This window comes from Flavobacterium undicola (assembly GCF_009909155.2).
GTDB lineage: Bacteria > Bacteroidota > Bacteroidia > Flavobacteriales > Flavobacteriaceae > Flavobacterium > Flavobacterium undicola.
Genome location: NZ_JAAAPM020000002.1, coordinates 173,014 through 230,684, shown reverse-complemented (window position 1 = coordinate 230,684; position 57,671 = coordinate 173,014). Strand labels below are relative to the sequence as shown.

Genomic DNA, 57,671 nt, shown 5'->3' with positions numbered 1-57,671 from the left:
ATATATCTGATGCTTATGAATCAGCCTATACGATTATGCTGAACCTTAATCGAAGTTGGATACAAAAACAGGGAGACTTTTTTGTTGAATCTCCAATAATTCTGTTAGCCGCCATCATCTGGTTTTTGAAAATATATAATAATGGAAAATACTGTACATTTCCTCATGCTATTGAGTTACTCAATAAAAAATATATAGATGTATTTACTATCCTTACTTCTTATCCAGATCTCGAAAACTACCTATCCCCTTTTATGGATGCCTGGCAAGGCGGAGCACAAGATCAATTGCAAGGACAAATCGCTTCAGCTAAAATACCTTTGTCCAGGATGATTTCCCCTCAACTCTATTGGGTAATGACAGGCGATGATTTTTCATTGGACATCAATAATCCAAATGAACCTAAAATACTTTGTGTGGGGAATAATCCTGATAGACAAAATATCTATTCTGCTGCATTAGGTTTATACAATTCGAGAATTATAAAACTAATCAATAAAAAAGGACAATTAAAAAGTTCAGTTATTATTGATGAATTACCAACTATCTATTTTAGAGGATTAGACAACCTGATAGCCACTGCCAGAAGTAATAAGGTAGCGGTTTGTTTAGGTTTTCAGGACTATTCCCAATTAACTCGTGATTACGGTGACAAGGAAAGTAAAGTTATCCAAAATACTGTGGGCAATATCTTTAGTGGCCAGGTTGTAGGAGAAACAGCGAAAAGTTTATCAGAACGCTTTGGAAAAGTACTTCAGAAACGACAAAGTATGACCGTTAATCGAAACGATAAATCAACCTCCATATCGACACAACTGGACAGCCTAATACCAGCATCAAAAATTTCCACACTTACACAAGGAATGTTTGTAGGAGCTATTTCAGACAATTTTGATGAACGCATTGAACAAAAAATATTCCATTCCGAAATTGTCGTGGATAATGAAAATGTAGCTGCAGAAACCAAGGCTTATAAAAAGATACCGGAGATTTTATCTTTCGTTAATAAAAATGGAGAAAATAAAATGAAAACCGAAATTGAAGCCAATTACAGACAAGTAAAACTGGATATCGTTCTAATTATTGAAAGTGAATTGGAACGCATCAAAAACGATCCTGACTTACAGCATTTGGTGCAAAAAAGATAATCTCAAAAAAAGTAGCCAATAAGATTAAAGTTTTCCCATCACCTGAAAACCCGTTGTATCCAATACACCTGTCGAACCATCGAAATTTACCAATTTTATTGTATTTATTCGTATGTCACTTTATTGAAAAATTACGATAGGAATCAATTCTTAGATTTATAATTTACAAAATAAATTAAAAAAAAATCTTATAATACAAAAAATACTAAGACGTCAGGGCATTATATATTTCTTTTGCTACTACTGCATCATTAAGATAACCAATGATGCCATGACGGTTATCTGTTTTGTTTCTAACATGGTTAGAATTTACAATGGGAGGACTAATATTGAAATTTATTTTGTCTAAGGCATTTAAAGCGACAAAATCTCGTTCATCATAGCCATTATACCATCCCCCGGTTACAGATAAAGGCATTTTAAGAGGTGTCGATAGATGGTCTTTAATAGAGCGCAGCCCCAGAGGCGAACCGATAGTAATGTATTTTTTGATATTATGGCCTGTCAATTCCTGCAGCACATTATACCCAACTACAGATCCTAGAGAATGCCCAACAACAACTGTGGGACCTTCTGGAATTGAATCCATGATAAATTTATTTATTTGACTTTTTATTGCCTCAATTGTCAAATATACAAATACATCAAAAGTGCTTTTCTCAAGAGTGAAATTCCCAAATGGGCTGTGTGTATCCAAAGCCCTTATTATTGCCTGAATCCATTCCCAATTTAATGGACCTTTTTCTCTTGTACCAACTACTAGGTCACTTATTTTCTTATCGTCAATCTTTGCGTTGACAGCCATCTCACTTAATATTTCAAAATAGAATGAAAGCTGCTTTTCCTCAATGCTGCCTTTTGCAATAACTCCTGCAATGGAATTGGGATTTCTTATGTCTTTACTTAAGGCATCTAACAAATCACCATAAAAAGGAAATACAATATTTATATCCTGTGGAAGTTCCAAATTATTTTTTAAAAGCCCCTCTTTTAATGTATCAAGCCATTCTTTTTTTAATTCAGACGGATTTTTCCCTTGCTGGTCGCGGCCATGTATTAATATCAAATTCATATATTTAAGTCTTTAAATTTTTGTTTAATTATAGCCGATCCTTCTGCTGTAAAAGTTGTCCATAACCCAGCTACTCTATATTTAGAGATTTCAATTAAAAATGGATCATAAAATTCTGGATTAATAGTAAGATACGACCATCCCTGATTAAGCATTGGACAGAATGGTGAAGCATTCTCCAAAACCAGCTTGTCTGGTTCTGGCACAGAGAGTTCATTAAGCATTGCTACATCAAAAAGCACAGGCACAGGCTCTTCCTTCATATAGTCATATATGGACTGCACATCTTCAAATTTTCCGGCCTGACTGTAAGCGTAGGCTGCATAAAGTCCAAGACTTGGATCCAGATTCTTGTGCCTTCTCAAATAGCTCGCTGTATGAATAAGCTCATCGATGTTTTCAGAAATTCTAAATGTGCCGCCTTTTGACTTTGCAGCTATAACAGCTCTTCTTTCTTCTACATCACTATTTATTTCATTAACCCCGTTTACTGCGTTAAGACTATTCGAAGACGGGCTGTAATTAACCGTTATGACTTCATCTTTATCAAAAACAACAGTACCTATAAAACCCGGAAGTACTGCCAATGGAAGTAAACGCCCTCGTGGAAGATCCAGAAAATAGGTTTTAAGATATATTCTAATTCTAATTTGTACTGCTTCATTTTCAGAGAAAATTTGTACATCATTTTTAGAATAATGGTTTTCTACAAATGGAATTCCAACAATAGTAAATCCAGTTAAGATGTCTTTACTAGATCTGTTTAAGGCCTGCAAAATAGAGTCGAAAGCCTCCTCATCATATTTTTTTGGCACAGAATTGTCATCTACCTGTGGCTCTTTTATATCATTTTCTAATATTTCCTTATTAATTTGCTCTGTTTTAGGTATCTTGAAATCTTTATTTAAACCTTCAAAATTCCAAAAATCACCATCTAACCACTTACCATTTTTTGTCATTTGAGTAGCAGACTTATGGACTAACTCTGTTTTTGTACTTTCAAGAAGTGAAAGATAAGACGGAAGGCGTGAAGTAATTTCAGCATCCGGTTTTTGACTTAAGGTTATATTGATCTGTGCTGCAGAAATCGGTACTGCAATGAACAAATATTCCGACAATTCATAGGCTGGAATTATGGAAAATTTCGGACTGTTAAGGAGTCCTACTAACCCCACAGAATCAAAGTCATAGTCCTTAATTATTTGTGGCACTTTTCCGTTAAGCCCTTTTAAAAGCTCTCTGGTATACAGACCACAATAGTTCTTTGTGGCTTCATCTGCAGTCACTTCAAAAGCAGGATCACCGGGTGCTGTGGCATATAATATGTCAACATTTACTCTTGTATTACTAATGGCTGAATTGGGGAAAATAACTGATCCCGACATCTGAGAAAGTTGAGTATTTCCGGGTGCTGAACGGCAGGCATCTGAAATAATCACCACATTGGGAATACCGCATCTACGTGAAAGAAATCTTGAAGGTTGCACATTTACTGCTGCATTACTATCTTCAGGTGCTTCTGATAATAACCATAATTCATCCATGGCACTTTTAAGAATGCCATGTCCTGAAAAATATACGATCATCTGTTCGTAAATCTTTTCATTTACAAAACCCGTAACTGCGTCCCTTATCATTTTCACTGTAACAGGGTTGTCAGTATCAATTAAAAGAGATGTGTCAAAGCCTTGAGAAACAGCCCATTTGTTAAAATCTTCCGCTCCACTCACTGCAGCTGAAAGAACAGCTAAACCACCAGTTTTGTTGACTCCAATTATTACTGCACATTTTTTCTTTTGTGGCATCATAGAATTAAAAGGAAATGGAATATTTTGAAGTGCCATACTACTTAAATAAAGTTGTTTGTATTTATCAGTGACTAACTTTTTTTTATTGCTCAGAAATAGAATTTAATAAACAGTTTGCAAAAGCTCATGCCTAATTATATGCACACAACGACAATCTGTAAACAAAACCTCCATTTCTGTTGGATCAAATATAGAAAAAAAGTCATGCCAACACAAGAATTTTCGTATTTTAATAAACACAGTATATCACAGTAATTCCCCAGCACCAAATACATTTGCCCAGTTTAAAAAACACTATAAGACCCTATGATCAAATGTGGTTTATAGATGCATTTGTGGAATTTTCAAAGCTTTCTAAACTTGGTTTTTCCTTGCCAATCTAAGGCAAAGGTCGCTCTAATTATAACAGCAAAGTGAGTCTGAAAATTTTATTTATAAGGCTATCTTTATAAATCACCAGAAAAAAAATTTAAGAAATTGGATACGTTTAAATTACGATCCTCCATGACTTTTTTTTGCCATGACAAAAAATACAAACCCTGCATGTCAAGCAGTATTGGACGTTTATTTTTTAGGAAAGTTTGACCGGTAACTTTATCAATTGTTAATTCAACTTTAAATAGACACATTGAACAAAAAATTTAATATTGGTCAAAGAGGCTGTACGAAAATTACTTCTCAGATAGCCTTTTATAATCTGGAAAATGTTACCAATCAAAATCCTATTATTTCTTTGAATATTTATATTTTTCAAATTCAAAGGAACTTTCTGCTTTATCGTTCATAACAATAAAAGCATCGAATTTTTTACCAGATCGGCTAGACATTCCTTTTAGCAGCGTCGTTTTACCTGTTGTAATCAGCTTTTCCAAATTTTCTAGATTTAATTGAATACCGCAAATATTTCGAAACTGAACCCAACTACAGTTTTGATCTGAACATTTTATCAATTTATCTCGAATCACTAATTTCTGAATACCGCATTTTGGACAAATTAATTCAGGCTGTTTTTCATTTCCAACTGATAAAGCAAGTATTTCTTTCGTTATAGCTACAGTAAATGTTTCTATTTCTTTTTGAAATATCTCAACATCTAACTCATCATTCTCAATCTTTTGCATCGCTTGTTCCCATTGGGCAGTCATCGCTACATCTGCAATCTTTTGATCTTTTACTAATTCATAAACCTTTAATCCTTTTTCGGTAGGTAACAACGATTTCTTTTCCCTTTTGATATAGTCTCTTTTGAAAAGTGTTTCAATAATAGCTGCTCTTGTTGCCGGAGTTCCAATTCCTATTCCTTGTAAAGCCTTTCGCTCTTGTTCACTTTCAATCTGATTAGCTGCGTTTTCCATTTCTCCCAATAAACTAGCCTCGGTATAAAGAACTGGTGGTTTGGTTTGTTTCTCTAAAACTTTCGCTCCCTTTATTTTTAACTCATCTCCCTCTTTTAGTTCCGGTAAATCCTGGACGGGATTGTTATCTTCATCTATAAAACTTCCCTTAATGAATCTCCAGCCTGCATCAATAATTTCACATCCTTTTAGTGAAAAATCATAATGCACCGTCTGTAAGACAACATCCGTTATCTCTTTAATACAAACAGGTGAAACTGCTTCTAGTAAACGATAGGCAATCATTTCATAAATAGCTTTCTCCTTTACAGCTAAAGCCGAAGGCATCTTATCAGTAATCAACAAACCATGATGATCGGTTACTTTCAGGTCGTTAACGATGCGTTTATTCAAACGTCCTCTTTTAATTTTAGACACTACTTCTCGAAACTTATCCATCTCTTCCAATATTCCTATTAACTGCGGGATTTCTACCCAAATGTCTTCGGGAATATATTTACTGCCAGTACGTGGGTAGCTGATAAATTTCTTCTCATAAAGACTTTGAGCAATAGTAAGAGTTTCCTCTGCTGAAAGATTCAATTTTATATTGGCCTCCTTTTGTAATGCTGTAAGATCAAATAATAAAGGTGGTTGTTCATTAACTGTCTTCTTTTCAAGAGCTGTGACCGTAGCTATTCCATGTCGTTGAATGAATTTCAGTGCATGATCAGCCTGCTTACTATCATCCCATTTTGTTAAAGAAAGACTTTTAAAATCAATAAAATCCTTTCGATGCTCTAACTTAATTTGCAAATATTTCTTAGTTGTGAATGCTTTATTTTCTATGAACCTTTTACAAATAAGTGCTAATGTTGGGGTTTGCACTCTTCCCAAAGAATAAATCTCACTTCCGGCAGCAACTGTCAAAGCTTGTGAAGCGTTGATACCAACTAACCAGTCTGCACAGCTTCTCCCTTGAGCAGCAAAATATAAACCATCAAATTCCTTTCCTGGTTTGAGGTTATTCAATCCCTTGAGAATTGCTTTTTCTGTTAATGAGTTTATCCATAATCTTTCAAAAGGTTTGTTGCATCTTAGATATTCATAAATATAACGGAATATTAGTTCTCCCTCACGCCCAGCATCTGTGGCAACAATAATACTTACACATTTTTTTAAAAGCTGTTCTATGATTTTCAATTGTTTCGATACAGCTTCATCAGGAACATAACCATCATTTGTCTTGATTTTTCGAGCGATTAATAAAAAAGGACTAGGTAATATAGGTAAGACTTCTTTTTGAAAACCACTAATACCATAATCCTCTGGCATGGCCAAGGTAACTAAATGTCCAAATGCCCAGGTCACCTGATATCCATTCCCCATCAAATAACCTTCTTTTTTCTCACTAGCTCCCAAAAGCGAGGCTATTTCCCTAGCCACACTTGGTTTTTCTGCAATTACTACTTTCATCGATTGAGTCTTTAAGATAGTTACACTTTTCGACCTGTAGATTTCTTAGCTGCTTTAGGTTTCTCCTGCTCTTGTTGTTGCTTTTTACTATCCGGATTATTCTGTTCGGTTTTCAAAGGTTCTTTGATGTTCTTAGTAGCCTCATTCGTTTTGCCCTCAGAATTAACAGCAACTTGTGTTTTACTTTCCTCTTTAGGCTGTGCTTTTTCTTTTAATTTATTTGGATTATCGAAAGAAAAATTAGTTTTTGCAGTTTCTTTATCGAATATGATATAGCCTTGGTATTCTTTGCCTCTCTTATCAACCAAACCACTTACATGTACTGTTTGCCCCTCTTGGAACTTTTGATATTGTTGTTCATCAAGCTCTTTTCCTCTAAACACACGAGGCACGTCCTGTTGTTGACTTGCAGATTGCGTATTATTAGTTCTGTCAAAAAGAAACTCTACGTAACATTTATCTGCATTAAATTGAATAGCGGCATTAAAAGGTTCTCCTTTTTTAGAAATCATCCCTTCTATATACAAAGCTTTACCTTCTGTTAAAGTCTGCTTTTGTTGTTCATCTAACTTCACACCTTTTATTTCATCAGGTATTTTAATGCGGTCTGTACACAAAGCAATAAGTTCTTTCGTCAATCTATCCACACTAATAATCGAAGGTATTATATCTCCATTTTTAGGATTGGTCAAATCAACCACTCTTCCCATATTTCCTGTTTTGAGTAAGTTTTCCTTATCTTCTTTGGTAAACTCGTGTCCAAAAAACGGGAAATTTAACTGTGGTTCTTTCCGGATTCCGTGAATAGCAACAACCACCTGTCCATCCTCTTTAGTCTGCAAAGAAAGTCTGGCATCCATACGGGTAATAGAAGTTCCTAAATCGAGACTGATGGGAACTAATTCATTTGTCTTATATCCTTTTAATAAAGGATCAAGTAGCTTCATTTTTTCAAGGCGTTCTTTGCTTAATCCGAGATTAGACATCGCATTCCAATCAATCTGTTCTAATTTAAAGCGATATTCACTCGTTTCCGTTGTTGACTGTGTTGTTTCCATAGTATTATTATTTTGTTGTTTATAATCAATTCTTATCTCGTGTTGGCTAAATAGTTTTTCTCCTTCTTGAGTTGGATTATCAACTTCTTTTTGCATTTTATTGGCTACATTAATCCCGTCATGGACAGCTACTCTAAAAAAAGTAAAATGGGTTGGATTCTTTAATTGGTTCAGAAAATTTGAAAAAAAATTAGAAAACAAATCACCATGTTTATCGACACGCATAAACTGGCTTTCATTTTTCTTGTTGGCAGTTACCGTTTGTAGTTCACCATTTTTATCTATTCCTTTGACTACCTCTATTTTCTTTTTTTTCTTGTCGAGTACCAATAAAATATCTGAAAACTGATCTTCAGCTTTTGGTGCATCTATAGATTGCTCGCTCATCACAATAGCATTTTTAATTTACATACCCGAAAATAATGATATAAAATAATAGCACATACCAAATGACTTTCAATGGCTTTACTTGACATTTTTTGTCTGTCACTTTTTGAAAGCAGCATTAAAACTATCACGTATAAATTGATGAACGTCTGATAATTTATAATAAAGCTTCCCACTAATTGTATAATAAGGCAACTTACCTGATGAGCGGTAACGCTGAAGTGAGCGATTGCTGATTTTCAACATCTGTAAGAGATCCTGATTGTCTAACAATTCTTCTCCATCAATGTTATTACGTTGTTTTTGAACATCATTTATATGTTCATTTAAGATATCGAAACGATCCATAATTCGCTCCATCCATGCTATAAATTCCATTCTGTCTATATTCATACTTTTACTTTAATACATTACACAATTACTTATGATAGCTGTACAAATTTGAAAAGTATGAGTGTAATTATCCGCCAAGATGTACCAATTGGAAATGACGATTTTTTTAAATATTTGTAATTTTATAAATGTGGTAAAGCAACTATTCTGTTGATAACATCTAAAGTCGACAATTGATAATATCTAGGTATGCCAATGGGTATTTATGGGCATAAAAAAACAGCGTAGTAAAACGCTGTTCTTATTATTAAGTTGCCATACAATTATAAATCCTTATCCATATATTCTTCCAAAGCTAGTTTAAGTTTATTTAGAAAAACCGTTCTAGAACCTGTCCTTTCTTTCATACGATGAAAGGCATGATGGATGTCTCCTAAAGGAGTACGAAACAAAATATGGAAAGCAAGACTAATTTTTCGAATTCCAATTTTCCCATGTGAAATTGCTCCTGAAACATATAAAGCATAAATCAGTTCAATCAGCGCATTTTTAGAATCTGTCCAAAAAATATCTTTTACCGATTCCGGATTTTGCAAAATAGAATTTGAATTTTGATCCGGATTTGTTTTTTCCAACAGATACGTATAAAGCAGTTCGTTAGCAATGATTCGGGCTACTTTGTAATCATAATAGGTAGAAAAACTAGGATCTATTTCAAATACAAAACTATTGAGTCCATTATGATAATTTATTTTACCCAACATGAAATATTCACTGTCTCTATCTGTCCTTCCAGAACGATAATACCTGTGAAAATCTGAGTTACAAATGTGTTCTTTATATTCTAGCTTTAATTCTTCTAGTTCATTAGAAAAGAAATTATGATACATTTTTCCATCGTTTACAGGACATGAAGTCTCTGTTCGAAATACTTTATTATAATAAATTAGTTTACCAAGTATTTGAGGTTTGATATTTTTAAAAAAATTAATTTCTTCTGAATCATCTTTAAAACCAACTTTTAAAATTTGATTTTTTATTTCGAATAATAATTCCCTTAAATAGGTACTTATTTTATAAGATTCATCTATTAAGTTAGTTGCTTCGTCAGAAACTTTTTTTTCATACTTCTTTATTTGAACAAGTATATCATTTAAAGTATTTTTCATTGTACGTTTATTTTTAATCTCATAAAAATATAGCCTACAAAACGAAATCAACTTTCTCGATGAATCTTACATTTTTAGTAAATGAATCCAAAATGAGTTACTAAAGCTAGGCCTTTAAAAGATCATATTTTTTTATTTAATTTTTAATAATAAAGACTTTAAAACGCCTCCATTTAGTTTTGTTCTTTTCAAAAAAACATATTGTAAATTCTTATATATCTTACTTAACATAATTTTATTTACATTATTGCCTTACAAAGTAAAAAAAAAACTACAACTTATTATCTAGTAATTGGCATATTTGTCTTTACTATTAGCAAACTGTTCTAAATTAGTAACCATAAGTTAATCTGACAATTTTTCTTCAAAATGATTTCTATACAATTAAGAGCAAAATTTATCAAGATAATTTAATACATTCTGTTGATTTTCTTAAATATGATGTATTCTAAAATCATTTTTCTAGCATTACAAATGGTTCTATTTACCAAGAAGACTTTTTTTGATAACTTTATCTGCATATTCAGGAAAAATAGCTTATTATCAATATTCAATTAATATTTAAAATAATAACATTCACTCATTTTTGTAAAAAAAAACTGCCCGAAAAATTACTTTTAGGACAGCCTCTTTTTTTACTATTATAATACTCTAAATCGTTAACTAATACATTCAAATAAGATAATATTTAATCCTAATTTCTTTTATATTTATCCAAAGGAATTGAAGAATTTATCAAAAGATTAAACATTTTTTCAGCAATAAGCTTCTGAGCTTTATCGTTTGGATGTCCCTCATTTGGAAGGATTAATTCTTTTTTCCACTTTATATCAAGATTGAAATCTGGATTAATGGGATAAATTTTTTCAGGCTTAGGTCCTAAATCAAAGGTTGCTAATTGAATATTTAAACTATCAAGATGTCTTTTTACATCTAAATACATATTATATGATTCACTAGCCGTAAAGCTTTCATCGTTATTTTTCCAATCCCCCCAATTCTTTCCTTTTGTAACATAGGTATTAATCCATTTAATTTCAAGAATATTTTTATTGAAAAATTTTGAAAACTTTGCTTTCTTATTATTAAGCAACCAGCGACATAACGCTCTAATATTATAAGAATAATGATAAGTTTTTATTAAAACATTTGCTGAATATATCTTATCAAGCTCAGAATAAAGTTTAGGAAGTGAGTCTCGCATATCGTAATCATACTTGAGCATAATATCTCTATAAACACCTCTCACTATTTTCCTTTTTTTAAAAGGAAAGACATATTGGTACATAATAAGATCTGGATTGAATTCTGCAACTTGATATTTAATCCTATTTAAATTACCAAGATCATTATCCTTTCCATCAACAGAACAATTTATTACCTCAACATTATAATTAGCTTGATTAAACAAATTTTGTAATTTCATCACAAAATTATCATCGCCATCGCTTCTTATCCCTAATGTCACGGAGTTCCCTACAAACGCTATTCTATAGCTCCCGGACTTTTTTATTTTTGAAAAATCTGGACCATAAAAGCCCTGATTATTAAACTTGAATTTTTTATTTATATCTGGCCAAATAAATTCTTGTTCTGAATTAGCCTCATACCTATAACCATATAAAGGATCTGGAATATATGCAAGGTCACGTTTAAATTTCTTTAAAGTTTCATAATGAAATACCCTAAGATATATTTCACTCATAAAAAACAAACTAATTAGAACAAAAAATAAAATTTTTAGTTTTTTCAAAATATTAAAATTTATAGATTACACATTATAAGGGTTGGATTCTAATATTAAGTAAAGAATACAAAATATAGAATAGGCATTTAAAATTAATTTGTATCAATAAAGAAACAATTAAACCATGCTTACTTTAGTCATTAATTGAATTACTATTTTTATGACTTCTCCACCAATTCTTTCTTGAGCTTCGTAAGTATTGGCTCCTAAATGAGGTAAAAAACTTATGGGAAGATTTTCTGTTTTAGAAATTTCCTTTAAATGTCTTATTTCAATAGGGTCAATATAAACATGTTTAAAAAAGCCTTGTTTTAACTTATCTATTAAGTGATCCATATTTATCACTTCATATCTTGATGCATTAATCAAGACGCAATCTTTTTTGATGTTGGAAAAAAAATCCTCATTGATAAAATGTTTAGTGCTATTTGTTAACGGCACTTGTATACTGATAATATCAGATCTTTTTGCTAATTCTTTTAATTCAACATATTCATATAATGAATTTTCAACTGGACCTGATTCATTATTGTAGATAATTTTTACATTAAACTTATCTAATAATTCAGCAATCGATTTCCCTATATTTCCAAATCCAATTAATCCAATTGTCTTTTCTTTAATTTCATTGCCTATAAGTAATGGTTTTTTCCATTTTCCTTCTTCAACAGATCTAATCCCTTCCATTATATTACGTAGCCCCATCAACATTAAACAAACTACATATTCAGCAACTGATGAAACGGATGCTGCTTTTACATTTTTGAAAATTATATTATTGCTTTTCAACAAATTAATTGGAACATTTTCTGTACCATTTCCCGCCACAATAACCGCAATTAATTTAGGTGCATATTTTAACCATTCTTCAGAAAAAATGTAAGAAGTCCTCATAATTAAGATTGAAGTATCATTCAATTCTTTCAAGATTTCGTTTTCATCAAGGCCTAGTAAATAACAGATTTCTAAATCTATTATTTTCTTTAAACGACATATAGTATTCTCACTTAAAGGATCTATTATTAATATTTTCATTTACAAATGCCTTTTAGTTATATAATTTTAAATGTTTTTTGGCAAATAACTCGAAAGAATATTTTCTTTCCAATAATTCCCTTCCTTTCTCCCCCATTCTTTTAGCCAATTGCTTATCCTCAATCAAACTAATTATTTTTCTCGAAATGTATTTATAATCTTTTACTGGACATAGGTATGCATTATCATTGCTAAAAATCATATTCTGGTTTGTAGAATTAGTTGCCACAATGGCTTTTTTATATTGCATGGCTTCTAAAAACACATAAGGAAGGCCTTCCCACAAAGAAGTACTTACAAAAACATCTATTATGCCATATATATTATGGATATCAGTAACATAACCTGTTAATTTTATTTTAGATTCTAAATCTAATTCTATAATTAGTCTTCGAAGTTCCTTTTCTTGTTCCCCACTTCCTACTATCAAAAAAACCGTTCTAGGATATTTTTTCAAAACTTCATTGGCAGTATAAATATATGTTTCCCAATCTTTCTGAAGCGATAACCTTCCTATGGAACCAACAATAAAATTCCCCTCCTTAATATTATATTTCATTAATGTTTGACGAATCTGGTTATTCTTTTTATACATTTCAAAGGAAATTGCATTATTTATAACTTCAAGCTTGGAATCTTTAGTAATTTTATTATCGATAGCGGCTCTATATTCACTTTCAGAAACTATTATTTTAGTTGACAGTGTCGCTAATATTTTCTCAAAAAAAATAAATATGCGCTTTTTGATTCCTTCACTACTTTGGAAATAAAAACAATGGGGAGTATAAAATATTCTTTCCACTCCTTTTAAATAAGCAGCAAGACGAAATAAAAAACCTGCTTTTGAACTATGTGCATGTACAATATCAAACTTCGATTTATTTATAAATTTTAATAAATAAAATAAGGATTTAATATCTTTTAAAAGATGTATGTTTCTAGACATGGAATGATGAATTAAATTCACGCCTCTATTTTTTATATCATCTAATTGAATCCGAATATCTTCATTTCTAGCATTTGAATAAATAACTGTAATTTCAAATTTTTCTTTACTTAATTTTGTTACTAGATACACTAAATGCTTTAATGAACCTCCGCCAGCTGATTCAATACCATATAAAATTTTAGTCCTCTTACCCATCTAATACACTTGTATGTTATTTTCATAAACATTAATAAGATGGTCTGTACAGTGTTGAATTTCCAATTCAGACTTTATTTTCTTTTTAGCATTTTCAACAATTGAGCTATATAAGTTTTCATCACTAATTAATTCCTTAACAGCGTTTACAATAGCATTTGCATCTTTGTCTTTCACCAGTAACCCTGTATGCCTATTCTCTATCATTTCTGGAATTGCAGAAATCCCTGTTGAAATAACTGGGATTCCTAAAGTCATGGCCTCTACAATTACATTGGGTAAGCCATCCCTATCTCCATTTTCAGCAATTATACTTGGAAGAACAAAGATGTCTGATTTTAACAAAATATGTTTTACAATATCTTGTGGCTGAAAATCTAATAAGACAATATTTCTTTCTAAACCATTATCTGTAATATAATGAACTAACTTTTCTTTTAAAGTACCCTCACCAATAATAGTACATTGAATATTAAGTCCTTCATTAATTAATTTATGCATCGCTTCTAATAAATAGACCAATCCTTTTTTTTCTACTAATCTAGCAATACAAAGTATTTTAGTTAGAGAATTTTCCAGAGGCTTTGTCTTTTTACATATCCAATTCGACGTATCTATTCCATGATAGATCCGATGAATTTTATTTTCAAATTTGTGAAATGTTATTTCATTTAAATACTTTTTATTATATTCTGTACACGTAATCAAAAAACTACAATCAGAAATTACCTGAATTAATTTCGCCTCATTGGTGTAAATATCTTGTGCATGCATTGTCAGGCTATATTTTGTTTTATTTATTTTAGATAATAATGATGCAATATCAACAGCTAGAAAAGCAAAATGTGCATGAAAATGAAATTTTTGATTTTTCTCCAATTTTGATGCAAAATAAATGGAAATGCAATAATCCCTAAATGTTTTCAATGACTGTTTTCTAATATCATTAAACAACAACGCTAATGATTTAATAAAAGCAATTGGTTCGTTAAAAAAAATTAAAAAAGGTAGGTATAAATAGATTTTGGGTAAATAAAAAAGCGAACACTTCAATTCCTTTAATGCAGGTATATCAAAAAATTGTTTCTGTTTCCTTAATACTATAATATCTAATTTTATCCCTCTCCTTTGAAGCTCAAGTATCTCATTCAATATAAAATATTCTGTAGGAGAAGGAAACTTCTCTATAATATAAACTATTTTCATATAATTATTTAATATTCCTATTCTTTACTAGAACCATAGAATTTACGAGGAATATACCCACTAGAATACAACTTATTATAAAACTCTTTCGCTATTACTTCATGCCCTAGTTGAGAGGAATGATCATCAGCTTTACCAAACCCATATTCACTCCTATATTTTATATTCAAAGGCATATAGTTAAGTTCTCTTATTCTACTTAATGCTTCAAAACTTTTTTCCTGTTGATATTTATTATATAACAATAGAGCAACTTTTGATTTTGATAGTGAGTCACTAAGACTTTTATACATAGCTATTGACTCAGTTTCACTAAGTCTCTTTTTTGCTATATATGGATTATTATCGTTACTATCAGAATTATCTTTAACAACATTGTCATTAATTCCCTTAAGAGTATTTTCATATTTTAAAAAAATTTCTGAAACATCTATTTGTCTTCTTATATAATATTTTATGTAAGGATATTTACCAATTATATTTTTGCTTATGAATTTATTTATAATATTTTTGGGATTTTCAACATGAAATTTACATAAATAACGAAATATATAAGAAACTCCATATACTGAATTAAATATTGAATTATCCTTTAATTCATTATCAATATACTTTTTCACACCAGTCAATTTGTTATCAAAATCAGTATATTTAAGTTGATATCCTTTATAAGTAGTCCTATATCTTTTTTGTAAGGTTATAGGAAAATCGGTATTAAATAATATCAAATCGGGTTGGTATTTGATGCAGTTTATAGCTAAATTTGAACGGTCGAATACTCGCTCACTACCATCCATAGAAAAGTTAATAATTTCTATTTTATCTCTATTATTTAAAAATTTTTCTTGTAATAACCTTACATAACTATTTGGTCCATTTGTATAAATTCCTGTATCATCAGAATCTCCAATAATTATAATTCTATACATGTGTTTTTTTTTTGTCTCTTCAAATTCATCCCAACAATAACCAATGCTATTAATCTTCATGGCATTTTTGTATGCAGCTGTGACTACGATTCCTTCAGAATTAGGCTTATAAGTATAGCCCAATTCTTTATTCGCTACATACTCTAAATGTTCAAATTTTCTTAATTTTTTATATGCAAAAACTCTTAATCCAATTTCAACAAAAACTATAATTAAAACGATAACAAAACTTATTATTTTTAACTTTTTCATATATGAAGGTAAATTTGTATTCCTTTTTATCTAATTCTAGAATATTATTCAAAATTAGATTTGGAAATTATTAATAATGTACTACTTATTTAAATATTATTTTTTATTATAAAATTTTATAACACTTGTCTCCTTTCGGGCTATTCTCAATGCTACTTCCAGAAATATTATGAGCAGAAAACAAGTAAGGGTTAAATATTTACAGATCTTTAATATATTCTGACATTTCTTAAAATTATTTAACTATTATTATGGATTAAATTGATTAACCTTTTTTAACATCTAGTCTGACACTAAATAATAGTTCTTAAAACCTGTTAGTTAACTTTACCTTTTTGTGAAAAATTAAAACATATTTTATTTTCATCAAATTGAACTACCAACAATTCAGGATCTATAGCAAAAAGAAAAGGTATAATACCCAAATAGTAGAAAGCCGTTGAATCATTAGTAAATAGAGGAAGCCCCAATTGGTTAATTATTCATTTTCCTTTTTTGTAAGAGAAGGTCTTTTTTGTTTTCTGAGAGATCTCTGTAAAGTTCATATCGCTTTTCTGTATTACTTGACCATTCATTTTTTGTAAATTCCCTATTTGGATAATTATTCATGGTCGCATTATAAGATAATGCATAAAAAACATAAATAATAATTCCCAAAAAGAATAAGTACCCACTATAAGTAAGTGTTCCCAAGAGACATTTTTTTCTTTCGTCTCTTTATAAAAACAAGTAAACAAATATCGCTGATAGAATAAAGCTTATAGTCAGTATAAGCTTTCCATTATTTAAAATCATAATAATTTGGTCTTTTTTAATTATATACATTAAACAAAATTTAGTCAATAACAACCCAAATCCAACATGTAAGAAAGTCTCAAAGGATTATTTAGGTTTAATTCTAAAGAATGAAAGGATACAATTAATCTTTCATCTGGGTATTATAAATCTCAACTCCAGATAATGCCATTCTAAATAAACTTCCCTCATCATAATCATTTCTTTGAAGATCAGTTCCTAAAATTCTCACATAACGAGTATAACATTTTTTAAAGTTAAATACCTGAGGATCATAAACTTTTGGAACAGGATGATTTTTCACTTCTTTAACAGTTTTCCAAATGATTCCATCATTTGAAGTTTGAATTTTAAACCCTACCGGAAAACCATTGGGTTCCATCTTCATATCTAAAGAATAAATGGGATACAATATGACTCTATCTATTTCTAACATATTATTCAAGTCTATACTAATCCATTCCTTATGATTTGAATACCCATTTAGTGTTTCACTTAGCCACCCCGTAGTTCCATAAACCTCTACTTTTCGATTACTCGTAATAAAATCAGAATTAAATTTATTTGTTTTTATCAAACTAGAGACTCTTACTAATTTCCCTCTCGCTAAATCTAAGCCTTCTTTCAAAAACTCTCCTTTGTTTTTTAGCAACTCCTTTGTTTTCTTATATAAAAAATCAGCTTTTGTTATTGCAACAACCCTAACCAGTTTTTCTTCTGTAAAAGACTCAAAAATCGAGTTATTTGTGTTCAAATTAACAGATTCAAAATACATAGACCTTTCTTTAAACATACTTTCCAGAATTGATAAATCTGGATGCTCCCCAAAATAAGTAAACAAGAAATCTATTCCCTTCATTCTGCAATAACTTTCAAATTTATGTAAAAGATCAATGGATTCTTTTGGATAATCCTCCAATACCCTAATGGGTATGGGCGTTACTATCAATCTTGGTTGTTCATTAATAATTAATTTATTGAGCCTTATAATCAACTCTTTAACCGACTTAATGTTTAACATTTCTTTTCTATCAATAGTAATATCATTACCGCTTAACTTATAATATTTATTAAATAATTGGTAATAAACTTCTGAATTTTCAACAGGATTAAAATCAACACTGACTATTTTTGTAACATTCGTTTTCTTTAAAATAAAATTTTCATGAAACAAACTTGCCTTTAGACCCTCAAAATCAAATAAATCCAAATAAACTTTCGTTGAATCTTCTTCTTTTAATACTGGTTTATCTTTTAAATTAAGAAATTCTTCAGGTATAATGTCGCTTTTTATTAATGCATCATAAAAAGCAATTGCTGACTTTTCATGACCAACCTGAGTTGAATGACCATCCTCTTTTCCATATGTACATTGATCATTATATTTAGAATCCATACCCAAATACCCTACTCCAGCGGATTTAAGAAAATCCTTTTCTATATGACTATTTCTAAATCTATTATAGATAACAAGTTTTGAATTAATAGACTTTAATGAATCACTTAATTCCTTAAAAATCTCCAAGGACTCCTCATAAGTAAAGTTTATTCGACTAAAATTTCCATATTTAATCAGGTTTGTAGTATAATCATTTATTCTTTTTTTATCCTGAAATAAATCCATTTTGGATAATAAATCTGTAATATCATTTTCATTATTTGTATAATATCTACATATAGCCCGAAAAGAATATAAATAGTCATATAACCATTTACTATAAGAAAAATGATAATGTAGTTGATCTACGTATTTTTTAGCATTTACCAAATCTTTTGAATCTTGGTAAACAAGTATAAAGTCTTTATAAAGGGTACGATATAATAAAGCTTCATATAGTTTTAGACTAGTTGTTAATAATACTACGTCAGGTTGATAACCTATTATTTCCTTTTCTATACGGTTTATCAAATTTGTTGTTGAATAAATACCGTCAATAGAGCAATTAATAATCTCAATTTTATTACTGACTTTTTTCATTTTTTCCCTTAATAAACTCACATAAGTTTGTGGTGCACCTGTTTCAAATCCACATTCTTCAGAGGAACCAACTATGATTATTCTAAAAACCCCTTTCTTCTTTTTAGAAGAAAACTCTGAATCATTGTACCCAAAACTATTGATTTTAATATTATCATTATAAAAAATTGGTCTACGATTGTAATCTTGAGCATGAGGTATGTATTTATAGCCTAATATAGAATCTCTTTCATATATCATTGGAAAATGACTAGTAGCCAATTTTTGATGATAACAAATCCGCAAGAACAATTCCACTATAATTACTAGTCCAACTGTTATGAATAAATTTTTTTTGATCTTTGAAAACATAAATTTATTTTTTTTAACCCCTTAAATCCTATAAAATAATACCCTAAGTTTTCCAAAGAGACCACAACCTTTCTTATCAAAACACTAAAAAGTAACTTAAACTCTTAGAAAGTTATATTATTTAGATAATCCGAAAAAGAATAAACGGATTGAATTCGTTATAGAATTCATTTTTTTAAAATTAAACTTGACTAAAATATTCTTTCCTTTTCAAACTTATTGTACCTGTAGTTACTAGAAAAAATATAAATAGTGCTATTGAAACTATAAAGTTACATAACATGAAACTTATCTTAGAAAGTAGGCTGTGATTACTACTTTCGAAAACAAACATTTTCCCAAAATACATAAGAAAACCAAATAAAATAGTAGCACCACATAATTTTATTACAAAAGAGACTACATCTTTTATACAATAATCAATTCTATTTTTTAAAAGATATAATAAAATAAAATTCTTTACCATTTTTTGAATTACAAAAGCCCATGCAATTCCTATGTAACCAATATTGTTTACAAATACCCATGTTAGGATTATATTAAGAATAACACAGCCCATTCCAACAAAAACAGGTGTTTTTGTATCCGCATTCGCATAATAATAAATAACCAAAATAGTCTCTATTGCAAAAAACACCAATCCTACTGAATAGATTAGAAAGGGCTTTGCTGTTAGTTGGGTTGAATTAGCATCAAATGCACCTCGCTGAAATATTATTTCTATTATAAAATAACCATATACCAAAAAGAAAATAGTAATTGGGATGAATACAATTAAAATCCATTTTAAACAATTTGCAAATAAGCGTTGCAATTTATCTCTATTCTTTTCTATTGCCAATTGTGAAAAATAAGGAAATACAACAATACTCAATATATAAGGAAACATAACAACCGGTAATTCAACAACTTTCTTCGAATAACTAAGTGCCGCAATTGCCCCCTCTTGTAAATAAGATGCAAACCCATTATCTATAAATGTACTTATTTGGGAGAATCCTACTCCTAACAACAAAGGCCAGGTCAATACCCATATATGTTTTTTATATACTGGTTTAACTTCAACTTTTTTAAAACTAATTTTTTTATAAAGTTTACTAAGATGTAATACCAATCTTCCTATTGCTCCTAAAACAACACCTACAATAGCTCCATAAATACCATAACTGCCAAATAATAATATCATTGACAAAACTATCGCACCTTTAAACACAATTTCTCCAGATGCTGGTAAAATAAATTTTTTATCTGCATTTAATATAATACTTGTTAATGTAGACAATGCTAAAAAAATGGCTGCTGGTATTCCTATTCTAATTAATCCTTTTCCTAAATCATATTGATTCCCACCAAATCCTGGAGCAAAAATTGATAGAAAACTACCTGAAAAGAAGATTACGAATATGGTTATTGTAATAGTAATTCCTAAAATAATACGTATTCCCAAATTAAATATACCCCAAGCTTGTTTTTCTACTTTCTCTTTTTGGCTTGCTTCCAAAAAGACACGTAAAAAACCAGGTTCAATAATTTCTCTAAAAAAAAAGAAAAAACCTAAAATTATTGTAATAACAACTGTATATACATCAACTTCATAGCCTGTACCATAATAATTAGCTAGAACTAATTTTTCAATATACCCTAGCACCTTAACAATAAGTGTGATAACTAAAAGCCCAAAAGAAGACTTTAGTAAGTCATTTTTAAAAAAACTAGATACTAATTGCTTCTTCATATACTTTTAATGTTTCTTTTGCAGTTTTTTCCCAATTGAATTGTTTTACTCTTTCGAGACCTAAATTAATTTTGTTTTGTCTAAGTTCTTTATTATTAAGCAGCATCTCTATACTCTTTGCCATTTCGTGGGTATCGTATGGATTGACTAGCAAACATGCATCACCACAAATCTCTGGTGAAGCTCCTTGATTTGAAACTATTACTGGTATTCCACAGGCCATGGCTTCTAAAGGTGGAATTCCAAACCCTTCATAAATGGACGGGAAAACAAATAAATCAGACATAGAATAAATAACGGGTAAATCTTTTTTAGGGACATACCCTGTAAATAAAATGTATGGTTTTAGATTGTATTTCAATATGGTTTTATATACCGACTTATTTTTCCATCCTTCTTTACCAACTAACACCAATTTATGTTCAATTTTGTTTTTATTGATGAGTTCATTAAAGGCTAACAACAAACGTGTCAAATTTTTTTTCCCTTCAATATTTCCAACAAAAAGAATATATCTTTCGGGCAAACGATATTTAATCGCCAAATCAAAATCTAATGTGTTTTTAAAAATGGGATCAATACCAAGATGTATGACTCTAATCTTATGAGCATCAACATCAAAATGGCGTATAATATCTTTTTTTACTGTATGGGATACCGCTATTATAATATTGGCATTTCGAATTGTTTTTTTGAGAAAAAGATTAAAATAAAATACAGATTGATATTTACATAGGTCAGGAAAATCTAAAGTTATGAGATCGTGAATAGTTACAACTGCTGGTATTTTAAATCTATTGGGTAATATATAATGTGGCGAATGATATAAATCAAAATGTTTTTTTTTTATGTAGAATTTCAATAAAAAAACTTCAAACAAAATTCTTTTTAAACTACTTCTGTCTTTTCTCTTAACACTATCATTTTCTAAAATATTAAATTCAAAATCCAATGATTTTACTTGTTGTAACGCATTAAACAAATATTCTGTGTAATATTGGACACCTGAGTTTTGTTTTCCTAATTGCAATCCATTTAAAAGAATTTTTTTCATAATCGTAATTAAATTACATAAATAATTTTTCCATATCATTCACATATTTTTCTATATAAAATTTTTTAGCAACTCTTTTTCTGCCTTCCTGACCAAACTTTAATCTTAAATCATCATTTTCTAATAATTCTGTAGTCTTAGTTGCTAATAATGCATAATCATACGGGGCTACCAAATACCCTGTTTCATTATTAACTATAACCTCTTGGGGGCCTCCTGATTTATACCCTACAACAGGTATTTCCATAGACATGGCTTCTATCAGAACCCTCCCAAAAGGTTCTTCAATGGCTGGATGAATTAAAACATCAATCTCTGATAAAACCATTATAACATCATTCTGAAATCCTACAAACTTAATAACATCAACTAAATCATGATTTTTAACATATTCTATTAATAGTTCTTTATACTTAATGTCCTTGGGATTCAAAATATCTCCAATTATTAGGAATTCAACTTCAGCATTTTTTTTATGTATGATTTGAGCTGCCTTTATAAAATCTATTTGATTTTTCCATAATGTTAACTGTGCTATACACGCTACTGTTTTAAGTTTTTTTTGCCTATTTGTATTTTTATACTTATCTATATCAATTCCTCCATAAATGACCTTTCCCTTAAAGTTAGCATTAAGTTGATTATTTATAAATACTGAATTACAAACAATTAAGTTTGAAAAAAGCTTCAATTTTTTTATAAATTTCTTATTCTTTAAATTATCTCTTACGTGCCAAATCTTTTTTGTTCTAAAAAATAGAATTCCCAACCAAATAAAATTTAAAAAAGAATTCGTTGTATTAAAATAAATAACCTCTGGTTTAAACTTTACTATCTGATAAAAACATTTGTAATTAATTACAAATGTTTTTCTTAAAAAAGAAGACCAAGAGACTTTATCTGTAATCGAATCAATCTCTAAATACTTAGTCATTTTTATATGCTTAAAGTGATCTACGTTTCCTGTTATTAACATTAACTGATACTTTGTATCTATTTTTTCAAGTAACTGCATTAAACTTATTTCAGCCCCACTAAAAAAAGGAGACGAGCTTATAACTAAGATTCTTTTCATTATCTACGAAATGATACTATTTTATTATTATGAACGTATGAGAATAGATGAAATTTATTACGATAAAATAAAGAGTCAACTTAAAAATGCTGTTTTATATTACCAAGATGATAATCGACAACCATTTTTTGAAATAATAAAGTATATAGTGCCTGAATGTGTTGGGTTGTGAATATATAATACTGAACTATCATCATAGCTGATAAAATTGTAAAAAACAAATACCAACAATAATACACCTAAAATCAGATATACTAAATTTCTTCTAATCCAAGATTTTTTTTTGAATTTTCTTATCCATTCCCATACTATGTAATTCTCAATTTATAATTTTATGATTGATTTTTTCTTCTAATATTGCATCAATGTTCCTGACTTTTTCCCTTTCTCAACTGCCCATTCAAAAAATTTCAAACTTAAAGGAAATAAAACTATAGCTATACAAAACAAAATAATTAATTGATTGGATAACATTTGAATTGAATACCCTTGTAAAATTGACAATCTTAAAGCATCCAAAGAATATTTAATTGGAACAAGATAGGTGAATTTTTGAAGTCCATCTGGTAATATTGCTACAGGAAACACAGCCCCTCCTAACAAAGAACTTAAAGCTCCAAAAACAATACTAAAAGGCTCCCCTTGTTTAAAAATAATAGTGCCTCCAGCTGAAAAAATCCCTAAGCTAATAAAGACGCCAAGCGACAAAATTAAAGTCAATAATGTGGATAAAATATTAATATTAGACATATCAAAACCCAAAAATAAAGCCGAAACGATAAACATAAATATTAATACGGTACCATTATGAATGAATTTAAAAATGGCAGACATAAATATAATCGTTTTGGTATCTGTTTGAGAACTCAATAAAGCCTCCAAACAACCTGCCATTTGATCTCTTCGAGTCGTTGCTGAAAATTCTTGAACCGCCATCATAAAATAAGTAGTAAATGCAATTCCGATTAGTGTAAATGAAAAATAATCTCCTCCATATAAAGCAAGACTCCCTTCCGTTTTAGATGGAACCATTTTTGCAATAAAAAAATAGGTCAAAAGAGGAAAAACAGTTCCAAAAGTCGTTGTTATTAATGCCATTTTATAACTTAAAAAAATGGTAAAATCTCTTTTTATAAATGCTTGTAATTTATATAATCTCATCATTTTACTTGGGCTAAATGGTATTGTTGATTTTTTGTGTTCGTCATCGTTTTGTAATAATTTTCTAGAGAATTATATTTTCCTTCTATTTCTTTTATACTACAAAAATCAACTATTTGCCCATCTTTCATAAAGCATATTTTGTCACATAAAATTTTAGCTTCGGCCAAACTATGTGTAGCGATTAACAACGTACGCTCTTTACTTTCATGTACCCGCTCTGAAATAATAGTTGCTATATCTTTGGCTGAAATAGGATCCAATGTCCTAGTAGGCTCATCCAATATTAAAATATCCGGGTTTGATAATAAGCCTCTGGCTATTGCCAATCGCTGTTTCATACCTGAAGAATACCCTGCAAAAAGCTTATTCTTAGAGAACTCTAAACCAACCATCTTTATTAATTCTTCTACTTTTGCATGCAGCTCTTTGCCTTTTAAATTGTCCAACGCTCCAAAAAACAACAAGTTTTCTTCTCCTGTCAACCTCCAATAAAAACTTCGTTCTTCATTTAAAACAAACCCAACATGCTTTCTTGCTTTCAAATTATCTTTTGAAGTGTCGTATGTATCTACCATGAGTGTTCCTGATGATGGATACAACAAACCTCCAATAATTTTCAAAAAAGTTGTTTTGCCCGCTCCATTGGCACCTAAAAAAGCAATGCGATCTCCTGGTCTAATTTCTATATCTACGCCTTTTAAAGCTTTAAAGTAATTATTACTAAATGGTTTTGTAATATATTCTATATACCTTTTGGGTATAGGAAATTGCATAACTATATTTTTTGCTGAAATCATTCTAAGTATTAGATAATATTAAATTCATTTTCATAAAAATCGATATAACATTTTGAGATTTGAACATCAGAAACATTTGTAGCTAAACATGTGCTATAGGCTTCGTTTATTTCAATATGTTGTATATACCATTGTTTATTTTCATAACAAACCTCCCTATCTTTTTCCTGGATCTGAAGTAAAGGAATTGACAGTCCTCGTCCATCGGCTTTAATAATACTTTCCTTCATAGTCCAATAATCAAAAAAAGTTGCGGTTGGGTTAGTTGATGCATGAATATCACTCCACTGATTAGGTGTCATGATTTTATTAAAATGATCAAAATTGATATCAGATATCTTTTCGATATCCACTCCAAGACGCACATCTTTGGAAAAAGCACAAATTACATATTCTCCTGAATGCGATATATTAAAATCAAAACTTTCTTCGAAGTAGGGACGTTTATCTGTACTGTATTTTAAATCTCCTAGAGAAACAGTATCGTATCCGTTTGTATTCAAAACTTTAACTAGTAAAAGCTTTCCAAACAGATTAGCATGTCGATCTTGCCATCTTACAAATCTTTGATTTTTTTCTTGCAATTCCAAAGGCAATTTACTTAAATAGTCTTGATACAAATACTTTGGAAGTTCTTTTTTAAATTTTGAATAAAAGATATGGGCTATTTTCAAATACTATTTTTATTACTGAAATTTTGTTTTTCACTATGATTTATGAAACTTTTTTTAAACAGATTTATAAAAAAATCAACATGGTTATAAATAAAAAAATGATTGCCTTCCATTTTGGTTATGGTAACTTCAGCTGTTGTTTCATCTTTCCAACCTAACATTTCTTCCTCTATTGCTTCTTCAGAACCATAAAAAACATCAACGGGTATAGTTAGTTTTTCTTTTTTTTTATATTTATAATTCTCTATAACTGTGAAATCTGCTTTTAAAATGGGGGTATAAAAATTAATTAGTTCAGGATGATTTTGTAATTCATCGGGAATGCCTCCTAATTTTATAACTTCTTGCCAAAATTCTTGATCTGGTAAATGGGCAATTTTCACTTCTCTTTCTGCAGAAGGGGATTTCTTACCACTAACTACTAATTTTAGGGGCTTTTGCAGCCTTAATTCTTCTATTTTTTGACAGATTAAATAGCCTACTAAAGCTCCCATACTATGGCCATAGATGATATAATCTTTACAAGACGCTATTTCATTTTTAACTTTTTCAAGTAAATCTTCAATGAGTAATTCGATATCAATAATTAAATTTTCATTCATTCTTAATCCTCTTCCTGGATTCTCAATCACTATTATATCATTAGTTTTATTTGTTAATTTTTGAAAAGAGTATTTACTTCCGCCAGCAAAAGAAAAGAATATTATTTTCATTTTTTATAAATTTTACAAGTGATTTATCTATAAAAATATTGTCAATTGCTCTACCTTTTCCCCTCCATAGATATTTTTATATTGAAGTTCGTTTATAAATATTAAGCGCATGATTGTAAATTTACCAAGCACATTTAGAGATTATGAATTGAATAAGCTATTTGCATTACGATGTTTCTAGTTTTCTCTTTATAAATTCGGATTTTATCTTTAACAATCTTCAATACTTTAACCTCTCTATTGCATGTTCAATAATCACTCTTTTTGATGTTTTTGCATTGCTTTCTTGCTTTTACAATTCTTCGTTAAATTCTTTTTCTTTTGGTTTTTCATAGGTTGTGATACAGTTATATTATCGCGTATATCTTTGGTAACTATTGTCTTGACACAACTTAACAATACATGCTTACGGAAAATTAATGACTTTTCATCTACCAGTTTTTATCATGAGTAGTGCCTTTATAAACTCTGTTCAAATACAAATTTTTCTATTTTAAGCACAATCAGATTATGTTTATAGTTGTTTTGTTACCACTATAATTGTTCTTTTTTGTGGAAGGTTTTTGAATGCGATGTTCCGTACCATCAAAAAACACAACCACCGTTTTTTTCAACAAAACCGATAACTCTTCGAAAGTAGATGCAGGGATTAAAAATAAATGAATCCAAATAATTTGCCTTAGGCTGTAACATACCCCAACTACTAGACAGAGTTTCTTGTAAGGAGTTGCCTTTTAATAACATTAAGACAAAACAGAGTTTGTCTTGGGATTTTCAAAATTACTATTCTTCCTTATTGAAGCTGACCGCTTCCTTGGTTCGCCTAATATGGTAAACTAAATATCATAAATATCTAATTAATCTTTAAAATACAGATTAAGATAATCGAAGAATTCCAAACCTAATCCCAACACTGCCTTAAATTGTTTTGCGTTTTTTGACAAGCTAGCATAATATCTGATTTTTTTATCAATTCCTCCTCAGGCTTTGTTCTTGATCCATTATATTTTTGCTTTTTTTCATTATTATGACGTTCCTCCTGACGATATATAGTTCGGAAAGAGCCATTATGAATGCAAAAGCGAAACAAAAAATATCAAGCCATTTTAAAACTAAAAACGGTGCGTAAATCTTTGCTGTCATCCGCTCAGTTACTGATACCTGTATTAAAAACGGTCAGAATGTCTTAGAAGCGTTTAAAAATATTGCTAATTTACCAGGCTGAATCGTTACATTACTGTCTTAAACTATGTAATTCTTTTTTCTTGTTTTGGGGACAGCATAATCATTCTTTTTTAAATCTTATTTAAGGCATTAATATAAGCATTCACGGACGCAAGAACAATATCTGTACTAGAAGAGTCTCCATTGTAAATTAAACATGAATCCCCATTATTAACTTTAATCGTCATACTTACCAAGCAGGTATCAGATGCCCCATTTGTAATTCCTTGTATTAAGAAATGCTCAATCAAGATGTCTTTTTTTAATATTTTGTTAATACTTTGAATTGATGCATCCACAGGGCCATTCCCCTTAGCGGTAGCAGACTCTTCCTTACCAAACAATTGCAAAACAATTGTTGATTCACAAAAATCAGACTTTTCGTCTCTACTATAATTTACTGACACTATTTTAATCGAACTATCTACATTATGCTTATTATTCATCAATTTTAATAAGTCATTTTCATTAACGGTAGATTTGTTATCAGCAATTTTTAAAAAAGAATCATATTTTAAAGCTAGTTCATCTTTACTTAAACTAAACCCCAGCGCTTCTAACTTATAATTTAATGCCGCTTTACCACTTCGTGCGCTCAAAACAAGCGAAGTCAAAGGAGCACCAACTAACTCAGGATCAATTATTTCGTAATTATTCCTATCCTTTATAATCCCATCTTGATGAATTCCACTTGAATGCGCAAAAGCATTTCTTCCTACGATTGCTTTGTTTGATTGAATAGGACTTTTCATTAATTTTGAAACAAGCATGCTTGTTTCAAATATTTTCTTAGTATTTATTTTTGTTATATACTTATTTGATTCTCTAACCTTTAATAACATTACGATCTCTTCTAAAGCGGAATTACCTGCCCTCTCACCAAGACCATTTATTGTACATTCAACTTGCCTAGCTCCATTAAGTATTGCACTGTAAGAATTTGCTGTCGCCAAGCCTAAATCATTATGACTATGCGCAGATAATGTTACCTTATCAATATTAGAAACATTATTAATTAAAAATTTAATTATATTACCATATTCTTCTGGAGTTGCATATCCATTTGTGTCTGGAAGATTTATAACTGTTGCTCCTGCCCTAATAACTGCATCACAAACTGATGCTAAAAAATCTAAATCCGCGCGACCTGTATCTTCTGCATAAAACTGCACATCATCTACATAATTTCTCGCTAACTTTACTGATTTAACAGCAATATCTATAATATTTTCTCTAGTCGTTCTTAACTTATTCTTAATATGCATATCTGAAACTCCTATTCCTGTATGAATTCTCTTTCTCTTAGCGTATTTAAGAGAATCCGCTGCTGCTAAAATATCTTTTTCTACAGCTCTCGCTAATGAACATATAATAGGTTTATTAACATTTTTTGAAATTTCTATTATTGAATTAAAATCCATTGGACTAGATATTGCAAATCCTGCTTCTATAATATCAACTCCTAACATCTCCAATTGTTCCGCAACTAGCACTTTTTCATTACTACTTAATTGACAACCAGGAGTCTGCTCTGCATCTCTAAGAGTTGTATCAAAAATATAAATTCTATCTGTCATATTATTTTGTTTTAAATTATTGAATTATAAATAAATTTTTACTTGTGCTATATTAAGGCAACAGATTCTTTTTAACAACAACCAACCAATTTAACAACAAATATTGATAACTAAGCGGTTTTTTAAAAGTTCATTTGTTTGCGTTGCTAATATAAACGTTTTATAATATGATTACAAATATATTCTGCATCCTGCCCTACATATGATAACCCACCTGAACCATATGTATATAACCAAGGTAATCCTATAAAATATAATCCTTGTTCATTGGTCACTCCACGATCATGAGTTGGATAATCATCACTATTAAATAAATGAGGAAAATCAATCCATTTAAAATCTAACTTAAAGCCAGTGCACCAGACTACCGACGTAATACCTGCTTCATTATAATCTAATGCCGTTTCGTTATTTTCTGTTGGTTCCCATAGCTGGTTATATCTATCATATTTAGGAGCCTTAATATTATTACTATCTATATATTCGTCTAGTGTTTTTTGTATACGTTCATAAGCAAGATCTGCATTATCTAAGTTTTGCTTTAAATCGTTTTGGAATGAAATAATGCCATTATCTATGCTAGAAATCCTCCCATGTAACTTCATACCCTCCATAGCAAATTTTCTTAAATCGACATCCTGCCCTCCATCTCTCCCAGTAAGGTAATTGTTAGGTTTTCTTCTTAATTCATCAGGATTTTCTTGTTCTCCAACAGGTTTATTATAATGCCCCATCAACTCTAACCAATATACAATATCCTTCCCTCGGTGCCTACGAGGAGCCCTTGGAGCCGAACCTACACTCAAATATACTTTTTTGCCAGACATGTGTAAGTCTTGAGCAATCTGGACTCCTGATTGACCAGTGCCTATAACAAGTACATTTCCTTCCGGAAGAAGTTGAGCGTTTTTGTAATCAATAGAATTAATTTGAACTATAGATTTATTAAAGGCTTTACTAAAATCCTGTGGGATATTTGGAGTATGATATCCTCCTATAGCGCTTACAACAATATCTGCTGAATATTTTCCATTTGAAGTTTCTAGATAGAAAATATCTCCTAATTTCTCTTTGTATACTTTTGTGACATTTACGTTTCCTTCAAAAGGAGGATTAAAAGTATTAGCATACCCCTTAATATAATTAATCATTTCATCTTTTACCATAAATCCATCTGCATCATTGCCATTATAATGATAATCAGGTAGTCTGCATTGCCAATTTGGTGTAACTAAACAAAAATTATCCCATCTGTTTTGTACCCACGAGTTCCCAATTTCACCACGATCTAATATCAAATGATTTATAGCATTTTTCTTCAAATAATAACTTAATGACAATCCAGCTTGACCACCGCCAACTATAATTACAGAATAGTGATTCATAATTTTTTTCTAAAATTTATATAAAACATTTAATTGATAATCCTTTTTTGTCATCACGACATTTAGTTAACAAAAACTTTTCTTTCATTAGCTATTTTCCATTCACCAGACACTTTGAATAAGGTTAAATATGAAACAAATCCATCCGTATTGTTGTCAAGTTTAACTATTGACAAAGAATCATGAAAAACATCAATTGACACCAATCTATTGTTATATCCCGCTTTTGTGTCTATATTTTGTAAAAACTCAAATTTGTTTTTTAACTCTACTCTATCGGTAGGGAATATACTTTTTAACTCCCAATTCTCATCAAGAATACTTTTTAAACCTTCATTATCATTATGTTGAATTTGTTTAAAATAAGATGCTATGACTTGTTCAACTAAGTTATAATCATTACAATTATTGAAATTCGGTACTATTTCTTTTACCCAAACTTTATCCAATATCAACCATTCTTCACCAAACTTTATCATAAAAAAAATTGACACGTGCATATTTGGCATTTTATCAACTCTTACTACTGAAAGTTTATCTTTTAGTATATCAACAGTAATAATTTCTCTATCTGCTGAATAATCTTTAATGGAACCAATATTTTTTAATCTGTTCAAAAAATCAATTTTACTCTCAACTCGTATATTGCTTTCGTTCAAAACATTATTGTCAAGCATTTTCCATTCTTCATGGAATACTTTTTCAAGTAGTTCTAAGTCCGAATTTTCAACACCTTGATAGTATAAATTTATTTTCTGGAAAATTTCAGACAAATTCTCCACTTCATTATTAGTTACAGGTATATTCATTATTTTTTTATTTTATTTTTTTATTTTAAAATCTATAAAGCCCCCTGATAGTATCCCAAAAAGGAGGCATACTTTGATTTTTGACATTTTTGAAAGATAAATACATCCTATTTATTGAGTGTATCTGCTGATTTATTTAGGGGTAGCATTAAGAACTACGCAAATAATACTTGTAGCTTATATTAATTCAAATAATTCGTGATCTGAAATCGTTTCAATAGGACTAGAATCATGATTAACTATATAACTAGGTCTTGGATTTGAACTATCGGTAGATGTATTGTTTACATCATTATATGTCAAGAATAACACTTTTCTATCAAAAGGCGATAAATTCGCATTAGAGGCGTGTAATATATTACCATGAAATATTAATACAGTACCAGCCTTACCTTTAGCATTAAAAATACCTCCTTTACTGTTAATTAATTTTTTTAATGTCTGTTTTTTTATCACATGCTGCATTTCTGTAGACAATAGAGCATTCTTACTATCCAAAAACATTTTGTCATTTGGCACCATATTAACTTCCTCTTTGTGAGTATTAGGCACGATAAACATAGGTCCATTAAATTCATCTACATCATCTAAAAAAATGGAGAAATTTATTATGTTAGATGTGGGAATATTATCTTCTCTTTTCCAATAATAATAATCTTGATGCCATTGCCACCATTCACCTAAAAGACCTTCTTTAACATTAATTTTACTTTGGTATAAATAAACACCGTTGCCTATTAATTGTTTCATAGGCTCAACAATTTTATTGATTTTTGCAACTTTTTTAAACACATCACTTTCTCGTTCTGGCGCAAAAATAGTCCTGATTCCTCCATTACTTTCTTTTACAACTGTAGGCGAATTTTCTTTAATTGTAACAGGAATGTCATTTATTAAACATTCAATTTCTTTATCAGAAAAATAATTTTCAATCAATAGAAAACCTTTTTCTTCAAAAATCTCTATTTGTTCTTTACTTAGTTTCATATATGTTATTAATTAATATTTTATTTTTTTATTTTATAGTACATTTTTAGCCATTATGCCATTAAGACTTTAAATACTTATGTAAAGTCTTTAAAGCTGCCAGTTGATATTTAAGAAGTTACTCCTGTGATTATTATAGGAATTCTCGAGGTACTAATATGATTGGTTATTATATTAGCCTGTCTGGACGATTCCAGAAAAAAATTAGATACAATTAAGTTGTTTCTTAGTGTGGGACCTATTGCATATACAATGGGCGCATCGATATTTGAATTAGCATCAAAATCATTTCTGCATTTAAAAAATTTATTATCGATATCTAAAGAGTTCAGCCTATTTATATTTGTTTTAACAACACCTACTTCTAACATTGAATTTAACAACGAACTAAAATCTTTATTTTCGATATTTATGGGAGAAGAATCAATAATTTTATTATAAACAACATTTTTGTTTTTTATTAAAAATCCTTTCTTTGAATTTGAATAATAAACATTTTCATGTGACGATTTAGTAATTTCCAATCTCCCATTATTTAAATAATCTTTTAATAACAAAGCATTTTCTAAAGGCATTGAAGATATAAATCTATCTATTATTTTTTTATACTTATTCTTAATAAGAATTCTATCAGCTGTTGAAAATTTAAACCAATAATTGGTTAGTATTTCCAACATACTAAAGACTAAAACTTGCCACTTATTCTTTGAGTAAATACAATTCAAAATATCCGTTTCTAATTGTATTTTTGGATCTTTACTTATTAAAAAATAACTCTTTACATCCTCTTTAGTAGTTAACAACAATAGCTCTTTAAAAAAAAGTCTTTTTAAATGATTTACACTAATAGTTTCATTTTTAAAACCTTCTAAACCTAAATACTTTGGTATATAATCTCCTCCCATGTCTGACCTAACCGATGGTAAACTACCGCTTTTTGATAGGATACAAATTTTACCTTGATGTTTACTTTCATTAAGCAATAGCATAGTATCAATAGCTGATAAATTTGAACCAATTATAAGTACATTGTCATTCTTATGAATTTTGCCATTTATATTTAAAAAAGAATTTTCAATATACCCGTCATTATTAGAAAGTTCCCCGAGTTTGCATTTCATATTAATGGATGAACTTGTATGCCCAGTACAAAGAATTACATACTTAAATAAATACTCGTTCATACTAGTATCAATAAATGTGTGTTTTGCATCATATTTGAATAAGAAAAAATCAAAAATTGTTACATTATTGTTTTTTTCAGAACTTTTTAATAAATATTCATTTAAAGTTTCAAACAAGTATTTTGATGCTAGATTTCTAGGCACAAATGCTGATTTCAACTTATACTTTTTAGGTATATCTTTCTTAGAATTTAACCATTTAAAAAAATGCAATCTATCTTCATAGAAAACAGATGTTGTATCTACGGTTGTATTTAGCAATAAACTATCTGAATCCACTCTAAAAGAGTTTCCTTTACAGAAGTTCTGATTGATATCGAATATTGAAATGTCTAAATTTGAAAGATTTTTCAAAAGATTAATTAATACCGAAATACCACATGGACCGGCCCCAACTATAGCAATTTTCTTTTTCATTTTAAAATTACATTAGTTAGTAATAAAATTAGCAATTTCAAAATGTTTCAATGTTTCAAAATCTTTCAGTGCATTATCGTAAGATTCATTATATACAAGAATAAATGCTAAAATATCAATTGCATTTTTTGATTTTTTTAGTAATTGCCCTTCTTTATAATTCCACGTAATATTATAATTACCAGTAAGAGCAGGCATATTGTTCTTATTTATAGTCCCATTTTTTGTGGGCCAAACTACCGAAAAAGCATGTTTTCCATCACTGGTTTTCACATCAAAACGTTTTTTATTCATAAATAATGAAACTTCTAAATCCAAAATATTAATTCCAAAAGTTTCTTTATATAAATCAATGACAAATAACCCTGGCGCTCTGGCACCTGATTCAATAAACACCATTTCTTCATTGTCATTCAAAAAAACTTCTGTATGCTGAATACCATCGGGCATACCTAATGCTTCGACACAGGAAAGTGCAAAATCTTTAACTTTTGAATTATTAGATTTAATGGGAAAAGAAGATGTTGAGTAACCATTTGTAAAATCTAATGGAGGTACATTAAAAATACAACTTTCAATGAAATAAACTTTTCTTTGAAAAATAACTGTATCAACGTGATACATTCTTCCACTAATAAACTCTTCCGCTTCATAAGTATAATCTTTACTATAAAGAGAATTAAAGAATAGTTTAAAATCTTCATATGAACTTACTAAAAATACACCGTTTGAAGCAGCTGAATTTATTGGTTTAATTATAATTTTATCTCCTAATTTATCTTTAAGGTGATTATAATAATCAGTATCTGAATTTTGATTTAAATAACAATTTTTCGGAACTCTTAAACCGCTATTTGCTATTTTTAGCTTCATCTCCATTTTATCTCTAAAAAATGCAGCTTCTTTAGTTTTCATACCAAAGATTTTAAAGTCTTCTCTTAATCTAGCTACTAATTCAATATTAGCTTCATCTTGACAAAAAAATAATGCCTCTTCATTATTTTCTAATTCATTTTTAATTATTTTAAATACTTCTGTATACTCTAATCTGCATAGAACCTTGTATTTATCGCAAACATCGTCAACAAAATGGGTTCTAGTAAATCGAGACATTAAATCTTCAGAAATATTTTTGATATCACTCTTACCCAAAATCAGCACTACATCATATGCACTATATTCTGATAAGCTATATCTTGAAGCTTGTCTTAGCCCAATAAAAAAAAGTTTTTTCATAAATATCAACAAAATTTATAATTAATTGGATGTAATTATTTATAACCTAAGACTGGTTAAAAATTAACACACTTAAGATCAGTATCTTTATGTTAAAAAAATAATATACAATATCCGTTTTTTATTTTTTACTTATCTCAAATTCTATTTCGCTAAAAAAGTCTATCCATAAACTCCACATTTCTTTTGAATACTTAAATCTTGAATTCATGTCTTCAATACTTATAAAATAATTTCTTTCACCTCATTATAAATATATTCACTTAGAATACCATGTCCATACTCATTTGAATTAACATAAAATGCTTGTTCAAGCAAGCATTTTATGTTTGGATTCAAATTTGACTTATTATCTACTATTAATTTCTTTTCTACTTCATTATCACAGCTCAAATTATCAAAATCATAATTTAACATTTGCCTTGTTCCTATAAAGTAGACGATTCTTTTTGTATCAACAATTGAGTTTATTATTAAATTAAGCTACGCTTGTCTTTTTTTTGTTTATTTGTAAATCAATTTCTGTAAAAAAATTAATCCACAAGTTCCACATTTCTCTTGCAGTTCTCAGAATCTCATCAACTCTTTCCTTTTCAAACTTAATATCTAATACATTATCTACATTTTTAACATGATTTGGTTCTTGTTTAACATGTATATCTACCCACGGCAAGTCTTCCATTTGTTTTCCACTAATTTTACTTATAGCTAACCCAATAGAAGATACCATTACTAAATCTGCAACTTCGGTAGCATATAAAAAACCAAGGCTAGAATTAAATCCTTCTGCAGCTGCTTTATAGCCTTTAATGAGTTCATTCGTTGCATCAAATGCAGGACTATTTGCGATTTGTTTTTCGTCTAATCCTACATCAACACATGTAGAGATATAAAGCTCCAAATGTGAATCATTTGGATTTCCACAACCTAATTCCTCATGCAAAATATCTGAAATGAACGATTGAATAGATGTGTTTTTTATATTGCTGATTGATTTAGATAAGAAAAAAGGAAAGTTTTCCAAAGGATAATACCATTGACCTACTACCATTGATACTTCATCCCTAGTCAATTGTCCACCTTTCATTTTCTTTAAAAATTGATGTGATACAAGTTCAAGACGTTTTGGGTCTGCTTTTAATTCTTTCTGAATTTCTGATAATGTTTTTTCCATTTTAAATTTAGATTAATTATTAATTATTGTTTTAAATTTTCCAATTAATTATTCCATATATAGATTTCCTTATTCTTGTGAATAAGGAAATCCTTAATAAATGGAAATGAGTTTGATTCTGGGGTATATTATTTTCCTCTAAGACAGAGTATTCGTAAGGTTTTCGATAATTATTTTACTTCTTTAAGAATAAGTAAATTTAATTTTAGCTAATTAATTATAACCCCGAGAGCATTTAGGCTATGCTAACTTTAGGTTGTATTAAACTCCTAATATATTGATTATTATTATATTGAATAATTGTAATAGTTATTCTTTTTGGAAATAATAACTATTATTTTAAATCCCGCATTTTTTTCGTACAGTTAAGTCTATCATTAGTATGCTGATAAACCATTCTTTACCTCCCAATAAAAAACCAAATGTTAAATTAAATTATATTTAATGTTTAAAAGATAAATGCAGAACTTATATCTAAACTTTGAAAAACTTATTTGTATTAAACAAACGGCAATTTACTCAGGTTAAATGTAAAATTTTGTAATTTAATTTATCCTTTACAACGGATAAGAATCTAACATTTCTAATAAAATATCACGTAACCTTTTTATTGTATAGGATTTAAATAATGATTTATTATAAATTATAGATAAGTTTATCTTTTCATCTGTTTCTTTTGAGACGATAAACATCAATTCATAAATACTATATTCTAAATCTCTTTTTATACTAATTTCATGAAAATTAGCACTTGAATTTCTCTTTTCATTGTCATATGCTGATGATTCATTCACAAAAACTTTATAATATGGCATGTTTTTTAGGTCGAATTTCCGATTAGTATCTCTTACCAAATCAGTAAAAGTATAATTTCTATGAGATATTGCATTTAAGTATTCACTTTTAACAATTTGAAAATTTTCATGAAAATTTAATTTATTATTAAACTTTGTTCTAATAGGCAAAGTTGTTAAAAAGAAGCCTACTTCATCTTTAGAAAACAAATCATCTCTATCTGCTAAAACAATTCCTGATGTTATTTCATTTTGATTTGTAAACCTAGCTAGTGTCATATTAACCAAATAAACATATATCATTAATAGGCTTACATTATTTTTTAAAGCTATTCTGAGTATTTTTTTTGACCTATGTGAATCTAAATTTATATTTATATTACTTGCAAAAAATGTCATCTCTTCTTTTGGATAATCGTATGGTAATTTAATATCATTCCATCCCTCCAAATATTTGTCAATCCAAAAAGCCTTATCTGAGTAATAATTTTCCATTCTTAAGAGTCTTTTCTCTTCTAGAATTCTTGAATAAGAATAATCAGATTCATTTGCTTCTTTATTCATTAAGAAAGTCTCATCCCCCTTATTAATATATAAATAATATAATTGTTTTAGAAAAATATCTATACCCCAACCATCAATTATTATATGATCAATAACCATAAAAATTACAAATTCCTCTAAATCTAAATGGACTACTTTAACCTTTATTAAGATATCCTTTTCCAGGTCAAATACCTCTGGTTCGTGGCTTAGTATCTTGTGTAATTCCTCATACTTATCTTTAGAAGTATTTCTTAAATCAACATAATCTACAATCAAGTTACAATCACTTTTAAAGCTAAGGAATAACTCAGAATCAATTTTGAAAAAATTTGATCTTAAGGATTCGTTCTTTTTAATTAAACTACTGAAAGCAAACTGAATGTCTTCAATATTAAGCTTAAAATTACATTTAATAGCCTTCTTTATATAATAAAAGTTGTTTCCTTTAGATAAATCATATAATCTTTCCTGACCAGGAAAAGGTTTAATTAATGTATTATTTACAATTTTAGGAATATCTATGTCTAGCTTTGCACTTATAGTGTCTGTTGATAAGATTAAAGCCACTTGTTGATTTAATTCTGAATTTTCATACAACTTAGATATTTCTATTTTTTTATTAAAAACATAGTTTATTCTATTACTTAATTGAATGAGATTTAAACTACTTCCTCCTAATTCAAAAAAATTATCATTTACTCCAATTTTCTTAATATCTAATACTTCACTCCATATTTTAATTATCTTTTCTTCCAGTTCAGTTTTAGGAGCAACATAGGCTTTTTTTATGACATCATTATCACTTAATAGTGGTAAAGCTGCAATATCTATTTTACCATTAACTGTTAGAGGTAAAGCTTCCAGTTTTATATAAAAATCTGGCAGCATATAATTCGGAAGTCGATATGTTAAAAACCTTTTCAACTTATGTTTCTCTAATTCTCCAATGGAAACTATATATGCCAATAATATTTTTTCTGAATGTTTTTTCTGACTAACCTTTAAATAAACCTCAGTTATATCTTTTGAATATTTTAATATCGTTTTTTCAATCTCATCTAGCTCAATCCTATAGCCTCTAATTTTAACCTGTTTGTCCTTTCTTCCAGAAAATTCGATATTACCATCAGATAACCAACATCCTAAATCACCTGAATCATACATTCTAGTTCCCTCATTAAAAGGATTTGGAATAAATTTTTCAGCTGTTAATTCTAATTTATTTAAGTAACCTCGTGCAAGACTAGCTCCTCCAATATAAATTCTTCCTATATTCCCTAATGGCACAGGTAATAAATTTGCATCAAGTATATATATATGTGTGTTTGAAATAGGAGAGCCTATTGGAATGATAGATTTGTCAATATCATTATTATTTGAAACCCTAAAGAAACTAGTACATATTGTAGTTTCTGTTGGTCCATAAGCATTAATAATCTCTGTCCCATTATTTATATAATATTTAATATTATCATATTTAATTGGTTCAACACCTATCAAAATTCTTCTTAAAACATATTTGCGCTCATTAAGACCTTCAGAAATTTTCTTCAAATACATTGGATGAATGTAGCAATGAGTAATTTCATTATTCATTATAAAGTTAGCATACTCATTTGGAGATATAACAACTTCATATTTAGGAATAAATAAAGTAGAGCCACAAATTAAATTTGAAAATATTTCTAAAACGGAGACATCAAAATTATAGTTACAAGTTAGGCTGCTTCTATTGTTTTCTTTTAGATTATAAGTTTTAAGTAAATTTATCAAACTAACATTCTCAACCATAACCCCTTTTGGGTAACCAGTAGTTCCCGATGTATATATCACATAGACAAGGTTAATAGAAGTATTGTTTTTTTGAATATTTCCAATTGACCATTTTTGATAATTTTTATAAAAGTTTTCAATTTCAATCTTATCAATTACAAATTTAGTGTTACTATCATTTTCTATATAACTAATTCTTTCTTTGGGATAAGTTGGGTCAATTGGAACATAAGCTGCACCTGATTTTAATATTCCCAAAATTGCGATAATCATTAGTTCGCTTCGATCTAACTTAATCCCAATTAAATCATCTGGGACAATTTGATAATTTTCTCTTAAGTACCCCCCTAATTGATTAGCTTTTTCATTCAGCTCATTATAAGTTAACTCTAAATCTTCAAAAACAACTGCAATATTATTAGGTGTTCTTTCAACTTGTTCTTCAAATAAATCTATTATGGTTTTATCTTTTGGATAATCAACTTTTGTGTCGTTAAAATTAATTAGTAATTGTTTTTTTTCCAGTTTTGACAAATACTCTATGCTCTTAATAGGTTGTTTTTCATTTACAGCCATCTCATTTATCATATTAATATAATGAGTACCTAATTGTTTAATGAAATCTTGTTGATATAAGTCTGTATTATATTCTAATTCCAAATTTAAGTCTCCATCTCTATTTTCTGTAAAAACAAAAGAAATATCGTACTTACTGGTCTTAGAAACATTATCTCTTTGAATGACCTTTAACCCCTTCGATTCAATACCAATTTTTTCATTATTCTGAAAGACAAGCATACAATCAAACAATGGACTTCTACTCGCATCCCTTCTTATATCTATATCTTCAAGAATCTCATTAAAAGGATATTCTTGATGTTCAAAAGCTTCTAAGGTCGTTTCTTTAACTTCTGATAACAAGTCTAAAAAAGAACTTTCAGAAGTTACTTTTGTCCTTAATGGCAGTGTATTTACATAAAAACCTATTTGATTTATTACATCTTGGTGAACTCTTCCTGCGGTAGCTGTTCCTATGATAAAATCTTGCTGTGAAGTGTATCGATACAAAATAGCATTTAATCCTGACAAGAGTCCCATAAACAATGTGGCATTATTTTCTTTACAAGTTTCCTTCCATTTTTCAATTCTCAACTTGTCTATCGATAATAAAACTCGGTTTCCAACATAAGTTTTCACTGGTGGTCGAATTCCTAACAAATCTAATGTGGGTAATTCACCTGATAACTTATCTTTCCAATAAGATCTTGATAGCTCCATTTTTGAAACCCGATCTCTCTGCCAAACAGCATAGTCTTTATATTGAATTTTCAAGTCAGGCAAAACAACATTTCCTCCTTTACTTAGTTGCTCATAAATATGCAACAACTCTTTAATCAAAACACTTACGCTCCAACCATCACTAATGATATGATGGAATGTAAGACTTAAAATATAGTCTTTTTCATCAATCTTGATTAAAACACTTCTAAATAAAGAATCCTTTCCTAAATCAAATAATGCATTTCCATACGTCTTTATCAACTCTTCTTGTTTTGAAAAATCATGTTCTTCAAAACAATTAAAAGCTAAGTTTAACCTGCCTTTTTCATGAATTTGTTGATACAACTCACCTTCTTCGTCCACATAAAAAGTGGTTCTAAGAATTTCATGACGATCCATTAAAATTTGAAAACTTTTTTCTAAAAAAATTGGATTTACCTCTCCTATTAAATCAAAAATAGTTGTTATATGATATGCATTTGATCCTTCTTCAAACTGACTTAAAAACCATAGCCCTTTTTGCCCTGATGTAGCTCTGAAATCAGTTTGCTTAAGTGTTGGTGCTATACGGCTTTCATTAACTAAAAAATTAATTAACGAAGATTTATTAATCTTAATTCTTTCCAATAAATCAGGATTACTAAAATCATCAGGAAAACTTAATTTTAGATTATTATCCTTTAATGAAATGGTACCACCAAAATATTTTATATCTTGAAGTATTTGTTTTGTGTTATCTGTCAATATCATTTTAGATGGTGTCGTTTTATGTATTTATTCTAAAAAAGCTATTCTTAAATTATAAACTCTTTCCTGCCAATCTCAATCTGTGTTGGACTTTTTTTCGCAAACAATTCTGAAGACAATTGAATTGTATTTGCCTCATATAGCTCTTTGAAACTTAATTCTGTAGAAAAACAAATCTCTAATTCCATTTTAATTTTTCCTAATGACAAACTATCTCCCCCAATATGGAAAAAATTACTTGTAATACTAATATGCTCCTGTTTTAATACGCTTTTCCATATCTCAAGTATTTTTTCTTGGATATCATTTTTTGGAACTATAAAAATATCTTCTAATTCTATCTGTGGATATTGATTAGACAATAACTTCTCAATACTTATTTTACCGTTAACATTGATTGGGAATCTCTTTACCTTATAAAAACGCTTTGGAATCATATACTGCGGCAACTTTTGGGAAAGCCTATCTAAAAATATTTGAAATTCAAAAGAATCTTTACTCTCTACATGTGCTATTATATCTAATTTTTCTTTGTCATCTAATTGAGCACTTATAAAAGCATTCTTAACAGTAGTATCTAAAAGAACGGCATCTTCAATTTCTTGTAAAGAAATTCTCTGCCCTCTAATTTTAATTTGATTGTCTACTCTTCCTTTAAAAATTACTTCTCCCTTATTGTCTATATAGCCTCTATCTCCGCTTTTATAAAAAACACCATTCTCTTTCAAAATAACTAAAGCATTATCGGTTTGATTTTTATCATTAACATAGCCTTTAAAAACACCTTCACCTCCAATACAAATTTCGCCTTCTACGCCATTTGGTAATATAAAACCATTAGTATCAACAATAGCAATTTGCTTACCCTCAATTGGTTTTCCGATAGATATTAAATCTTCTTTAACCTCTACTTTTTTATAAGAAGCACAAACCGTAGTCTCAGTTGGTCCGTAGGTGTTATAAATTGGCATTTTTCCAATAAAATTACTTATATGACTTTCCTTTAAAACATCTCCTCCGGAAATTAACAATCGTAATTTATTTTTATTGAAAGAAGATGTATTCAATTCATGAATAATCAATGGTGTTGAACTAATTACAGTAACATCACGTTCTTCGACAGCTTTAATTATAGATACTATATCCTTTCCTCCTTCTTCAATGATATCAAGAGTCCCTCCAATACACAATGTTGGAAAAATTTCCTCTAAGGATGTATCAAAAGATATACTTGCTTGTTGCAATACTCGATCTTCTGTTGTTAACTCAAAATAATTTAAAAAAGTCGCCGTGTAATAATTAAGTGACCTTCGATTGATCACCACCCCTTTTGGAGTTCCTGTAGAACCAGATGTGTATAAAATATACGCTAATTCATCTTCTTTACAAACTTCAAATTTGACATCTTTAAGAATAGGCTTATTATATACCTCTTCTATCTCCAAAATATTTACAGATGAACTAAACTCGGATAGTTCTTTTGATGTACTTGTATCACATATTACGTGTTTTATATTAGCGTCTTTAATAATATGTTGGATTCTAGCTTTAGGATAATGTATATCAATAGGAACAAACACACAGTTTGATTTTAAAATGGCTAGTATGGTTATGATCGCATTTTCATCTTTTTTCATAAAAATGCCTACATATTCCTTAGATCCTATATCCCTCTTTAAAAAAGGAGCCAACTGATTAACCCTATCATATAATTGTTGGTAACTTAGGTTTCTATTATTGCAATGCAATGCTAATTTATGAGGGTTCTTTTTAGCTATTTTGCTAATAGCATCTATCACACAAGGATAATTTACTTTTGCTCTTACAGGAGTATCAAGAGATTGTTTTGCTATATGAAGAGTTTTTATATTTTCATTTTTTTTCTCGCCAACGCTCTCTATCAGCGTATTGAATTGATTCCAAAACCCTTCTATTTGCCAAGCTTCAAATACTTCTGTTTTGTATCGTATTTTTAATTCTAATCGATCTTCAATTTGGAGAAACTCAAATGTTAAATCCAGAAGGGCATTAGCATTATTAGTTGGTATTGGTGTAATATCTAAATCTGAAACATAATTTTTAAAATCGGGAATATTATTGAAATTTTGAAATAATATCAGCGTATTAAAAAGAGTCTTTCTATCCGAACTATCCTTTTCAATATCTTTAATCATATATTCAATAGGATAGTCTTGGTTATCAAATGCGTCTAAAACCGTTGTTTTTACTATAGAAAGATACTCACTAAAAGTAAACTCTTTATTTATTTGAGTTCTTACTGGTATTAATTTTAAAAAATAACCTAACTGATTTTCCAACTCTCCCAAATTACGACCTGAAAAATCGGTTCCAACAATAATATCTTCTTGGTTAGAATATTTATATAGGCATATATTAATCAAGCTCAAAACCACCATAAATAATGTACAGTGTTCTTCTTCTGCTATTTTTTTAAGCGTATTGGTTTGGTTTATATCAAATTCAAAATTCATCTCACTCCCTTCAAAAGAAGTTTCTTTGGATACCACATTATTTAACCACTGAGTAGGCTTTGGAAAATCTTTTAATTGTTGTTGCCAATATACTTTGGATTCATGTAACGACTCTATATGTTGATTGTACCAATAGCTATAATCGAAGAATTGTATATCTAATAAAAGCTCTTTAAAGGTATCTTCTTTGAGTTCTTTATAAGTTTTCAGAACTTCTGCAACAAGTACCCCTGAAGACCAACCATCTGCAATTATATGATGAATATTGTATGATAAATAAAATTCTTGATTTCCTTCTATTTCTATTATTTCAAAGGTGCAAAGCTCGTCTTTAACAAGGTCTATTATTCTATGATGATGTTGTCTTAATAATTCTGAAACATGTTTATTATTTGTTTTTCTTAATTGTATAATTTCAGATCCGGCAATCGGATATTTTTCCTTAACTCTCATTATTGGACTTCCATCTTTTTCATAAAAGTTCGTTCTTAATACTGCATATTTCTCATAGAGTCTTCTAATAGCTAACTTTAAAATTGCAATGTCCAATTTTCCATTTATTTTATAAGCTCCTGTAAGATTATAAGCTATAGATGCATCTTTAAATTGACTATATATCCAAATACTATATTGACCTGGAGTAAGGGGATGGTCATTAGAAAGAGGAGATTTATTTATCTTGACAGCCTCTGTTATTTGAAGTTTTGATATTGAATCCAGCATATTTTTAAATTCACTATGCTCAAAAATGAATTGCAGACCTATTTCAACCTTATATACATCACGAACTCTTGAAAAAACTTGCAAAGCCTTTAAACTATCTCCTCCTAGCTGAAAAAAATCTGAGTCATTTTCAATACTATCAAAATCACATCTTAATACTTCACCCCATATTTTTACTAACTTAAGTTCTTTTTTTGTTTTTTGAACACTATCAATATTGACTCTCTTCTTTGGCAATTGTATAGGAATTGGAAGCTTTACACGGTCTACTTTTCCTGTTGTTGTTAATGGGAATTTCTTCAATTGCTTATAGTATTTCGGTAACATATAAGATGGTAAAAAACTGGAAAGTTGTTTTTTAAGAAATGATTCCTCAAATACAATATCTGAATCTGAAATATAATAGGCGCATAATTCGTATTCTTCTTGGTAAAGCTCTTTTAATACAACTACAGCACTTTTAATTCCATCAATTTTTAACAATTGTGATTCTATTTCTCCTAATTCTATTCTTTGACCTCTTAACTTTACTTGAAAATCTTTCCGTCCTAAGTGCATTAGCTCTCCGTCAGGAAGTCTTTTCCCCAAATCTCCTGTCAAATAAAACTGTTCACCATCAATTGTGATAAACTTTTGCTTTGTTAATTCTGGAAGTTTCCAATATCCCTTAGATAGATACCTACTCTTTAATGCTATTTCGCCTTCAACTAATACATCCACAGGAGTCTGAGCATTATCTAGAATTATGACTTCAATATCTAAACCATTATGACCTAAAGAGACATAAGGGGATGTAATCTCTGTTTTTTTTTCAATAAAGTTTTGACTACAAATATTAAATTCTGTACACCCCAAACCATTTACGAGGATACTGTTTTTATTGAATATTTTTTGATAGGATACGACATCATCTCTTAACAAAGGTTCTCCTGCTAAATATATCAGTCGAACATTTTTTAAGTATTTTTTCTTATCTTCAACAACAGTCACTTCTTCTATCATACTTCGAAAAACCGTTGGAACTGAATGGTATATTGTAACCTTTGATTTTGAAATCGTTTCCAACATCCCTGAAATTCCTTCACTTTTAATATCAATAATTTTAATTGAAGCACCACTTAATAACGCTCCGAATGTATCCATCATGGAGGCACTAAAATTAAAAGTAGGAATCAACGAAATGCAATCTTCAGGACAGATTTCCAAACTATTAATAAAACTATAGGCAATATGCATAATATATTGCTGAGTTTGAATAACACCTTTAGGAAGTCCTGTAGAACCAGATGTATATAATATATAAGCCCTTGTTTCAGAATTGGTATTTGCTAGCTCATTTCTTTCAATAACATCTTGTGCTTTTAACTGGTCAATAATAACAATATCGACAGAAATATTTAAAGCTGTTACTAATTTCTGTACCTCCTTATAGTTAGAAGAATCTGTAAGAACTCTTTGGATTTCTGCATCTTTGATAATATATTCTTTTCTATCATCTGGAAGTGTCAAATCAACTGGTACATAGGCATTACCTGTTTTTAGAGTAGCCAACATCCCTACTATCATGTGCTCATGATGCCCAAAACACAAACCTATATTTTCAGCTTTCCCATTTTCTATATAGGCTGCTATATTGTTGGCATAGATATATACCTCTTCATAAGAGTATTCTTTTTCAATACCATTAATAGCGATTCTTTTAGAATTTGATTGTGCCACCTGCTTAAACTTTTCCCAAACAGATAACTCTCTTTCTTTTTCAGAAAAGAGCTTATGATTTCTTATTACTGGAATCCGTTTATTTACAATAGACTCATATTTTTTTTCTCGAATTAAACTATCTGGAACATGTACAATATCAGAGAGGATATATTTATAAAAGAAAACTATATTTTGAATCGCCTCTTGAGAAAAATCGGCACTCTTGTAATCCAAACGAAACTCTATTTTTGTGTCTGTAGGTAGAGCATATAAATTTAAATCAAAATTCAAATCTACTCCAGGATTAATACCATAAACTGCTTCTAAAGATTCAATAACCAAATTATTTTCTTGATTATTCATAAAGTTAAAAAAAACGGTGCTTAACCCCAGCCTGTCTTCATCAATCCCTACTTCTAAATCTTCTAATATTTTTTGAAAAGGGTAATTGGCATATTGTAAAGATGCCCTTGTTTGATTATATATTTTTTTTACAAACATTGAAAGGTTTTCATCTTTCTTAATACTTGTTTTTAGCATAACACTATTAATAAATAAACCAATAGCCTCTTCGTATTTTTTCTTCTCTCTTAAAGATACTGGAGTACCAATAGTAATTACATCATTACCCGAAAGACGGTTTAGTAGTATATAATAGCCTGAAAGCAAAAAAGAAAACAAATTTATTTTTTCTCTTTTTACATAATCTTTAATTGCTAATAACTCGGTTTTTTCTATTGAAAACAAAATGCTCGTAGCAGTATTATCAATACTGTTGCTTGTCTTCTTTGGTAGTTGTAAAGGAACTTTTCCTGAGTCTAACTGGTGTTTCCAGAATTCTTTTTGCTTTTTTAGTAAATCCTTATCTAAAATGGATTCTTCTCTACAGAAATCCTTAAAACTATTTTGAGGTGATGAGGCTAATAAAGACTGTTGATCTTTACTCAAAGCATCATATACTTTTTGAAACTCATTTAACAATAAACTAACTGATTTTCCATCTACCAAGATATGGTGTATTACTAATACAGCTATAAATTCCTTAGAATTTACACATAGACACGCTATTCTTAACAAAGGCCCTTTTTCCAACGAAAAAGAGGTTCTTGAAAAATCTTTAATATATTGATTTTTTGACATCTCATCAACCAATTCACAAACATCAATATTGACTTTATAGTCCTTTTGAATCTTTTGGTAAAGTGTCTCTTTTTCAAATTCAAATACGGTCTTTAGCACATCGTATTTGTCTATTAAATGTTGAAATGCTTCTTGTACTTTTTCAGCATCTAACGAACCTTTCAGTTTTTTTTTAACGGTAATATGATACCCCGAATTTAAAAGATCTCTCTGCTGATTTATCCAAATACTTTGTTGTAAATAAGACGCTCTTACTTTTTCTTGATTATTTTCTTCTTCATCTGTTATGTTTTCCTCATAATTATCAATGAGCAACGCTAATTCATCTATTGTAGGATGACTATAAATTTGCTCTAAGGGAATTTCCTTACCAAACTCATCTTCTATAAAAAACACCAATCTTGTTACAGAAATAGAGTCTAATCCAAATTCTAAAAGATTCTGATTCTTTTTGATTTGTTGCTCAAGGTTTAGCTCAGCTTGAAAAAAATCTTGTATCTTTTTCTTTGTATTTGATATACTTACAATTGTTTTTTGCTTAATTAATGTTTTATCCTTTTTTAAATCTAAAAAAGAGCCTATTTCTCTAAAATTGTTTTTTAAATATACTTCTTTATTGGCTCTTCTTTGAATTTTACCACTAGATGTTTTTAAAAGAGCTCCTCTTCTTATCAATACAATATCATATACCGACAGTTTATATACATTAAATATTTCTGAGTGTATACTTCGAATTACATCACTTACATTCATCTCTTTAGACATAACAGATTCAGCAACAACAACAATGCTTTCCTTATCATTTATAAGTACACTGAATACTGCAACTGAACCAGATATGATATTTTCATGAGATTTAGAAACGACTTCTTCTATATCTTGGGGGTAATAATTTTTACCATGTATAATCAATATATCCTTTAAACGTCCGGCTATATATAATTGATTTTTATGCAAAAGGCCTAAATCTCCCGTTTTAAAAAATAAACCTTGAGTACCTTCAATTTTGTTTTGAAAATGTTTTGTTGTTTCTTCTAAATTTTGCCAATAACCTTTTGAGATACTTTTTCCTTGCAAACAAATTTCGCCTACCTCGCCTTCATTTACCTCTCTTCCATTTTCGCCAATAATCTTAATATCAAATCCATTGACTACCTCTCCACAAGAAACCAATTCTCTCTTTTCTAAACCAGCTCCTTTTTCTTCAATATTAAATTGTAATTGATCTTCAGTAAATTTTTCTGTTACAATTGGTTTGTTTGCGCCTTTACCTGCAACTAATAAAGTTGTTTCTGCCATACCATAACAAGGGACAAAGCTACTTTTTTTAAAACCACAAATTTCAAATCTACCTGCAAAACTATTAATGGTATCTAACGAAATTGGTTCCGCTCCGTTAAAAGCGGTTATCCAACTTCTTAAATCAAGTTCATTTAAAACAGACTCGTTAACATTCTTTACGCATAAATCGTAAGCAAAGTTTGGACCTCCACTCACAGTCGCTTTATATTTTGAAATGGCTTGTAACCATAATTCTGGCGTTCTCAAAAATTGAACGGGAGGGAATAATATCGCTCTAAATCCACTATATACTGATTGTAATATATTACCAACCAAACCCATGTCATGATAAAAAGGCAACCAACCAACTAGTATTGATGCTTCATGAAGTTGAAATAACTGTTTTATTTGTTCCTGGTTGTCCATCAAATTTTCATGAGAAACAATGACTCCCTTAGGTACCCCAGTAGAACCTGATGTATATTGTAAAAACGCAACTTCGGTTGAAATGTTTACTTGAGGTCGTTTACTACTTTTATTTGTATCGATTTTATCCAAATAGATTATCGAGCTATCTATAGTATCAATTTTTGACAAGACTTTTTCGTAACCTATACCTGATACTGTTAAAATTGATACTGGAGTGGCATCCTCCAAAATCCCCTTCATTCTATCTACACTCCTATTCATTTTAGGAGGATAAGAAGGCACCGCGATCGTGCCTGCATACAAACAACCAAAAAAAGCTTTTATAAAATCTACCCCAGGCGGAAAAAACAAAACAATACGATCCCCACTTTTAAAATCAGTTAAAAGCCTATTTGCAATACTGCATGCGCTATTATGTAACTCTTTATAAGTTAAATTCAGTTCATCTTCCAGTCCATTTTCTAAAAACGTATAGGCTATTTTCTCAGGAGAAACTAAAGCTCTATATTCTAAAACTTCTGAAATAGAAGTAAATTTCTCAATACATTTAGAATTTTTTTCAAACATTTATTTTGATAAAATTTTTAAAGCGTTATTGTAAAAAATATTTTCTAACAACCTAGGGTTATCTATTTTAGATTCTTCATATAATGATTTAATAGAATCCACTAAATAACTCAAGGGTTTCATCATATTATTAATAGGCCAATCCGATCCAAATAAAATTTTATGATTATAAGATTCTTCAAAAATTAACTTTAAATCTTCTTTTTTTGCTATTTTGAACCCTGCTATATCTGCATAAACATTACTCTTTTGAATCAACTCTTTTACAATAGGATCATTCAATTTATATCCAGCATGAGCCAGCACAAAATTAGCTTTAGGATAAAGATCAACGATCTCTATAAAGTCTTTAGGTTCTGCATATTCATTTTTAAGTCCTTTGATTGAAAACCCTGTATGCGACAAAATGGTTAGTCCCTTATCATTAGCATATTGATAGCAATTTTTCATTAGTGGATCATTCACTTTAAAGTTAAAAGGTGGGTACAACTTAATCCCATGAAAATTATATTCTTCAATACCTCTTTGCAACAATTCAAAACCTCCTTTACGCAAGGGGTGGTAGCCTCCAAATACAAAAAATCGATCTGGATATTTTTTTAAGACGTCTCTATGTCGTTCGTACTTTTCTTCAATCGTTTCTTTAGAGGCTCCTATATAATCATTGTCATCAACTATTAACAAGACAGCCTTCTGAATTTCAGAGTCATCCATTTGTTTGATTAGCTTTTCCCCAAAGTCATCCCTTAAAAACAATTTTAATAACGATAACTGCTTGGAATCCTCTGAATCTGTCTTGCCTAAATTGAAAAGACTTGCTAAAAATGTATCTGGATATATTTTATGATATGCCAAATGTGTATGGAAATCTATAATCATACTTTAATTAGCGGTTCTTCTAGTTTTATATATTTCCCTATAACGGTTTTCCGCTTTAACTTTAAGGTAGCTGTCAATAAACCATTTTCAACAGAAGGCTCTTCTTTGATAATCCTAAAGTTTTTGATTTGTTCGTAGGAAGCTAAACTTTTATTTAAATCTGAAATTTGAAATTGGGCTTGTGTCTTTATAAGTGTTTTCGAAAAAATTAAACAATCTATAGATTGCTTATTTGAAGAATATACAAGAACTCGAGCATTATCTAGCAAAGCAGATAATTTATTTTGAATTGCATCAGGGTGTATCTTTTTACCTCTTTCTAAAACAATGACATCATCCAACCTCCCTGTTATATAAAGAAAACCTTGTTTATCAAGATAACCAGTATCTCCAGTATGAATATAATCTTCTTTTATATTCAAAACCTCTTTATTTATAGTATCGTAATCTTCGTTATACTTAATAAGAACTTCATCCTCATTCCCAATTTTAACAGCTAAGTTTTTTCGTGGTTTTCCGACACTTCCTAGTCTATAATGTCTAGGGGAATTCATAATAATGGTTGATAATTCACTTTGGCTGTAAGCTTCATATAGCCGTACTCCAACTTTCTCAAAAGTTTCCAAGGTCTTCCGTTTTGTAGGAGCACTTCCTGTAATAAACAAGTCAGCTCGTCCTCCATAAATTTTTTTCACCTTTTGAAATAGTTGTTTTGTAAAAAACTGCTTGATTGGATTTCCATTTTTTAATTTATTAAAATTGTATTTATTAAAAATTATAAATAATTTTTGTTGCTTTTTATCAAAACGTTCTATTCTAGCCTCAATTAAAGATGCCATTGCATCATATACAGGAGGAATAGAGACCATGATATTGGGTTTTTCCATCATGATATGTTTGATACAATTTTTTGATTCGGAAAGTACAATGTCTATTTTATTATTAATGGCTATTTGAATGAACCAACGCTGCATGGGATGCGAAAGAGGGAGAAAAATAATCAATTTATTATCTTTCGTTTTCTTTATAATATACCAAATAGACCCTCTGTAGCTCCAATAAAATTTAAGCTTTTCTAATAAGGATTTCTTATCTTCTTTTATATCCTGAAATGTCCTCTTAATATATTTAATCTGTTGAGAAGTCCCAGATGAAAACACAATACTATAATCTTCTTGAATCAAATTTTCTTCTGAAATAATCTGATCTTGATAATTTATCAATTCAACATCATTCTTTATAGATTCTGTGCAATTGAAATAATAAATTTGAGTCGTTTCAATAGTTCCATAAACATCTTTTAGGCTGAAATCGAGTAGTAATATGTCTATATCTAAATCCTTTATGATTTTATCAATGACTTCTACTCCTAAAGATTCGGGAAGTCCCGCTGACTTATAACCACCTTTAATACAAGCATGATCAAAAACTACCCACTTATATGATGTCGCCCCTAATATACCAATCCTATTTATTTCGCCATTAGAGTTTTCTATTGATTTTAATATCTTAATATGTTTATCAATATCAACTGAAAAAGAAGCAAAGGTTTTTTCTATTCTTTCTTTACCTTCAAAATAAACAATCGAATTTGAATTGTTTTTTTTGAGTTCTTTATATTTTTTATAAATAAAGTCTCTCACTTAAACTTTGTTGTTTTTTAGTTCATCTATAAGATCAATAACGTCCTGAACAGTTTGCATTGTTGAAAGATCTATTTTTTCAACAATGTCTTCCAAATCCATTTCTAATATATCTTCAAAAGCTAATAAAATATTCAAAAACTTTATAGAATCCAATCCCAAATTTTCTAATTCAGCTTCTGGATATATATCCCCTTTATCAATATCTCCAACGACTTCCGAAATTAGTTCTTTTACGGTATCTAAAGTAGAAACTTCAAAGACAGATTTTTCTTTAGTTTTTTTTTTCTCTTTTCTATTAAAAAGATTAAACATACTTCAAAATTTCAATTGTTAATGATTCTGTTTTTGCCATTTCCATCGTGTTCCAAAATGATGTTGTCTTTTCTTTTATTAATTTAATTTTGTTCCCGGATGAATTCAAATCCTCTTGTAACTTCAATAATTTTTTATAATTCAATGTATCCAATGAAAAAAGGAAGATATTTTTATCACTGAGGATATATTGAAATACATCCAAATTCATCAACTCCTCAGTTAAAGTAGCCCTTATTAAATATCCTTGATGATCTTCAAATTCTTCTCCATTAATAATTACCTTCTCCCCTACATTCTTCATCTTATTTAACATAAAAAAAGCCTTTCTACGTAGACGAAGCTCCATAAGGTAGCGTTTACCCGAAGTGATTGGATCTATTAAAAAAACAGTTTCCAACTCTTTGTATTCTGATGCTATCTTTAATGCTAAACTGGCTCCAAATCGTATTCCCAAAATTGAAACATTAGTAATTCCGATTTCAATATGAATAAAATTCATAATAGCTTTACAACTTTCTAAACAGGAATTAATGGTAAATTCTTCAAAATCTCCATAACTATCTCCTGTTCCATAATAATCAAACCTAATTACGGTATAACCTTTATTAGTTAAAGCACGAGCCGTATCCGCTTGGAATTTTTGAGACCTCTTTTTTTCATCAAATAAAGGATTTACAAAAAGAAACGCTTTATCATTCGACTTTATAGGATAGTGAATATGTAAACAGAGATTTGCTTTTTTTTCAGGAATCTCAAAAATTTTATAAATTAATTTTTCCATTCAAAACCAGATAACCATCCCATTAGGATTGAATTGACATCCTTTTTAAACTGATATCCAAAAAAATTATGATCAGAGCCTTTAACAACTTTGAACACAAATGAAGAAAGTACACCATTATCTACTAATTTATTCCAATGATTTTTTGAATCTATGAATTCTTGATCTAGTTCACCATAGATGCTGTATACTTCAATCGTTTTATTAACAATCAACTGTGAAGATTTTTGTTTTTTTATTGTGTGATTTTCTGGAATCACATTTCTAACTATTTTTTTCCAGTTCAAATCAAAATGGATTAATTTTATCCAAGTCTGTTTCTTAAAAACTTTATGCCAATAAGATTTTAGATTTTTCTTATTAACACTAGTACCACTAACATAATCTAAATAGGTTGGAGATAGAAATATAACTGAAATATAAGACCTTTTTATTGCATACCTTAAAATTGGTTCGCAACCCAATGAAATGCTCAACAATAAATAATTTGAAAATGTATATGGACTTTTGCTAAAAAAACCTGTAATCTCGTCTAAATAACTATTATACCAAGAAATTAGTGGATTTTCTGAATTATCTATGATTTCCTTATGATCTTGAATTGAATCACCTGCCCGATTCATATCCATTCTAAAACTTGAATATCCGAATTTCGCAGCTTCTCTAGCTATTTCAACAAATATCCTTTGAGGCCCTATTCTGGTACCACTTACAGCTGGAACTAATACTAGTAAAGGTTTGTTTTCTCCAATTTTCACAACATTGGAACGGGTTAAAATTCCAAATATTGAATTGGAATCAGATTTAATACAAATTCCCTCTTCGTGATAAGCTTCTATAGTGCTATTATTATACATTAATCACTCTTTTAGATCTCTTCCTCAATTAACTTTTCAACTATTTTTCCATCATATAAAAACACTCTTCTACTAGCATATGTTGCATTCCTCTTAGAGTGGGGCACCATAATAATAGTCGTTCCATCTTTATTCAATTCCTAAAGCAAGTCCATCACTTCCTTACCGTTTTTGGAATCTAAATTTCCAGTCGGTTCATCTGCTAAAATAAATTTTGGTTTAAAAGCAATTGCCCTTGCAACAGTTAGCTAGAGTGAAAGGCAGTCTTTTTTTAAGGTTTCTAAAAGAGGTTTTTAAATAATTTGATCATATCATCTATATTTTTTATTCTTTAAAATGAACAATCGATTACATTCACAAGTGTGGATAATTAAAGTATTTCTGCAAAATGAATCTTATTTATCTCTGCGATAATACAACTTCGCAGAGAATCAATCCGAACAACAACTTTTTCTTTTCCTTTGTAGTCAACAATAAAACAATCATATCCCAAAAAAGGGCCTGAATTAATTTTCCTTTTTTCACCTATACAGATTTCAAAAGGAGCCAATTCAACGTCTAATAATTCCCCTATAAAAAGTTTAATTGATTTTATTTCCTTATCAGTAACAATAGCGGGTTTACCTTGAATGGTGATATAACTATATGCTCCATCAGGTTTAAGTGCTTTGGATTGGTCTTCACTATTTTTCAAAAAAACAAAGATATATGATTTAAACAATGGCGTATTAACTGTTTTCTTGCGGTCACTCCATTGCCTAATCGTTTTTCTAAGAGGAAGGAAGACATCAAAGTCCTCCTTTAATACATCATATACTTTTTTCTCACAATTAGATTTTGTGTAAATGACATACCATCCACTCCTAAAATGTATACTCTTCATAAAATTAAATATTATAGCTGTCAGCTATTTTAAAATCAAGTAGTTGTAGATAATTTATTTTGAAAATCTATTTTTCAGTGTTTTACTATCCGATTGGATATAGCTGCGCCACTTCAGTTACACTAAATTATTAATATTTTTCTTATTTTAGGATAAAACCAAGAATAGAAATATTGTAGGTGCGAACTTACTTTATTTTTTTTTTTAAAAAAAATTTTTTGTGTGAAAAATAATAAATATTCTGCGTTAAAAATACAGATTAAGTTTAAACCTTTAAAATTTGTTGTTCTCAAAAATCCCTTAACAACACTATTTACATTTTCAACACCATCATCTGTCACTAAAGAAATAACATCTTTGTTTTTATGCTCCAAATAAGCTTCCTGTAATAAGTTTTTAATAGCTTTTGGACTAGAGCTATTTTCAATACTATAACCTAAAATAATCTTAGAATAATGATCCATCAAAAAAATGAATATAATGTTTCTTTCCATCCAAAGTCTTCAAAATAGTTACATCAGCGCATCAAACTTCATTGGGTTTATAACTCTTTAATGAAGAATATTTTATTCTGGTATGCAAATGTGGATATGCAAATAAAAACTGCACATAAGATAAGAATAATCACCAAATAATTTTGGACCTAAATAACGGGTAAGAATCATACTAGTCACTAATCCTAAAGGAATTCCAATAATATTGACCAAATACAATAAAATAACTTGCTTGGATTTTTTAGTACTTTACGAATTTTTAAGTTCGTATATTTTTTTCTTCACTTTTATTTTAATTTCAATTTTAAATAAATCAAACCAATTCTGGATACTGCTTTACCCATTTTATAAACTCTTCAATACCTTGCTTTATTTTAACATTGGGTTCATAAGCATAACTATCTCTTAATTTATCAATATTAGCCCATGTCGATTTTACATCACCTGCTTGCATTGGCATAAAATTCTTTATTGCTTTTTTATCTAAGGCAAGTTCAAGCTCTTCAATGAAATTCATTAAATTAACAGGAAATCCATTTCCAATATTAAGTACATTATAATTACTTTCAACTTTCATTGAAGCTGAATAAATACCATTTGCAATATCCTCCACATAAGTAAAGTCTCTTGACATATCTCCATTATTAAACACATTGATAGGTTTATTATTCAAAATAGCCTTTGCAAAAAGCATCGGTGCCATATCAGGTCTCCCCCATGGTCCATAAACTGTGAAAAATCGCAAACAAGTAATTGGAATTTTATAAAGACTACTATAGGAATGTGCCATCAATTCATTACCTTTTTTGGTAGCGGCATACAAACTTACAGGACTATCCACCTTGTCATCTTCGCTAAATGGAATTTTTGTATTAGCTCCATAAACAGAAGAGGAAGAAGCATGAATAAGATGTTTGACTGGATAACTTCTACAGGCTTCTAAAATATAATGAAACCCTATAATATTAGATTGAATATAAACATCTGGATTTTCAATAGAATAACGAACTCCTCCTTGTGCTGCCAAATTAATAACAAAATCAAAGTTTTCCTTTTGGAACAAATTAAATAATTGTTGCTTATCTTCCAAGTTCATTCGAACGAAACTGTACCTCGCATTTTTTGTACTTACTACCGAATGATACCATTTAATTTCATTAGTTTCAATACCAGCTTCTTTTAAACGTTGATATTTCAATTGAGGAGAATAATAATCATTTATATTATCAAGCCCCACAACTTCATGACCTTCATCAATAAATTGATTTACTGTGTGAAATCCTATGAAGCCTGCGGCTCCAGTTATTAATATTTTCATATAAATTATATTATTTTACAAAATGGATTCCTTAATTTCCTTATTTAATTTATTTGTGTTTTGGTAAGATCTCTAATTAACAAATCAAGCTTCATAAGAACATATAAAAACACCTGTATTTTTTACAAAAAGATGGCTTGTTTGTATAAAATCATTGTTTTGTTTAAAGAAATATTAAGAACTAAAATTCATTCTTAAATCGTGTTTAATTTAAATTTATATTTCATTCTTTTGACTTGTTCTTAATTTCATAAAAACATATATCAAACAAATTAGAGCTAAAATCCATAAATAATCATCTATTGGCATTCCTGCTATTGGTTTCCCTGCGTTAGCTACGTCTTCTTCCTCTAAATTCCCCATTGTATTACTACTCCCTAATCTTGATGCTGCAAAAAGTGCTGCTCCCGTTTTTAAATTAGTTTTCTATATCTGTAGTGACATCCAATAGAATATGTCTTGTGTTCCAGTAAACAATCCGTCAACATGATCTAGAGCAATGCTATATTCACCTGCTATGCTACTACTAAAGCTCAAAGGCACAATGTCAGAAGAATCAAACGGTAAGGCACGACCTTGAATCACGTACTTAGTGTT

The 57,671-nt window shown here is 29.4% G+C and carries 39 protein-coding genes and 1 pseudogene (2 of these 40 only partly in view); 1 reads left to right on the top strand and 39 read right to left on the bottom strand.

Going from position 1 to position 57,671, the window contains the following annotated elements; all coding sequences use genetic code 11:
• A protein-coding gene (gene mobC, locus GTZ96_RS02215; protein WP_161640954.1) for a conjugal transfer protein MobC crosses the window boundary here: on the top strand, positions 1-1,148 show its 3' portion. Its footprint begins 853 nt before the window's first position; only the last 1,148 of its 2,001 coding nucleotides appear in the window; the start codon falls outside the window, past its left edge; its stop codon occupies positions 1,146-1,148.
• Between the two features lie 205 nt (positions 1,149-1,353).
• On the opposite strand, the gene GTZ96_RS02210 is transcribed toward mobC, so the two are convergent.
• From GTZ96_RS02210 to GTZ96_RS02020, 39 genes and pseudogenes are all read right to left on the bottom strand, one after another.
• Positions 1,354-2,220 carry a lipase family protein gene (locus GTZ96_RS02210; protein ID WP_161640953.1) on the bottom strand — a complete coding sequence of 289 codons (867 nt, stop codon included), beginning with the start codon at positions 2,218-2,220 and terminating at the stop codon, positions 1,354-1,356.
• Positions 2,217-4,064: a caspase family protein gene (locus GTZ96_RS02205; protein WP_161640952.1), complete on the bottom strand. Its 1,848-nt coding sequence runs from the start codon at positions 4,062-4,064 to the stop codon at positions 2,217-2,219. The genes GTZ96_RS02210 and GTZ96_RS02205 overlap by 4 nt, the downstream gene beginning before the upstream one ends.
• Positions 4,065-4,753: 689 nt before the next feature.
• Positions 4,754-6,838, bottom strand: coding sequence for a type IA DNA topoisomerase (locus GTZ96_RS02200; protein WP_161640951.1), 2,085 nt, complete (start codon positions 6,836-6,838; stop codon positions 4,754-4,756).
• Positions 6,839-6,858: 20 nt separating this feature from the next.
• Positions 6,859-8,283 (bottom strand): DUF3945 domain-containing protein, encoded by a 1,425-nt coding sequence (locus GTZ96_RS02195; RefSeq protein ID WP_161640950.1) that lies wholly within the window; start codon positions 8,281-8,283, stop codon positions 6,859-6,861.
• Positions 8,284-8,382: 99 nt separating this feature from the next.
• Positions 8,383-8,676, bottom strand: coding sequence for a helix-turn-helix domain-containing protein (locus GTZ96_RS02190; protein WP_161640949.1), 294 nt, complete (start codon positions 8,674-8,676; stop codon positions 8,383-8,385).
• A gap of 263 nt (positions 8,677-8,939) precedes the next feature.
• Complete coding sequence (locus GTZ96_RS02185; protein ID WP_161640948.1) at positions 8,940-9,785, bottom strand: RteC domain-containing protein; 846 nt, start codon at positions 9,783-9,785, stop codon at positions 8,940-8,942.
• Positions 9,786-10,479: 694 nt separating this feature from the next.
• Positions 10,480-11,538 (bottom strand): SGNH/GDSL hydrolase family protein, encoded by a 1,059-nt coding sequence (locus GTZ96_RS02180; protein ID WP_161640947.1) that lies wholly within the window; start codon positions 11,536-11,538, stop codon positions 10,480-10,482.
• A 111-nt stretch (positions 11,539-11,649) separates the two neighbouring features.
• Entirely contained in the window at positions 11,650-12,567 is a 918-nt protein-coding gene (locus GTZ96_RS02175) for an NAD(P)-dependent oxidoreductase (protein WP_161640946.1), read from the bottom strand.
• Positions 12,568-12,580: 13 nt separating this feature from the next.
• Positions 12,581-13,711 carry a glycosyltransferase family 4 protein gene (locus tag GTZ96_RS02170; RefSeq protein ID WP_161640945.1) on the bottom strand — a complete coding sequence of 377 codons (1,131 nt, stop codon included), beginning with the start codon at positions 13,709-13,711 and terminating at the stop codon, positions 12,581-12,583.
• The gene (locus GTZ96_RS02165) at positions 13,712-14,917 is read right to left on the bottom strand and encodes a glycosyltransferase family 4 protein (RefSeq protein WP_161640944.1); all 1,206 of its coding nucleotides are present in this window, start codon (positions 14,915-14,917) and stop codon (positions 13,712-13,714) included.
• A 17-nt stretch (positions 14,918-14,934) separates the two neighbouring features.
• Positions 14,935-16,098 carry a hypothetical protein gene (locus tag GTZ96_RS02160; protein ID WP_161640943.1) on the bottom strand — a complete coding sequence of 388 codons (1,164 nt, stop codon included), beginning with the start codon at positions 16,096-16,098 and terminating at the stop codon, positions 14,935-14,937.
• Positions 16,099-17,017: 919 nt separating this feature from the next.
• Positions 17,018-19,222: a discoidin domain-containing protein gene (locus tag GTZ96_RS02155; protein ID WP_161640942.1), complete on the bottom strand. Its 2,205-nt coding sequence runs from the start codon at positions 19,220-19,222 to the stop codon at positions 17,018-17,020.
• 181 nt (positions 19,223-19,403) lie between these two features.
• Positions 19,404-20,957, bottom strand: coding sequence for a murein biosynthesis integral membrane protein MurJ (gene murJ / locus GTZ96_RS02150; RefSeq protein WP_161640941.1), 1,554 nt, complete (start codon positions 20,955-20,957; stop codon positions 19,404-19,406).
• The gene (locus GTZ96_RS02145; RefSeq protein ID WP_161640940.1) at positions 20,935-22,011 is read right to left on the bottom strand and encodes a glycosyltransferase family 4 protein; all 1,077 of its coding nucleotides are present in this window, start codon (positions 22,009-22,011) and stop codon (positions 20,935-20,937) included. Before GTZ96_RS02145 ends, murJ begins: the two co-directional genes overlap by 23 nt.
• Positions 22,012-22,024: 13 nt before the next feature.
• Positions 22,025-23,086 carry a glycosyltransferase family 4 protein gene (locus tag GTZ96_RS02140; RefSeq protein ID WP_161640939.1) on the bottom strand — a complete coding sequence of 354 codons (1,062 nt, stop codon included), beginning with the start codon at positions 23,084-23,086 and terminating at the stop codon, positions 22,025-22,027.
• 351 nt (positions 23,087-23,437) lie between these two features.
• On the bottom strand, positions 23,438-24,247 hold the full coding sequence (locus GTZ96_RS02135) for an ABC transporter permease (RefSeq protein ID WP_262890570.1): 810 nt from the start codon (positions 24,245-24,247) through the stop codon (positions 23,438-23,440).
• Positions 24,247-25,047 carry an ABC transporter ATP-binding protein gene (locus GTZ96_RS02130; protein WP_161640937.1) on the bottom strand — a complete coding sequence of 267 codons (801 nt, stop codon included), beginning with the start codon at positions 25,045-25,047 and terminating at the stop codon, positions 24,247-24,249. The genes GTZ96_RS02135 and GTZ96_RS02130 overlap by 1 nt, the downstream gene beginning before the upstream one ends.
• Before the next feature lie 8 nt (positions 25,048-25,055).
• On the bottom strand, positions 25,056-25,721 hold the full coding sequence (locus GTZ96_RS02125; RefSeq protein ID WP_161640936.1) for a 4'-phosphopantetheinyl transferase family protein: 666 nt from the start codon (positions 25,719-25,721) through the stop codon (positions 25,056-25,058).
• Positions 25,718-26,434 carry a thioesterase II family protein gene (locus GTZ96_RS02120; RefSeq protein ID WP_161640935.1) on the bottom strand — a complete coding sequence of 239 codons (717 nt, stop codon included), beginning with the start codon at positions 26,432-26,434 and terminating at the stop codon, positions 25,718-25,720. Before GTZ96_RS02120 ends, GTZ96_RS02125 begins: the two co-directional genes overlap by 4 nt.
• A 1,295-nt stretch (positions 26,435-27,729) precedes the next feature.
• The gene (locus GTZ96_RS02115) at positions 27,730-29,235 is read right to left on the bottom strand and encodes a 2-isopropylmalate synthase (RefSeq protein ID WP_161640934.1); all 1,506 of its coding nucleotides are present in this window, start codon (positions 29,233-29,235) and stop codon (positions 27,730-27,732) included.
• A gap of 146 nt (positions 29,236-29,381) precedes the next feature.
• Positions 29,382-30,620 carry an MSMEG_0569 family flavin-dependent oxidoreductase gene (locus tag GTZ96_RS02110; protein ID WP_161640933.1) on the bottom strand — a complete coding sequence of 413 codons (1,239 nt, stop codon included), beginning with the start codon at positions 30,618-30,620 and terminating at the stop codon, positions 29,382-29,384.
• A 62-nt stretch (positions 30,621-30,682) separates the two neighbouring features.
• A complete protein-coding gene (locus GTZ96_RS02105) occupies positions 30,683-31,429 on the bottom strand; it encodes a nuclear transport factor 2 family protein (protein ID WP_161640932.1) in 747 nt (248 codons plus the stop codon).
• A 177-nt stretch (positions 31,430-31,606) separates the two neighbouring features.
• Positions 31,607-32,416 carry a phytanoyl-CoA dioxygenase family protein gene (locus GTZ96_RS02100; RefSeq protein WP_161640931.1) on the bottom strand — a complete coding sequence of 270 codons (810 nt, stop codon included), beginning with the start codon at positions 32,414-32,416 and terminating at the stop codon, positions 31,607-31,609.
• A 110-nt stretch (positions 32,417-32,526) separates the two neighbouring features.
• Positions 32,527-34,017: an FAD/NAD(P)-binding protein gene (locus GTZ96_RS02095; protein ID WP_161640930.1), complete on the bottom strand. Its 1,491-nt coding sequence runs from the start codon at positions 34,015-34,017 to the stop codon at positions 32,527-32,529.
• 12 nt (positions 34,018-34,029) lie between these two features.
• A complete protein-coding gene (locus tag GTZ96_RS02090; protein WP_161640929.1) occupies positions 34,030-35,253 on the bottom strand; it encodes an ATP-grasp domain-containing protein in 1,224 nt (407 codons plus the stop codon).
• A gap of 478 nt (positions 35,254-35,731) precedes the next feature.
• On the bottom strand, positions 35,732-36,427 hold the full coding sequence (locus GTZ96_RS02085; RefSeq protein WP_161640927.1) for an iron-containing redox enzyme family protein: 696 nt from the start codon (positions 36,425-36,427) through the stop codon (positions 35,732-35,734).
• 557 nt (positions 36,428-36,984) lie between these two features.
• Positions 36,985-41,571: a non-ribosomal peptide synthetase gene (locus GTZ96_RS02080; RefSeq protein WP_161640926.1), complete on the bottom strand. Its 4,587-nt coding sequence runs from the start codon at positions 41,569-41,571 to the stop codon at positions 36,985-36,987.
• 44 nt (positions 41,572-41,615) lie between these two features.
• Entirely contained in the window at positions 41,616-49,901 is an 8,286-nt protein-coding gene (locus GTZ96_RS02075) for a non-ribosomal peptide synthetase (protein ID WP_161640925.1), read from the bottom strand.
• Positions 49,902-50,780: an amidohydrolase family protein gene (locus tag GTZ96_RS02070; protein ID WP_161640924.1), complete on the bottom strand. Its 879-nt coding sequence runs from the start codon at positions 50,778-50,780 to the stop codon at positions 49,902-49,904.
• A complete protein-coding gene (locus GTZ96_RS02065) occupies positions 50,777-52,423 on the bottom strand; it encodes an AMP-binding protein (RefSeq protein WP_161640923.1) in 1,647 nt (548 codons plus the stop codon). Before GTZ96_RS02065 ends, GTZ96_RS02070 begins: the two co-directional genes overlap by 4 nt.
• Positions 52,424-52,738 carry an acyl carrier protein gene (locus GTZ96_RS02060; RefSeq protein WP_161640922.1) on the bottom strand — a complete coding sequence of 105 codons (315 nt, stop codon included), beginning with the start codon at positions 52,736-52,738 and terminating at the stop codon, positions 52,424-52,426.
• A complete protein-coding gene (locus tag GTZ96_RS02055) occupies positions 52,731-53,522 on the bottom strand; it encodes an alpha/beta hydrolase family protein (protein ID WP_161640921.1) in 792 nt (263 codons plus the stop codon). Before GTZ96_RS02055 ends, GTZ96_RS02060 begins: the two co-directional genes overlap by 8 nt.
• Positions 53,510-54,379 carry a hypothetical protein gene (locus GTZ96_RS02050; protein WP_161640920.1) on the bottom strand — a complete coding sequence of 290 codons (870 nt, stop codon included), beginning with the start codon at positions 54,377-54,379 and terminating at the stop codon, positions 53,510-53,512. The genes GTZ96_RS02055 and GTZ96_RS02050 overlap by 13 nt, the downstream gene beginning before the upstream one ends.
• Before the next feature lie 11 nt (positions 54,380-54,390).
• Positions 54,391-54,627: pseudogene (locus tag GTZ96_RS18265) on the bottom strand (ABC transporter ATP-binding protein); the annotation flags it as partial.
• A 122-nt stretch (positions 54,628-54,749) separates the two neighbouring features.
• A complete protein-coding gene (locus GTZ96_RS02045) occupies positions 54,750-55,262 on the bottom strand; it encodes a UpxY family transcription antiterminator (protein ID WP_161640919.1) in 513 nt (170 codons plus the stop codon).
• 122 nt (positions 55,263-55,384) lie between these two features.
• Positions 55,385-55,756, bottom strand: coding sequence for a hypothetical protein (locus GTZ96_RS02040; protein WP_161640918.1), 372 nt, complete (start codon positions 55,754-55,756; stop codon positions 55,385-55,387).
• Between the two features lie 313 nt (positions 55,757-56,069).
• Positions 56,070-57,074, bottom strand: a complete 1,005-nt coding sequence (locus GTZ96_RS02030) for an NAD-dependent epimerase/dehydratase family protein (RefSeq protein WP_161640916.1) — start codon at positions 57,072-57,074, stop codon at positions 56,070-56,072.
• 216 nt (positions 57,075-57,290) lie between these two features.
• The gene (locus GTZ96_RS02025) at positions 57,291-57,437 is read right to left on the bottom strand and encodes a hypothetical protein (RefSeq protein ID WP_161640915.1); all 147 of its coding nucleotides are present in this window, start codon (positions 57,435-57,437) and stop codon (positions 57,291-57,293) included.
• 63 nt (positions 57,438-57,500) lie between these two features.
• Positions 57,501-57,671, bottom strand: partial view of a hypothetical protein gene (locus tag GTZ96_RS02020; RefSeq protein ID WP_161640914.1) — the final stretch only. 423 nt of this gene lie beyond the right edge of the window; only the last 171 of its 594 coding nucleotides appear in the window; the start codon falls outside the window, past its right edge — the gene reads right to left on this strand; it ends in the stop codon at positions 57,501-57,503.

Bases quoted from the DNA above. Each gene is read 5' to 3' on its own strand.
- GTZ96_RS02210 (WP_161640953.1), bottom strand. From the start codon at position 2,220: ATGAATTTGATATTAATACATGGCCGCGACCAGCAAGGGAAAAATCCG.
- GTZ96_RS02205 (WP_161640952.1), bottom strand. From the start codon at position 4,064: ATGGCACTTCAAAATATTCCATTTCCTTTTAATTCTATGATGCCACAA.
- GTZ96_RS02200 (WP_161640951.1), bottom strand. From the start codon at position 6,838: ATGAAAGTAGTAATTGCAGAAAAACCAAGTGTGGCTAGGGAAATAGCC.
- GTZ96_RS02195 (WP_161640950.1), bottom strand. From the start codon at position 8,283: ATGAGCGAGCAATCTATAGATGCACCAAAAGCTGAAGATCAGTTTTCA.
- GTZ96_RS02190 (WP_161640949.1), bottom strand. From the start codon at position 8,676: ATGAATATAGACAGAATGGAATTTATAGCATGGATGGAGCGAATTATG.
- GTZ96_RS02185 (WP_161640948.1), bottom strand. From the start codon at position 9,785: ATGAAAAATACTTTAAATGATATACTTGTTCAAATAAAGAAGTATGAA.
- GTZ96_RS02175 (WP_161640946.1), bottom strand. From the start codon at position 12,567: ATGAAAATATTAATAATAGATCCTTTAAGTGAGAATACTATATGTCGT.
- GTZ96_RS02170 (WP_161640945.1), bottom strand. From the start codon at position 13,711: ATGGGTAAGAGGACTAAAATTTTATATGGTATTGAATCAGCTGGCGGA.
- GTZ96_RS02165 (WP_161640944.1), bottom strand. From the start codon at position 14,917: ATGAAAATAGTTTATATTATAGAGAAGTTTCCTTCTCCTACAGAATAT.
- GTZ96_RS02160 (WP_161640943.1), bottom strand. From the start codon at position 16,098: ATGAAAAAGTTAAAAATAATAAGTTTTGTTATCGTTTTAATTATAGTT.
- GTZ96_RS02155 (WP_161640942.1), bottom strand. From the start codon at position 19,222: ATGTTTTCAAAGATCAAAAAAAATTTATTCATAACAGTTGGACTAGTA.
- murJ (WP_161640941.1), bottom strand. From the start codon at position 20,957: ATGAAGAAGCAATTAGTATCTAGTTTTTTTAAAAATGACTTACTAAAG.
- GTZ96_RS02145 (WP_161640940.1), bottom strand. From the start codon at position 22,011: ATGAAAAAAATTCTTTTAAATGGATTGCAATTAGGAAAACAAAACTCA.
- GTZ96_RS02140 (WP_161640939.1), bottom strand. From the start codon at position 23,086: ATGAAAAGAATCTTAGTTATAAGCTCGTCTCCTTTTTTTAGTGGGGCT.
- GTZ96_RS02135 (WP_262890570.1), bottom strand. From the start codon at position 24,247: ATGAGATTATATAAATTACAAGCATTTATAAAAAGAGATTTTACCATT.
- GTZ96_RS02130 (WP_161640937.1), bottom strand. From the start codon at position 25,047: ATGATTTCAGCAAAAAATATAGTTATGCAATTTCCTATACCCAAAAGG.
- GTZ96_RS02120 (WP_161640935.1), bottom strand. From the start codon at position 26,434: ATGAAAATAATATTCTTTTCTTTTGCTGGCGGAAGTAAATACTCTTTT.
- GTZ96_RS02115 (WP_161640934.1), bottom strand. From the start codon at position 29,235: ATGACAGATAGAATTTATATTTTTGATACAACTCTTAGAGATGCAGAG.
- GTZ96_RS02110 (WP_161640933.1), bottom strand. From the start codon at position 30,620: ATGAATCACTATTCTGTAATTATAGTTGGCGGTGGTCAAGCTGGATTG.
- GTZ96_RS02105 (WP_161640932.1), bottom strand. From the start codon at position 31,429: ATGAATATACCTGTAACTAATAATGAAGTGGAGAATTTGTCTGAAATT.
- GTZ96_RS02100 (WP_161640931.1), bottom strand. From the start codon at position 32,416: ATGAAACTAAGTAAAGAACAAATAGAGATTTTTGAAGAAAAAGGTTTT.
- GTZ96_RS02095 (WP_161640930.1), bottom strand. From the start codon at position 34,017: ATGAAAAAGAAAATTGCTATAGTTGGGGCCGGTCCATGTGGTATTTCG.
- GTZ96_RS02090 (WP_161640929.1), bottom strand. From the start codon at position 35,253: ATGAAAAAACTTTTTTTTATTGGGCTAAGACAAGCTTCAAGATATAGC.
- GTZ96_RS02085 (WP_161640927.1), bottom strand. From the start codon at position 36,427: ATGGAAAAAACATTATCAGAAATTCAGAAAGAATTAAAAGCAGACCCA.
- GTZ96_RS02080 (WP_161640926.1), bottom strand. From the start codon at position 41,571: ATGATATTGACAGATAACACAAAACAAATACTTCAAGATATAAAATAT.
- GTZ96_RS02075 (WP_161640925.1), bottom strand. From the start codon at position 49,901: ATGTTTGAAAAAAATTCTAAATGTATTGAGAAATTTACTTCTATTTCA.
- GTZ96_RS02070 (WP_161640924.1), bottom strand. From the start codon at position 50,780: ATGATTATAGATTTCCATACACATTTGGCATATCATAAAATATATCCA.
- GTZ96_RS02060 (WP_161640922.1), bottom strand. From the start codon at position 52,738: ATGTTTAATCTTTTTAATAGAAAAGAGAAAAAAAAAACTAAAGAAAAA.
- GTZ96_RS02055 (WP_161640921.1), bottom strand. From the start codon at position 53,522: ATGGAAAAATTAATTTATAAAATTTTTGAGATTCCTGAAAAAAAAGCA.
- GTZ96_RS02050 (WP_161640920.1), bottom strand. From the start codon at position 54,379: ATGTATAATAATAGCACTATAGAAGCTTATCACGAAGAGGGAATTTGT.
- GTZ96_RS02045 (WP_161640919.1), bottom strand. From the start codon at position 55,262: ATGAAGAGTATACATTTTAGGAGTGGATGGTATGTCATTTACACAAAA.
- GTZ96_RS02040 (WP_161640918.1), bottom strand. From the start codon at position 55,756: ATGGAAAGAAACATTATATTCATTTTTTTGATGGATCATTATTCTAAG.
- GTZ96_RS02030 (WP_161640916.1), bottom strand. From the start codon at position 57,074: ATGAAAATATTAATAACTGGAGCCGCAGGCTTCATAGGATTTCACACA.
- GTZ96_RS02025 (WP_161640915.1), bottom strand. From the start codon at position 57,437: ATGGGGAATTTAGAGGAAGAAGACGTAGCTAACGCAGGGAAACCAATA.